The 57671-nt window shown below is 36.1% G+C and carries 55 protein-coding genes, 7 pseudogenes, 1 riboswitch and 2 other annotated features (1 of these 65 running past the window's edge); of the genes and pseudogenes, 23 read left to right on the forward strand and 39 right to left on the reverse strand.

Annotated features, from left to right (window positions below):
- Positions 1 to 23: 23 nt before the first annotated feature.
- The 6 genes from ACEWFJ_RS20220 to ACEWFJ_RS20245 form a co-directional block, all read right to left on the reverse strand.
- The gene (locus ACEWFJ_RS20220) at positions 24 to 836 is read right to left on the reverse strand and encodes a DUF4247 domain-containing protein (RefSeq protein WP_098308280.1); all 813 of its coding nucleotides are present in this window, start codon (positions 834 to 836) and stop codon (positions 24 to 26) included.
- Between the two features lie 12 nt (positions 837 to 848).
- Positions 849 to 1355, reverse strand: a complete 507-nt coding sequence (locus ACEWFJ_RS20225; RefSeq protein ID WP_473689707.1) for a DUF4178 domain-containing protein — start codon at positions 1353 to 1355, stop codon at positions 849 to 851.
- 25 nt (positions 1356 to 1380) lie between these two features.
- Entirely contained in the window at positions 1381 to 1785 is a 405-nt protein-coding gene (locus ACEWFJ_RS20230) for a DUF350 domain-containing protein (protein WP_098308276.1), read from the reverse strand.
- Positions 1786 to 1893: 108 nt separating this feature from the next.
- Positions 1894 to 2559, reverse strand: coding sequence for a PspA/IM30 family protein (locus ACEWFJ_RS20235; protein ID WP_440604507.1), 666 nt, complete (start codon positions 2557 to 2559; stop codon positions 1894 to 1896).
- Positions 2560 to 2800: 241 nt separating this feature from the next.
- Positions 2801 to 4360 (reverse strand): fatty acid--CoA ligase, encoded by a 1560-nt coding sequence (locus ACEWFJ_RS20240; RefSeq protein WP_473689708.1) that lies wholly within the window; start codon positions 4358 to 4360, stop codon positions 2801 to 2803.
- Between the two features lie 245 nt (positions 4361 to 4605).
- On the reverse strand, positions 4606 to 6096 hold the full coding sequence (locus ACEWFJ_RS20245; protein ID WP_473689709.1) for a coproporphyrinogen III oxidase: 1491 nt from the start codon (positions 6094 to 6096) through the stop codon (positions 4606 to 4608).
- A gap of 342 nt (positions 6097 to 6438) precedes the next feature.
- Between ACEWFJ_RS20245 and ACEWFJ_RS20250 the strand changes: the two genes are divergently transcribed.
- Positions 6439 to 6879 (forward strand): YaiI/YqxD family protein, encoded by a 441-nt coding sequence (locus ACEWFJ_RS20250; RefSeq protein WP_473689710.1) that lies wholly within the window; start codon positions 6439 to 6441, stop codon positions 6877 to 6879.
- A gap of 319 nt (positions 6880 to 7198) precedes the next feature.
- On the opposite strand, the gene ACEWFJ_RS20255 is transcribed toward ACEWFJ_RS20250, so the two are convergent.
- Positions 7199 to 8107, reverse strand: coding sequence for an alpha/beta fold hydrolase (locus tag ACEWFJ_RS20255; protein WP_429718078.1), 909 nt, complete (start codon positions 8105 to 8107; stop codon positions 7199 to 7201).
- A gap of 440 nt (positions 8108 to 8547) precedes the next feature.
- A complete protein-coding gene (locus ACEWFJ_RS20260; protein ID WP_098308264.1) occupies positions 8548 to 9420 on the reverse strand; it encodes a Cof-type HAD-IIB family hydrolase in 873 nt (290 codons plus the stop codon).
- 166 nt (positions 9421 to 9586) lie between these two features.
- Here ACEWFJ_RS20260 and ACEWFJ_RS20265 point away from each other — a divergent pair, with 166 nt between their 5' ends.
- On the forward strand, positions 9587 to 10132 hold the full coding sequence (locus tag ACEWFJ_RS20265; RefSeq protein WP_473689711.1) for an NADPH-dependent FMN reductase: 546 nt from the start codon (positions 9587 to 9589) through the stop codon (positions 10130 to 10132).
- 85 nt (positions 10133 to 10217) lie between these two features.
- Positions 10218 to 10832, forward strand: a complete 615-nt coding sequence (locus ACEWFJ_RS20270) for a DNA-3-methyladenine glycosylase (RefSeq protein WP_473689712.1) — start codon at positions 10218 to 10220, stop codon at positions 10830 to 10832.
- Positions 10833 to 10984: 152 nt separating this feature from the next.
- Here ACEWFJ_RS20270 and ACEWFJ_RS20275 read toward each other — a convergent pair whose 3' ends face one another.
- Complete coding sequence (locus ACEWFJ_RS20275; RefSeq protein WP_473689713.1) at positions 10985 to 11335, reverse strand: YlbF/YmcA family competence regulator; 351 nt, start codon at positions 11333 to 11335, stop codon at positions 10985 to 10987.
- Between the two features lie 533 nt (positions 11336 to 11868).
- Between ACEWFJ_RS20275 and ACEWFJ_RS20280 the strand changes: the two genes are divergently transcribed.
- Positions 11869 to 12936 (forward strand): YheC/YheD family protein, encoded by a 1068-nt coding sequence (locus tag ACEWFJ_RS20280; RefSeq protein WP_473689714.1) that lies wholly within the window; start codon positions 11869 to 11871, stop codon positions 12934 to 12936.
- A gap of 116 nt (positions 12937 to 13052) precedes the next feature.
- On the opposite strand, the gene ACEWFJ_RS20285 is transcribed toward ACEWFJ_RS20280, so the two are convergent.
- Positions 13053 to 13298 carry a hypothetical protein gene (locus tag ACEWFJ_RS20285; RefSeq protein WP_473689715.1) on the reverse strand — a complete coding sequence of 82 codons (246 nt, stop codon included), beginning with the start codon at positions 13296 to 13298 and terminating at the stop codon, positions 13053 to 13055.
- 54 nt (positions 13299 to 13352) lie between these two features.
- A complete protein-coding gene (locus ACEWFJ_RS20290) occupies positions 13353 to 13547 on the reverse strand; it encodes a small, acid-soluble spore protein, alpha/beta type (RefSeq protein WP_473689716.1) in 195 nt (64 codons plus the stop codon).
- A gap of 252 nt (positions 13548 to 13799) precedes the next feature.
- On the opposite strand from ACEWFJ_RS20290, the gene ACEWFJ_RS20295 reads away from it, so the two are divergent.
- Positions 13800 to 14000: a small, acid-soluble spore protein, alpha/beta type gene (locus ACEWFJ_RS20295; protein WP_473689717.1), complete on the forward strand. Its 201-nt coding sequence runs from the start codon at positions 13800 to 13802 to the stop codon at positions 13998 to 14000.
- A gap of 49 nt (positions 14001 to 14049) precedes the next feature.
- On the opposite strand, the gene ACEWFJ_RS20300 is transcribed toward ACEWFJ_RS20295, so the two are convergent.
- From ACEWFJ_RS20300 to ACEWFJ_RS20325, 6 genes are all read right to left on the reverse strand, one after another.
- Positions 14050 to 14784 carry an amino acid ABC transporter ATP-binding protein gene (locus ACEWFJ_RS20300; protein WP_473689718.1) on the reverse strand — a complete coding sequence of 245 codons (735 nt, stop codon included), beginning with the start codon at positions 14782 to 14784 and terminating at the stop codon, positions 14050 to 14052.
- Positions 14785 to 14810: 26 nt separating this feature from the next.
- Complete coding sequence (locus ACEWFJ_RS20305) at positions 14811 to 15512, reverse strand: amino acid ABC transporter permease (protein ID WP_473692616.1); 702 nt, start codon at positions 15510 to 15512, stop codon at positions 14811 to 14813.
- Complete coding sequence (locus ACEWFJ_RS20310; protein ID WP_473689719.1) at positions 15499 to 16302, reverse strand: amino acid ABC transporter substrate-binding protein; 804 nt, start codon at positions 16300 to 16302, stop codon at positions 15499 to 15501. The genes ACEWFJ_RS20305 and ACEWFJ_RS20310 overlap by 14 nt, the downstream gene beginning before the upstream one ends.
- Positions 16303 to 16488: 186 nt before the next feature.
- Positions 16489 to 16632 carry a hypothetical protein gene (locus ACEWFJ_RS20315; protein ID WP_473689720.1) on the reverse strand — a complete coding sequence of 48 codons (144 nt, stop codon included), beginning with the start codon at positions 16630 to 16632 and terminating at the stop codon, positions 16489 to 16491.
- 195 nt (positions 16633 to 16827) lie between these two features.
- Entirely contained in the window at positions 16828 to 18828 is a 2001-nt protein-coding gene (locus ACEWFJ_RS20320) for an ABC transporter ATP-binding protein (RefSeq protein ID WP_473689721.1), read from the reverse strand.
- A complete protein-coding gene (locus ACEWFJ_RS20325; RefSeq protein ID WP_473689722.1) occupies positions 18825 to 20579 on the reverse strand; it encodes an ABC transporter ATP-binding protein in 1755 nt (584 codons plus the stop codon). Before ACEWFJ_RS20325 ends, ACEWFJ_RS20320 begins: the two co-directional genes overlap by 4 nt.
- Before the next feature lie 824 nt (positions 20580 to 21403).
- On the opposite strand from ACEWFJ_RS20325, the gene ACEWFJ_RS20330 reads away from it, so the two are divergent.
- Together ACEWFJ_RS20330 and ACEWFJ_RS20335 are read left to right on the forward strand one after the other, a co-directional pair.
- Positions 21404 to 21583 carry a hypothetical protein gene (locus ACEWFJ_RS20330; RefSeq protein ID WP_473689723.1) on the forward strand — a complete coding sequence of 60 codons (180 nt, stop codon included), beginning with the start codon at positions 21404 to 21406 and terminating at the stop codon, positions 21581 to 21583.
- A gap of 393 nt (positions 21584 to 21976) precedes the next feature.
- Positions 21977 to 22156 carry a hypothetical protein gene (locus tag ACEWFJ_RS20335; RefSeq protein ID WP_473689724.1) on the forward strand — a complete coding sequence of 60 codons (180 nt, stop codon included), beginning with the start codon at positions 21977 to 21979 and terminating at the stop codon, positions 22154 to 22156.
- Positions 22157 to 22218: 62 nt separating this feature from the next.
- Here the strand turns inward: ACEWFJ_RS20335 and ACEWFJ_RS20340 are convergent, their stop codons facing one another.
- The gene (locus ACEWFJ_RS20340; protein ID WP_473689725.1) at positions 22219 to 22596 is read right to left on the reverse strand and encodes a hypothetical protein; all 378 of its coding nucleotides are present in this window, start codon (positions 22594 to 22596) and stop codon (positions 22219 to 22221) included.
- A gap of 305 nt (positions 22597 to 22901) precedes the next feature.
- Positions 22902 to 23081: riboswitch (Lysine riboswitch) on the forward strand.
- A 132-nt stretch (positions 23082 to 23213) separates the two neighbouring features.
- On the opposite strand from ACEWFJ_RS20340, the pseudogene ACEWFJ_RS20345 reads away from it, so the two are divergent.
- The 3 genes and pseudogenes from ACEWFJ_RS20345 to ACEWFJ_RS20355 all read left to right on the forward strand — a co-directional run bounded on the left by ACEWFJ_RS20345 (position 23214) and on the right by ACEWFJ_RS20355 (position 27020).
- Positions 23214 to 24631 (forward strand): annotated as a pseudogene (locus ACEWFJ_RS20345) (amino acid permease).
- Positions 24632 to 24867: 236 nt separating this feature from the next.
- Entirely contained in the window at positions 24868 to 26160 is a 1293-nt protein-coding gene (locus ACEWFJ_RS20350) for an ABC transporter permease (RefSeq protein WP_473689726.1), read from the forward strand.
- Positions 26161 to 26447: 287 nt separating this feature from the next.
- On the forward strand, positions 26448 to 27020 hold the full coding sequence (locus ACEWFJ_RS20355) for a manganese efflux pump (RefSeq protein WP_473689727.1): 573 nt from the start codon (positions 26448 to 26450) through the stop codon (positions 27018 to 27020).
- 86 nt (positions 27021 to 27106) lie between these two features.
- Here the strand turns inward: ACEWFJ_RS20355 and ACEWFJ_RS20360 are convergent, their stop codons facing one another.
- From ACEWFJ_RS20360 to ACEWFJ_RS20370, 3 genes are all read right to left on the reverse strand, one after another.
- Positions 27107 to 27652 (reverse strand): GNAT family N-acetyltransferase, encoded by a 546-nt coding sequence (locus ACEWFJ_RS20360; protein ID WP_473689728.1) that lies wholly within the window; start codon positions 27650 to 27652, stop codon positions 27107 to 27109.
- Positions 27653 to 27753: 101 nt separating this feature from the next.
- Entirely contained in the window at positions 27754 to 28299 is a 546-nt protein-coding gene (locus ACEWFJ_RS20365; RefSeq protein WP_473689729.1) for a GNAT family N-acetyltransferase, read from the reverse strand.
- Between the two features lie 81 nt (positions 28300 to 28380).
- The gene (locus ACEWFJ_RS20370) at positions 28381 to 29640 is read right to left on the reverse strand and encodes an MDR family MFS transporter (RefSeq protein WP_473689730.1); all 1260 of its coding nucleotides are present in this window, start codon (positions 29638 to 29640) and stop codon (positions 28381 to 28383) included.
- Between the two features lie 105 nt (positions 29641 to 29745).
- Here ACEWFJ_RS20370 and ACEWFJ_RS20375 point away from each other — a divergent pair, with 105 nt between their 5' ends.
- Entirely contained in the window at positions 29746 to 31482 is a 1737-nt protein-coding gene (locus ACEWFJ_RS20375) for an ABC transporter substrate-binding protein (RefSeq protein ID WP_473689731.1), read from the forward strand.
- A 6-nt stretch (positions 31483 to 31488) separates the two neighbouring features.
- On the opposite strand, the gene ACEWFJ_RS20380 is transcribed toward ACEWFJ_RS20375, so the two are convergent.
- Positions 31489 to 31986, reverse strand: coding sequence for an Lrp/AsnC family transcriptional regulator (locus ACEWFJ_RS20380; RefSeq protein WP_473689732.1), 498 nt, complete (start codon positions 31984 to 31986; stop codon positions 31489 to 31491).
- Positions 31987 to 32253: 267 nt separating this feature from the next.
- Between ACEWFJ_RS20380 and ACEWFJ_RS20385 the strand changes: the two genes are divergently transcribed.
- Positions 32254 to 33183 carry a DMT family transporter gene (locus ACEWFJ_RS20385; RefSeq protein WP_473689733.1) on the forward strand — a complete coding sequence of 310 codons (930 nt, stop codon included), beginning with the start codon at positions 32254 to 32256 and terminating at the stop codon, positions 33181 to 33183.
- 112 nt (positions 33184 to 33295) lie between these two features.
- Here the strand turns inward: ACEWFJ_RS20385 and ACEWFJ_RS20390 are convergent, their stop codons facing one another.
- A complete protein-coding gene (locus tag ACEWFJ_RS20390; protein WP_473689734.1) occupies positions 33296 to 33658 on the reverse strand; it encodes a MerR family transcriptional regulator in 363 nt (120 codons plus the stop codon).
- Positions 33659 to 33874: 216 nt separating this feature from the next.
- On the opposite strand from ACEWFJ_RS20390, the gene ACEWFJ_RS20395 reads away from it, so the two are divergent.
- A complete protein-coding gene (locus tag ACEWFJ_RS20395; protein WP_473689735.1) occupies positions 33875 to 34720 on the forward strand; it encodes a hypothetical protein in 846 nt (281 codons plus the stop codon).
- A gap of 144 nt (positions 34721 to 34864) precedes the next feature.
- On the opposite strand, the gene ACEWFJ_RS20400 is transcribed toward ACEWFJ_RS20395, so the two are convergent.
- On the reverse strand, positions 34865 to 35992 hold the full coding sequence (locus ACEWFJ_RS20400) for a cation:proton antiporter (RefSeq protein ID WP_473689736.1): 1128 nt from the start codon (positions 35990 to 35992) through the stop codon (positions 34865 to 34867).
- 320 nt (positions 35993 to 36312) lie between these two features.
- Here ACEWFJ_RS20400 and ACEWFJ_RS20405 point away from each other — a divergent pair.
- Positions 36313 to 37707 (forward strand): annotated as a pseudogene (locus tag ACEWFJ_RS20405) (amino acid permease); the annotation flags it as partial.
- Between the two features lie 54 nt (positions 37708 to 37761).
- Here ACEWFJ_RS20405 and ACEWFJ_RS20410 read toward each other — a convergent pair.
- The 5 genes from ACEWFJ_RS20410 to ACEWFJ_RS20430 form a co-directional block, all read right to left on the reverse strand.
- Positions 37762 to 37965 carry a hypothetical protein gene (locus ACEWFJ_RS20410; RefSeq protein WP_473689737.1) on the reverse strand — a complete coding sequence of 68 codons (204 nt, stop codon included), beginning with the start codon at positions 37963 to 37965 and terminating at the stop codon, positions 37762 to 37764.
- A gap of 55 nt (positions 37966 to 38020) precedes the next feature.
- Positions 38021 to 38653 carry a DedA family protein gene (locus ACEWFJ_RS20415; protein ID WP_473689738.1) on the reverse strand — a complete coding sequence of 211 codons (633 nt, stop codon included), beginning with the start codon at positions 38651 to 38653 and terminating at the stop codon, positions 38021 to 38023.
- A gap of 11 nt (positions 38654 to 38664) precedes the next feature.
- Positions 38665 to 38943, reverse strand: coding sequence for a YkvA family protein (locus tag ACEWFJ_RS20420; protein WP_253628684.1), 279 nt, complete (start codon positions 38941 to 38943; stop codon positions 38665 to 38667).
- A gap of 341 nt (positions 38944 to 39284) precedes the next feature.
- Positions 39285 to 40064 (reverse strand): DUF2935 domain-containing protein, encoded by a 780-nt coding sequence (locus tag ACEWFJ_RS20425; protein WP_473692618.1) that lies wholly within the window; start codon positions 40062 to 40064, stop codon positions 39285 to 39287.
- 154 nt (positions 40065 to 40218) lie between these two features.
- Positions 40219 to 40566 carry a VOC family protein gene (locus tag ACEWFJ_RS20430; protein ID WP_473689739.1) on the reverse strand — a complete coding sequence of 116 codons (348 nt, stop codon included), beginning with the start codon at positions 40564 to 40566 and terminating at the stop codon, positions 40219 to 40221.
- Positions 40567 to 40673: 107 nt separating this feature from the next.
- Here ACEWFJ_RS20430 and ACEWFJ_RS20435 point away from each other — a divergent pair.
- From ACEWFJ_RS20435 to cotJC, 3 genes and pseudogenes are all read left to right on the forward strand, one after another.
- Positions 40674 to 40888, forward strand: a pseudogene (locus tag ACEWFJ_RS20435) (spore coat associated protein CotJA).
- Between the two features lie 20 nt (positions 40889 to 40908).
- Entirely contained in the window at positions 40909 to 41160 is a 252-nt protein-coding gene (locus tag ACEWFJ_RS20440) for a spore coat protein CotJB (RefSeq protein ID WP_098308290.1), read from the forward strand.
- A gap of 13 nt (positions 41161 to 41173) precedes the next feature.
- Positions 41174 to 41742, forward strand: a pseudogene (gene cotJC, locus ACEWFJ_RS20445) (spore coat protein CotJC).
- Between the two features lie 358 nt (positions 41743 to 42100).
- Here cotJC and ACEWFJ_RS20450 read toward each other — a convergent pair.
- Together ACEWFJ_RS20450 and blaOXA are read right to left on the reverse strand one after the other, a co-directional pair.
- A pseudogene (locus ACEWFJ_RS20450) lies at positions 42101 to 42256 on the reverse strand (DUF3892 domain-containing protein); the annotation flags it as partial.
- A 98-nt stretch (positions 42257 to 42354) separates the two neighbouring features.
- Positions 42355 to 43170, reverse strand: a complete 816-nt coding sequence (gene blaOXA / locus ACEWFJ_RS20455; protein ID WP_473689740.1) for a class D beta-lactamase — start codon at positions 43168 to 43170, stop codon at positions 42355 to 42357.
- A gap of 721 nt (positions 43171 to 43891) precedes the next feature.
- On the opposite strand from blaOXA, the gene brnQ2 reads away from it, so the two are divergent.
- Positions 43892 to 45208 (forward strand): branched-chain amino acid transport system II carrier protein BrnQ2, encoded by a 1317-nt coding sequence (brnQ2, locus tag ACEWFJ_RS20460; protein ID WP_473689741.1) that lies wholly within the window; start codon positions 43892 to 43894, stop codon positions 45206 to 45208.
- 298 nt (positions 45209 to 45506) lie between these two features.
- Here brnQ2 and trpB read toward each other — a convergent pair whose 3' ends face one another.
- Positions 45507 to 46703, reverse strand: coding sequence for a tryptophan synthase subunit beta (gene trpB, locus ACEWFJ_RS20465; protein WP_473689742.1), 1197 nt, complete (start codon positions 46701 to 46703; stop codon positions 45507 to 45509).
- 86 nt (positions 46704 to 46789) lie between these two features.
- Positions 46790 to 47054, reverse strand: a binding site (T-box leader).
- 247 nt (positions 47055 to 47301) lie between these two features.
- Positions 47302 to 47558, forward strand: a binding site (T-box leader).
- Between the two features lie 55 nt (positions 47559 to 47613).
- Here trpB and ACEWFJ_RS20470 point away from each other — a divergent pair.
- A pseudogene (locus ACEWFJ_RS20470) lies at positions 47614 to 48970 on the forward strand (amino acid permease).
- A gap of 106 nt (positions 48971 to 49076) precedes the next feature.
- Positions 49077 to 49214 carry a hypothetical protein gene (locus tag ACEWFJ_RS20475; RefSeq protein ID WP_473689743.1) on the forward strand — a complete coding sequence of 46 codons (138 nt, stop codon included), beginning with the start codon at positions 49077 to 49079 and terminating at the stop codon, positions 49212 to 49214.
- A gap of 182 nt (positions 49215 to 49396) precedes the next feature.
- On the opposite strand, the gene ACEWFJ_RS20480 is transcribed toward ACEWFJ_RS20475, so the two are convergent.
- Positions 49397 to 49831, reverse strand: a complete 435-nt coding sequence (locus ACEWFJ_RS20480) for an SMI1/KNR4 family protein (protein ID WP_473689744.1) — start codon at positions 49829 to 49831, stop codon at positions 49397 to 49399.
- Between the two features lie 291 nt (positions 49832 to 50122).
- On the opposite strand from ACEWFJ_RS20480, the gene ACEWFJ_RS20485 reads away from it, so the two are divergent.
- Positions 50123 to 50674, forward strand: a complete 552-nt coding sequence (locus ACEWFJ_RS20485) for a dihydrofolate reductase family protein (protein ID WP_473689745.1) — start codon at positions 50123 to 50125, stop codon at positions 50672 to 50674.
- Between the two features lie 680 nt (positions 50675 to 51354).
- Positions 51355 to 52290 carry an alpha/beta hydrolase family protein gene (locus tag ACEWFJ_RS20490; protein WP_154712497.1) on the forward strand — a complete coding sequence of 312 codons (936 nt, stop codon included), beginning with the start codon at positions 51355 to 51357 and terminating at the stop codon, positions 52288 to 52290.
- 200 nt (positions 52291 to 52490) lie between these two features.
- Here ACEWFJ_RS20490 and ACEWFJ_RS20495 read toward each other — a convergent pair whose 3' ends face one another.
- Together ACEWFJ_RS20495 and ACEWFJ_RS20500 are read right to left on the reverse strand one after the other, a co-directional pair.
- Positions 52491 to 53480, reverse strand: a complete 990-nt coding sequence (locus ACEWFJ_RS20495; protein WP_473689746.1) for an ABC transporter permease — start codon at positions 53478 to 53480, stop codon at positions 52491 to 52493.
- Position 53481: 1 nt separating this feature from the next.
- Positions 53482 to 54318 (reverse strand): ABC transporter permease subunit, encoded by an 837-nt coding sequence (locus ACEWFJ_RS20500; RefSeq protein WP_473692620.1) that lies wholly within the window; start codon positions 54316 to 54318, stop codon positions 53482 to 53484.
- Positions 54319 to 54632: 314 nt separating this feature from the next.
- On the opposite strand from ACEWFJ_RS20500, the pseudogene ACEWFJ_RS20505 reads away from it, so the two are divergent.
- Positions 54633 to 55776, forward strand: a pseudogene (locus ACEWFJ_RS20505) (LCP family protein).
- Positions 55777 to 55836: 60 nt separating this feature from the next.
- Here ACEWFJ_RS20505 and ACEWFJ_RS20510 read toward each other — a convergent pair.
- From ACEWFJ_RS20510 to ACEWFJ_RS20525, 4 genes are all read right to left on the reverse strand, one after another.
- Positions 55837 to 56616 carry a sulfite exporter TauE/SafE family protein gene (locus tag ACEWFJ_RS20510; RefSeq protein WP_473689747.1) on the reverse strand — a complete coding sequence of 260 codons (780 nt, stop codon included), beginning with the start codon at positions 56614 to 56616 and terminating at the stop codon, positions 55837 to 55839.
- A gap of 111 nt (positions 56617 to 56727) precedes the next feature.
- Positions 56728 to 57207, reverse strand: coding sequence for a DsrE/DsrF/DrsH-like family protein (locus ACEWFJ_RS20515; RefSeq protein ID WP_473689748.1), 480 nt, complete (start codon positions 57205 to 57207; stop codon positions 56728 to 56730).
- A 108-nt stretch (positions 57208 to 57315) separates the two neighbouring features.
- Positions 57316 to 57612 (reverse strand): rhodanese-like domain-containing protein, encoded by a 297-nt coding sequence (locus ACEWFJ_RS20520; RefSeq protein WP_473689749.1) that lies wholly within the window; start codon positions 57610 to 57612, stop codon positions 57316 to 57318.
- 16 nt (positions 57613 to 57628) lie between these two features.
- Positions 57629 to 57671: the end of a rhodanese-like domain-containing protein gene (locus ACEWFJ_RS20525; RefSeq protein WP_473689750.1), read on the reverse strand. The gene runs 332 nt beyond the window's last position; the window shows 43 of its 375 coding nt (coding positions 333–375); the start codon falls outside the window, past its right edge; its stop codon occupies positions 57629 to 57631.

The raw sequence follows: 57671 nt of genomic DNA on the forward strand, positions 1-57671 counted from the left end.
CCCGCACTGATGGAAGTTTTACTTTACCGTCTCTTCGTAATTTTTCCAGAACCTCCAACTCTCGTTTTCGGAGGAGATGTGTTTTTTGGAGGAGTAGTGATAGATGACTTCGGTTTAACGTCTGAACCACTTGGTTTATCAGGTGATTTAATGATTTTCCCTTTATTCTGCTCAGACGGTGGAACAGTTTGCTCCTTTTTCTTCGTAACACTACCTTCACTTCCCACAGATGTACCGGAATCATTTACTTTGTCACTTCTCTTAATGATAGAGCCAGTACCTTGTTTTGTTAGTGGCGGCAGCGTTTTTTTCTCTTGCGCAGTAGGCGGACGGTAATCAATTATCGGTTTATACGTTTTTCGACTTGTATACCCGCGGTAATCGCCATGATACGATTTATGAGAATCAAATAAATTACTGACTATACTTCCTACAATGTAACCTTCTAAAAAAGACGGCTGATAATTTTGGCGAACAAACTCCTCATTACTTACTTCAATTAATGTATCGGATGGTTTCTCCTTATCCTTCTGAATGTTGTACCACTCATCAGGATATACAAGAAACATTTGGTTATCATCTTCTTTAGACATTTGCTCTGGCTTTTTTTGATCGGCCAGTTTTTTTGCTATGTCAGGAACAGATTCATTCGCAGCCCTATATACATATGATTCTTGCTTTCCTTCTTTTAAAACTGATTCTAATGGATAAAGATCTTTCACCTCTTTGTCATTATCGCAACCTGACAAAGTGAAAAGAGCGATTATGAATACAATAGAAGCAGCGATGGTAAATCCGATGGAGGCTTTCATCATGGTAAACAGTCGTTTTAACATGATTGCACCCCCTTACGTCGCCCGTATGATTTGTACATCTGCCGTAAGAATTGTTTCTCCTTCGTACATCATTGTGCGCCCTTCTTGCCATTCAATTCTGAGCAATTTACGGTTGTCAGATTGAAACTCCCAAACATGTTGTTCGCCAGATACTGCAAACGGTGTTTTTCCGGTGATAGATGCCCGGCAAGAATATTGTTCTTCCAGATAATACTCTAAATCATCCATTTCAATTGTAGTAGGAATTTCGTTAAAAGAATCCAATCGCCCATCAATTGGTGTATATAATTCATAATAGACCTTTTCGCGATTTTCAACCTTTAAATAACGAATCGTATTTCCGTCCTGCAATGTTAAGAAAATCTCGCTTCGTTCATGCATACGTGTTTTTCCTATAATTTCATAAGTGACCAAAGACACCTCAAGAATATCCCCAGAATTTAAAGACAGTACACTTTTCTCAGACTTAACAGGTTCAGGACTTTTCAATATATTTTTAATACGTTTAAATAAACTCAAGAGCTATCCCCTCCGCTTCTGATTTTTAAAGACACGCTGCTAAAATGAGAGCACCAACGATATGCAATGAACCTGCTAAAAGCGCATGAGCAACTTTTCCTTGCACAGTCCCTTCCTCTAAATCTAAGCCAGCTATCTTCTTCAAAATGAATTCTACTAACCTTTCTAAAATAAATAAGATAACAAAAGAAACAACAGAGGCCAATAAAGCTTGCCATAAATCGTTTGATTTCAAAATCGACTGTGACAAAATATATCCTTGTGCAAAAAGTTTCATGACAAAACGAGTCGTTACAGCAATATTTCCTTTTTTTATCTCGGCTAAATCTTTATATTTAGTAAAAATAGAATCTATCCACATGAGCACAAACAAAAGAACAGCACCTGACAGCGTCCATACAAACATTGCCGCAATATTCATCCATGTCATTACAAATCCTCCTTAACTATTTTAAGTAAAAATAGAAAACCGACATTATCCACTCCTTACGACATGTCGGTTCTTCAAATAAATTTTCTATAATGTCTTTTAAACCAATTATTTCTCGTACTGCTTCATAATACGAGCTAACTCATCTTCTACCTGCTTATCTCTATTCATATTCGCAAACTCTTCATCTAACGACTTTTCTTTTTTGTATATTTCACCGCTTGCTTCTGCTTCTGCTTCCAGTTGAAGAGCTTTTTCCTCCATACGGCTTAAACCTGCTTTTGCTGTATTGGAATCAAATCCAGACATCGCCTTATTAATATTCTTTTGCGCATTCGCTGCGTTCACTCTTGCAACAAGCGTTTCACGTTTGTTCTTTAATTCCGTTAATTGCTTACGCATCTCTTCTAACTTTGCACGAAGATTATCAGCTGCCAGCTTATTTTGTTCATAACTCGTTTTATACTCATTCATCTTTTGTTCTGCAGTTTTCTTTTCCTCTAAAGCACGGCGCGCAAGATCAATGTTGTTTGCCTGTACAGCCATATGCGCTTGCTCCTCGCGCTTCGTTACGAGTGCAGATTGTTCTTCGTATAATAATTTGAACTTTTTCTCAAGTGCGATTTGAGCAGCTACACTCTTCTCCGCTTCCTCTACATCTTCTTGCATATCACGTAAATATTGATCTGTCATCTTAATTGGATCTTCAGCCTTTTCAATCAATGCATATACATTTGACATCGTTAAATCGCGCAATCTTTTAAACATAGACATAAAAAAATCCCTCCTATGAATGAAATAACAATTCAAATTCAATTGCAGTCAACACAAAACGGAAATATTACTACAAAGTAAGAATATTCACATTTTCAAAAACATGTGTTTATTATAACAAAATCAACAGTAAAAGCACAGTTTCAAAATTAAACTGTGCTTTTTGGGGCAGTAAGAGCCCGATTGATGAGGGCTTTCCATTAGTAGGGGATGCCCCCACTAATGGAAGTTTCACTTTATCCTATGACTTCTTCGCTTCCTTCAAAGATTCACGCAACACAAACTTTTGCAATTTCCCGCTCGCATTACGCGGAAGTTCTTTCGCAAATATATAATGACGAGGGCGTTTGTAGTCGGCTAATTCATCACTTTCCTTACAATAACGATCTAACTCCTCTGCTGTTAATGACTCGTCTTTCTTCACAACTACCGCTACTACACGTTCTCCCCATAATTCATCTGGTTCTCCAAGTACAGCAACATCTAGAATACCATCATGGCTATGCAAGAAGTCTTCAATTTCACGCGGATAAACGTTCACACCCCCGCTAATGACCATATCATCAACACGGTCCGCCACGTATAAATAACCATCTTTATCGAAATAGCCAAGATCACCGGAATGATACCAACCTTTATACATTGCTTTTTCATTTGCCTCTTCGCGGTTATAATATCCAGCCATCATAGTTGGTCCGCGTAAAATAATTTCTCCAACTTCGTAAGGCTCAAGTACATCGTCTGGTTCTGATGGTTCATCTTCCTTTGACTTCACGATGCGCACTTCATGGCTAAAGCAAGGTGTCCCTGCTGATCCTGCTTTTGTAAGTTGATCTTCTTCTACAAGAAACGCTACAACAGGTCCGAACTCTGTCATCCCATAAATTTGCACAAGGTCGATATAAAGACGTTCTTTACATTCTTTCACAAGCGCCGGCGCCATTGCCGCTCCGCCGTAAACCCCTATCTTCATTGAGGTTAAATCATATTTTGTTAAATCTTCTTGCAGCAACATGTTCCACATTGTCGGTGCTGCAAAGAACGTTGTAATTTTTTCTTCTTGAATTGTGTCTAACACTGTTTTCGTATCAAAATGATGTAAAATAACATTTTTCCCACCAACTTGAATGCGCGGCAGAAAACCAGCGTTTAATTCACCGCAATGATATAGCGGTGCTACAATTAATCCTACGCTATCACGTGTATATTTTATATAATACGTACAAAGCATACTATGCTCAGCCATGTCCCGGTGGCGATGCAGCACGCCTTTTGGATTCCCAGTCGTACCGCTCGTATATAGCATAGAGCAATAGTCCATTTCATCAACTTCAATGTCGATTGGTTCTGCCTTTGCTTCGTTTACTTTTTCATGATAAGAAGCCGCATAAGATGGCGCATCATCTTCAATGCACCAAAATGAAGTATGCGGAAAATCACGTTCAATCATAGAAATTGTTGATTCAACTTCTTTTTCAAACACAACAACTTTAGAGGAAGCATCTTGCAATATGTAGGAAACTTCTTTTGCTTTTAAACGGAAATTGATTGGATTAAAGATGGCGCCAATCTTCGTACAAGCTAGGTAAACTGTTACAAATTCATGTGAATTATATAAGTAAACGGAAACGCGGTCCCCTTTTCTTACTCCTTCTGCAAGTAGTGCATGTGCAGTTTTATTTACCACATTATCCCACTGTTTATATGTCCAGCGAATGTTTTTTGCAGGTTCTACTAACGCTTCTTTTTGTGGATATTTTTGCACAGCTAGGTCAAAAATTCTGCCAATAGTCATATACATGTCGCATCTTCCCCCTTAAAATTTTCATAATTTTATGATTTCGTTCACAATTAGACATCTCCTGCTAATTTTTACTTCTTTTTTCTGATTTTTCTCGACAGCGTTTTACATAATAAAGTGAAACTTCCATCAGTGGGGGTTTTCTTTATCCCCCACCTAGCTTCTTCGCCTTTCTCTCAATCTTGAGGGGTCTTACTGCCCACGAATAGCGGGATAAAAAAAGAAACTGCCAAACTGGCAGCTTCTTATCCGAATAACTCTTGTAAAATTTTAAGTTTATCTTCTGTATACTTCACATAACCATCATTATACGATTTTGGATCTTTTGGGTTAGCAAAGTGTGTAATGGCACCCGTCTTTGGATGAACAAATTTACTTGATGCACCGCAGCCAAGACCAATGATAGACTGCACTTCTTCCATAATAACAATGTTATAAATGCTTTCTTGACTTGGCATTGCATAACCAACGTTCTCTAAGTTACCTAAAATATTCTTTTGACGATATAAATAATACGGTACGTAATTATGCTCTTTCGTCCACTCTTCTGCTTCATGCATCATCGCTGTAATCTCTTCACGGCCTGCCACTTTATATTTACGCTTATTTTGCGTCATTTCAGAAGCACGCTTAAAGGATAATGTATGCACCGTTAACGATTCTGGCATAAGCTTTTCTGTTTCTGCTAGTGTATGTTTAAAGATGTCTAATCCTTCACCCGGAAGACCGATAATCAAATCCATATTAATATTGTTCATACCCATTTCGCGAGCAAGATGGTACTTTTCAATTGTTTCTTCTACTGTATGATGACGTCCAATTGCTTTTAGCGTTTCTTGATGATACGACTGTGGATTAATACTAATTCGGTCGATATTCCATTTATTTAACACCTCTAACTTCTCTGGTGTAATTGTATCTGGACGTCCTGCTTCTACCGTTACTTCACGAACTTGTTTGACATCTGGGAACGACTCATACATTTCTTCATACAGCATGTCCATTTCTTCTGCTGTAATACTTGTTGGCGTACCGCCGCCATAGTAAATCGTCGTTACTTTCACGCCTTTTTCTTTTAAAAACTTACCGATTTCACGAACTTCATAATGCAAGCCGCCTAAGAATGAATCAACAGATCCTTGGCGTCCATTAATCGCATAAGCTGGGAATGTACAGTATGCACATTTTGTTGGGCAAAACGGAATACCAATATAAATACTTACTTCTTCTTTTAAACGATATAAATCTGGCACAACAGCAAGTTGGCAATCAACAATACGCTGCATAAGCTCAATTTTCTCATCATGAATTAAATAACTTTCACGAAGTTCGTTATGAGCTTCCTCTTTTGTCATACCGCTTTGCAACATTTTATGAAGAAGCTTCGTTGGGCGCACACCTGTTAAGATTCCCCACTTTTGCTCCACACCTGTTAACTGCTGGAGAACAGACAGATATACATAAGACACGACATGCTTCACTTGCTTCATACGTTCTTTTTCTTCCGTAAAGGACGATAAATCTTTAGAAAACGTTTCTTCATACACGTTTCCTGTCGCGATTTCCGTTAAACGAGCAGAAGCTGACACATTTCCTTCTATATTTATATCAACAATGATATTTGCATCTTCTTTTTCAAATGCTACCGTACTTTCTTCAAAAAATAAGCCGCTAATATTTTGCAGCGGACGTAAAAAACGATCATCTTGTAACGTTTTAATTGAAATTAACAACAATCATCACCTTTTCTATTTTCAAACTTCCTTTAGTTTACTTGAAGGCTAATAGGAGGTCAATAAAGAACTATTGGGGATGGGACTTCTAATTTTTAGGAACATTTTAAACTAGATGAATACAAATTGAAACACCGAAATAAAACCTTTCTTTTAGGGGGAGCGAGAGCGTCTGGCCATACTTAGAAGCGGTCAGGGCCTTTTTCTGCCTGTATTGCTCCACAATTGCGCCCTTTAATGGAATAACTTTTTTAAAATAATTTTAGGTAAACCATCTTTATCGTTTGACAAAGGCTAAATTTGCCATTATCATCAACTCAAACTTATTTACGGGGAGAGGTTAAGATGAAAATTTATGTTGATGCAGATGCTTGTCCGGTAAAAGATATCATTATCTCTGAAGGTACGAATGCTGAAATTCCTGTTATCCTTGTTACTAGCTTTTCTCATTTTTCTAATAGGGAACAACCATCAGGAGTGGAAACCATTTATGTTGATTCTGGAGCAGATGCTGCGGATTATCGGATTATGAAGTTAGCAGAAAAAGGAGATATAATCGTTACGCAAGATTATGGTCTTGCTTCGCTAGGTTTAGCAAAAGGGTGTGCAGTACTTCACCATAATGGGTCTAGCTATACAAATGAAAACATTGACCAATTATTACAAACACGTTATTTGAGTGCAATGGCTCGAAAAAGCGGAAAGCGTACAAAGGGGCCAAAACCATTTACATCAGAAGATAGGGAGAAATTTAAGGGGCTTTTTAAAAGAGCGATTTCACGTTAAAAAAGAACCATCCATTTTTAAGAAAAACCTAGAAAAATAAATTGTCCAAATATTAAACTAATCTGTCCCGTTAGCTTAAGTACAGTTCTTCACAATCTTCTCTATTTACTTTAACAAAAATTCCCTAATTCTCTCATTAAGTGTTATTCCACAAAAGGGCCCTTAACAAAAAGAAAGAGCACAATTCTTTTTGCTGAATTGCGCCCGTTTGTTGAATAAAGAATCTAATCGTACAGTGGATATCTGTATATTTTTTACTCCGATTATTAAAAAGAAGTGATAATGTAAGCTGTTATTACAACATATTGCCACTCTCAACTTAGTTGTCATTAGAATGTTGTTCTACAAAATCAAGGATTTTAGCATTAACTTCGTTAGAGAACTCACCATTGATTGCGTGAGATGCATTTTTCCAGTTAACGATATCGATATCTTTAACATATTTTTTCCCAGTTTCAACTGCTTTTGCTGAATCGTGCATTGTACTTTTTTCAGCCATTAATGCAAGAACTGGAACATTGATATTCTTTAAATCCTCTTTAGTAAATAGATCAGGTGCTGGGGTTTTAAGTTTATAATTACGCATACCCGACTCGATTAATTTAGCAATAGGCTCATCGTCATTTGCTTTTGCTCCTCCAGAAACATAGCTTAACATCTTTTCTCTTATAAACTTAGGTACAACAGGTACGGAAGCTGGAATAGATGCAAGAATCATCTTTATGGGCATTTGTGCAAATACAAAGACTGGGTCCAATAAACTAGCCGAAGCAATATGCTCTGGATTATATCTGGCCAAATTCATTGTTGTCCAACCACCAACTGAGACACCCACGATATGCACTTTTTCTAAACCTAATCCTTCAATCGCTTCATTTAACCATTCTGCTTGTTGCTTTTGGTTTTCAATCACCTTCATTTGCACACTCATACCAGGTTCACCAAGTAAATCTATCGTGTAAACTGGTCTTTCCTCCCTTAGCCCTTCTAAATTTGGTACCCACATTGGAGTAGATGCACCACGGCCAGGGAGTAAGAGTATTGGATCTTTATGTTTGTTTTCCTCTTTAGTAAAGTAATAAGCACGAACTGTGCCGTATTTCGTTTTTATATCTTTCGTTTCGTTAGGCTTTGGAAGAAGTGCCATTGATTCATCGTAAGCAATTTGAAAGTCTTCCTTCCCTTCTTTAGATGTAAAGTGACCAATCTTGTTATCATCTCTCTTCATTTTAACTCCTCCTCTTTTGACAAAAATATTGATGAGCTCTATCAATATAATCATCACAATAACCCATTAAAAATTTATCTTCTTCAGGCCAAAACGCACTTTGGTTTAACGATTTAGAAAATGCTTCATATATTTCTTGATTGTCATCAGTTGCATATCAAATAAGGGGGTACTAGAGTCTAACCTAGCGTTAGTCCCAAGATGGTCAGAATGAGCGCAACAGCCATCAAGATCCAGCTAGGATGAAGGCGACGCATTACCCAAAGAGAGATGATAGTACCCCTTCAGACAAAAATATCCAAAGGCGAAAACATCGTAACTTTTTTATGAACATCTTGTCTTTATTCAAAACATCGCTTCTTTTTTATAAACTTCGTGACTTTATTTCAAATCCACACTATATATTAGAAAAACCTCAGGTATTCGCCTGAGGTTTTTATTTACCATCTCTTCATTTGTGTATGATTGTTCAAAAACTTAATTGGAAACTGCTTTCGAAAATGTTCTTTAATCATATATTGCACACCGTTTTCATTATTTGAGCGTGTAATCCAATCGGCTGCTTTCTTTAAAGCAATCGGAGCATTCCCCATCGCTACCCCTAATCCAACGCTTTCGATAACATCTAAATCTTCCAGGCTATCTCCAATTGCTACCATTTCTTTTAATTCAATGTCAAGATGCTCTCCCAATAATTGCAACCCGCGTAATTTCGATACATGAGGCGGTAATATTTCGATTTGTTCTTTCCCGCATTCTACAAAATGGACATTTTCAAATGCTTTTTGTAAGGTTGTGAGCGCACGCTGCTTTTCACTTTGAGTCGCAAATGTAACATCAATTTTCGGTGCAGCTACCGGTTGATCGCGAAGTGCATCACCGAGTGAATCTACAAATTGAACCGGGTAAAATAACGGATCAGAAGTTGATAAGACTGTTCGTGCAATTAAATTTGGCGTATGCTGCTGCCGATTTCCAATCGAAAATCTTTCATGAGAAATGCGAATGTTACATTCAAAATGTTCAAGCACCTGTACAATATTAAATGTCACTTCTTCAGATAATCGTTTTTGAATTAACGGTTTATCTAATGAAGATGAAATAAATGCACCGCCATGCGTCACTAATATAGAATTTAATTTTAATGATTTTGCTATTTTATGAGCGGATTGAAAATTTCGATTCGTAAATAGCGTAACATATACACCTTTTCTCTTCACAAATTCAATCGCTTCACGCGTTCCTTTTTGTAATTTCCCATTTGGAAGTAAGAGTGTTCCATCTATATTAAGAGCTAGTAAACGATAAATCATGATGAAGTACCTCCTCTTCTTAGCTGCACTTTTCTATTATTAACTTATGAGACGATACTGTTAATTAGAACGAGTGCGAATTTGTATAATATGTTTGCAATAAAATCATTCAATATTTTTGATTTCTTTCTAGTTAAGGGCATATTCTGTTTGTAGAGGTGATTATATGGGTAACTGCAAAAGGATAATAGCTATTTCCGGAAGCATTCGAGAAGGTTCCTCCAACACCAATATCTTAAAAACTTTAGCAGCGTTTATTCCCGAAAATATTGATTATAATATTTATAACGGAATACAAGAACTTCCTCATTTTAATCCAGATATTGATCGCATTCAGGCACCAACTGTTGTTGAAGATTTTCGAAAGACACTAGCTGAAGCGCATGCGCTCATTATCTGCACACCAGAGTACGCAAAAGGTATACCTGGAGTCTTAAAAAACGCATTAGAATGGCTTGTCTCATCAGCTGAACTTTACAAAAAACCAGTGGCTGTTATAACAGCTTCTCCATCAATTACCGGCGGAGACAAGGCACATGAATCTTTACTACTTACACTAGGTATGTTGGATGTTACTATTGTTCAAAATGGATCGGTTCTCATTCCATCTGTTGGAACTAAATTTAATAATGATGCTACAGTCACAGATGAACAAACAAAACAAAACCTTATTTCTCTCATTCATGGTATACTGCAAGAATTACATGATTGATTTATCAAACAATTCATTTTAAGCAGCATCCATACGAAAGGATGCTGCTTTACTCATTTAAAGTCTTACGAAAGGAATTTGCTAAATGAAATGGCCACTTTCTTGGTATGAAGGCGATACATTAGACGTTGCGAAGCGATTGCTTGGGCATAAGCTCGTTCACGTTGTTAATGGAGTAAAGCGAAGCGGAATCATTGTAGAAGTAGAAGCATATAAAGGACCTGATGATAAAGCAGCACATAGCTATGGCGGTCGCCGCACAGAACGAACAGAAATTATGTACGGGGCTCCTGCCCATGCTTATGTATATCTCATTTATGGCATGTATCATTGCTTTAATATTATTACGGCACCGGAAGGTATACCACAAGGAGTGTTAATTCGGGCATTAGAACCAGTAGAAGGTATTGAAGATATGAAGCAAGCAAGATACGGGACAACAGATATTACAAAATCGCAGTTTAAAAACTTAACAAATGGACCTGGCAAGCTATGTAAAGCAATGGGAATTACATTAGAGCAAAAAGGATTGATGCTTACGAGTGATGAGTTATATGTTGAACGAGTTACTCCAGACAAGCCCCTTTCTCATACATACGACATTACTGCAGGTCCCCGCATTAATATTGATTACGCAGAAGAAGCAGTGCACTATCCGTGGCGGTTTTACTTTCAAGGTCATCCCTTTGTTTCTAAATGAAATAACGGGAAACTTCCATCAGTGGAGGGTTTTTCATCCCCCACCTAGCTTCTTCGCTTCTCTCTCAATCTTGAGGTGGGGGTCTTACTGCCCGTTAATGCGGGATAAAAAGGGCACTTCCTAGTTAATCAGGAAGTGCCTCTTTCATATGATTACATGAATGCGTTATATAAGTCTTCAAGCGGCTTCATGATGATTTTATTTAAATCGCCGATTAAGATATTCAGACGTTGCTCTGCTTGCATTAAGTTTGTAATTTTTACATTTTGTTGTACTACTGCTACAACTGCTTGCGCCTTTTGATTGTCTTCTTCTGTTAATTGCTCACCTTGCATCATTTTTTGCTGAAGCTCCATTTGCATCATACGGAAACGATCAAATAGTTGTTTCGCATCTGCATCTGCTTGCACTTCTGCATAGCTCACTTTTAATGCTTGAAAATCTGGATTTTCTGTAATTACGTTTTGTAATTCATAAGCAACATCATGCATGTTTTTTGCCATTATATATATCCTCCTTGCAATGTGATACAATATCACACTGTTTATATGTTTTCAATCTTTACATACCCTTCTTACGATATCAGACTATGTATGATATGTGAAGTAAATTCACTTTATGACATTATGAAAGCTCCCGCCACTTATCTCCTTCGGATCTTGAAGTGGGGGTTTCTCGTGTATCACCTTCAAGAGATGATTAACACGAGTGGAGTTGACACAGCTGCCTGATGGCACAACCCCTCTATTCCATCGGCAAATGCCTTTGGAACTGCTTTTTTAAGATGTTATAGACACCATTCACATCAGCGTCCAGTAGTTTGTTCTCTTTCGTACGATACAAGCCACGTTTGATTCGTTTCTCACATATACATACCCTTCATTATAACTGCTCTATAATGCTCCAGCAAACGAGACACTAGCCCCCTATCAAAAATACTGCTCATTAGATTTAAAGCAATTGGTATAAGACGCATTTCTTTGAATATTACTCAATTAAACACATGTTTAGTGCTATATAAAAGGAGGAGTTTTTTATGGTTCTCGGAATATTAACATCGCGTTTCCATCACGAGCGAGAATACTACACAGAAATTGCAAAGCGGGCACAATCGTCTCGTACTGTCGTTGTACAGTTTACTCCCTTTAGCATTGATCCGAAAACGGAGCTTGTCAACGGACTTCTCTTTGATATCGATAAACAGGATTGGGTAGAGCAGCAATTCGTCATTCCATCTCACATATACAACCGATGCTCATACAAAGATGAAAAAAATGTTAAAAGGGCACTTCCTATCATAAAATGGCTTCACAGTCGCCCGGATTCATTATTTTTAAATGATGAGCTTCCAAATGAAGCAAATATGTATGAAATTCTTACAAAAAACAAACAACTAGTACCATATGTGCCTGTAATAAAACAAGCAAGTAAAACAACAGTGTTACAGCTATTACAAACAAAAAAAGATGTGATTATAAAGCCCTTGCATTCACTTTCAAAACAAAATATGTACCACATTTTTTATCAAAATCGCACGTTTCATGTTACTACATTAGAGCGAAATCGCTTTCCAACAAAAACATTCCAAACAAAAGATACGTTTTTACCTTGGTTACAATCATCGCTTCAAACACGTGATTATACAATACAGCCTATATCACCTCACTCAACATCTCCTGTTCATATTCGCTCTATTTTACAAAAGAATAGAGAAGGTACATGGATAGAACAAGAAAAAGTTATTCAAATAGACAACACACCTTATTCTTTCTTATTTCCTCTTACAGAGCAAACAAGATTTACTGCATTTAAAAATTTGCAACATCATCTATCAAAAATTGACCTTACATTATTACAGGATAGTCTACACGTTATTACGAAAGAAACGCCTCGAGCTTTAGAAAATACCTTTTCTCACCTTTTTGAATTAGAGCTCTCTATTGTAATGGATGCAACTGGTGCCGTTTGGTTATGCCACATAGATGCAAAACCTACTTATACAGCCTTTATTCAACATAATACCGATGTTGCCGAAAAAGTATACACAGCACCTCTTCGTTATTATCAATCATTACTCCCTTTCAAAGAGAAACAGGAACTGTAAGCTGAATGTAGAAAGCCCGCCCAATTGGGCACATACCAGCAGTAGCGGGAGAAATAGGTTATAGAAATTTTCTGTATCACAAAAAATCCGTCTCAACTTCTTGCTGAGACGGATTTTCATATAAGCTGTACAGTTACTTCTATTTGCTTTTCACATGTAGGACAATATAAAAGATGGAGGCAATATTGCTGCGATTCATGCGCGGATAATCCATCGACTTTTTCTAACAGTTCTTGCTCCATATAAGCACTATATGGACCAATATAATCGACTGTTTTTCCATAATCTTGGAGTATACTCGTACAAGTAGGACAAGTATAAGCTTTATATTCTAATGCATTACAAAGCGGACATATCGCCATTTTGATTCCTCCAAAAAAGGGACGGTATTCCCGTCCCCCTATAGCCATTTTGATTTATTTTTGGAAACCACCTAAATGTTGCTCCGCATAAGATACAAGACGTTTTGTAATTTCACCGCCAACAGATCCGTTTGCGCGTGATGTTGAATCTGGTCCAAGTTGTACGCCAAACTCAGTTGCGATTTCATACTTCATTTGATCTAAAGCAGCTTGTGCACCAGGAACTGCAAGACTATTGTTTCTAGCCATGTTATATCACCTCCTTGTATTGGTGTATTCATAGTATGTAAAAGCGTATTCTTTCTATGCAAACAGGACATTTGTAATTTTTGGCATTATTAATTTTTACAAATTTTACAAACTAACATTTCGCATATCTTTCTACGTATCATCCATACTATGATTACAAGCACTCCACACGATGGATTAGCGCCAAATGGGGCGATTCTGGTTCAAATCCAGCTAATCCAACCAAAACTCACACTAAGGAGGACATTTCCTATGGCAAACCAAAGTTCTAATCAATTAGTAGTACCTGGTGCAATGGCTGCAATCGACCAAATGAAATACGAGATTGCAACTGAATTTGGAGTAACATTAGGTGCTGATTCAACAGCTCGTGCAAATGGTTCAGTAGGTGGAGAAATTACAAAGCGTTTAGTAGCAATGGCTGAACAAAGCCTTGGCGGATACCAAAAATAAATATATATGGCAAAAAGGTCTCAAGCATCGCTTGAGACCTTTCTATCTTCTACTGTAGCATTTGTAAAAATTTCTTTGTTCGTTCTTCTTTCGGATGTACTAACACTTCTTCTGGTGTGCCTTGTTCAACAATCACACCGCCATCCATAAAAATAACACGATTCGCAATTTGATGAGCAAAACGCATCTCATGCGTGACAATTACCATCGTCATGCCTTCCTGTGCAAGTTCTCTCATCACTTTTAGCACTTCTTGCACAAGTTCCGGATCAAGCGCTGATGTCGGTTCATCAAATAAAATCACTTGCGGCTCCATCGCAAGCGCGCGTGCAATACCTACGCGCTGTTGCTGTCCACCTGAAAGCTGAAGTGGAAATAAATCCATCTTCTCACCAAGTCCAACTTTTCTCAGAAAATACTCCGCTTTTTCTTTCGCTTTCTCTTTTGAAACTTTCTTAACCGTTATAAGGCCTTCCATCACATTTTCAAGTGCTGTAAAATGCGGGAATAAATTGTGATGCTGAAACACCATACCTGTTTGGGTGCGCAGTTTCACAATATCGCGCTTCGTCATCTTTTTCGAAAAATCGAGTGTCTCATCACCGATACGAATTACACCGTTATTAGGGGTTTCTAATACGTTTAGACAACGAAGCAATGTTGTCTTACCAGAACCAGAAGGTCCGATAATAACAACAACTTCACCTTTTTCTACTGCCATATCAATATGCTGTAAAACGGTGTTATCACCAAAACTTTTTTGTAAATGTTGAATTGAAATCATGAAAACAAAACTCCTTTTAGCAAGGATTATTTTAAAATATGACGCTCTGTTCGTTTTTCAAGTATTTGCTGCACAATTGATAATAAGAAACAAATTACCCAATAAATCAGTCCCGCTTCTGTATAAACGACCAAGAATTCATAGTTTGTCGCTGCAATTTCCTGCGCTTTCCGAAACATTTCCGTTACTAAAATCATTGACGCCAGCGATGTGTCTTTAATCAAACTAATAAATGTATTGGAAAGTGGCGGAATCGAAACGCGTGCTGCCTGCGGTAAAATAACGCGGCGCAGCGCTTGTGGATATGACATACCGATTGTATATGCAGCCTCCCATTGCCCCTTCGGAATTGACAAAATAGAAGCGCGAATAATCTCTGAAGCGTATGCCCCAACATTTAAAGAAAAACCAATAATCGCTGCTGTATAAGAGTCAATTGTAATCCCTACTGTCGGAAGTCCATAAAAAATAATGAATAATTGAACAAGAAGCGGTGTACCGCGAATAATAGATACATAGATACGTGCAATCCACTCTAATGGACGATTTCCAGAAATACGGCATAATGCTGTTAACGTCGCTAACACTAAACCAATTATAAATGTAATCAATGCAAGTGGTATTGTAGTGAAAATAGCACCCTTCAGCATAGGCATGAAGGATGCTTTTGTTATATCAGTCCAAACAGATAATCGATCTACATCAAATAAAACATTACTTAGATACATCTTCACCAAACCATTTCTTCGATATTTTGTCGTAAGTGCCGTCTTTTTTCATGTCATCTAAAGCTTTATTTACTTCAGCAACAAGTTTGTCGCTACCTTTACGGAACATCAATCCACTTTGTGATGCTTCTTTTTCTGTATCAACAATTTTTACTTTCGCATCTGGTTTTGTTTTTAAGTAGTTTAATACAGATAAACGATCATTAATTGTGAAATCAACGCGGCCAGAGTTTAATAATTCAACTGCTTGGTTAAAGCCTTCTACACCAACGATTTCTGCACCATTTTTCTTCGCAATGTCAGTAAAGTTACTTGTTAAAGATTGTGCTGCTTTTAAGCCTTTTACATCTTCGAATTTCGCTGGTTTGTCTTTATCTTTCGGAATTACAAGTACTGCTGAAGAAGATACATATGGCTTAGAGAAATCATATTTCTTTTCGCGATCTGCACGAATCCCAACTTCGTTCGCAATCATGTCAAAACGTTTTGCATCAAGCCCAGCAAATAAACTATCCCATTGTGTTTCTTTAAATACTGGTTTCACACCAAGACGCTTTGCTACTTCTTCAGCAATATCAACGTCAAACCCTGTTAATTTTCCACTTTCATCATGGAATGTGAACGGCGGATATGTACCTTCTGTTCCAATAACAAGTTCTCCGCTCTTTTTAATTTGATCTAACGCATCTTGGCTAGGGCCTTGAGCTGTATCTTTTGTTTGTTTTCCGCAACCTGCTACAACTCCCACAACCAATAATGCAAGCACAAAAAATGAAAGTAATTTTTTCACGATGACAATCCTCCAAGTATTCTGATAGGAATTTAAGAACTATATTGATTGTATTCAATCTTACAACATTTTTCAATCAAAATGTTCTACATTAGTGTATCCTTTTCATACAAAATCAAACAAACCCATGAATTATATACACATAAAACTTTATTCAGGAAGAATTTTCAAACAAAACAACTCCTTCTACTTTTCGATATGATCTAATTCCAGCAGCCCGACTTCTCTTGCGTCGAACATCACCGAAAGGTCTTTATATTCTGTCGAAGCGCCGATAAATGCACCACTTCCGTCGATATCTTTGCGGACACGTAAAAAAGAACTTGCCACCCTGGCAAGTTCCTCAAGAATCTAACACACAATATCCAATCATTCCACATAGTAACAAAAAGAAAGCAATATTAAATGTAACGGATAATTCCTCCATTTGTATTCCCCCTTTACCTCAAAATATCATATAGACAAAGGAAGAATACGTCCTACTTGTAAACTTTATTTTAAAATTTTCTGAACATTCTATGAACGTTACGCACTTTGACTACCTGCGATTTGCGTTTTATACATTTCATAATAACGCCCTTTCTTTGCCATCAACTCTTCATGTGAACCTTTCTCAAGGATCGTTCCGCGGTCCAATACAATAATTTGATCTGCACTTTTAATCGTTGATAACCGGTGCGCAATAATAAATGTGGTTCGCCCTTTTTTCACGACTTCGAGCGCCTGTTGAATCATTGCTTCTGTTTCTGTATCAATACTGGATGTTGCTTCATCCAAAATTAAAATCGCTGGATCAAATGCAAGTGCGCGTGCGAAGGAAATAAGTTGCCGCTCACCTGTTGAAAGCGTACTTCCTTTTTCAGTTACTTCTTCTTGAATGTTGTTTGCAAAGCGTTCCGCTCCAACATCACGCAGCGCCTTCACAATCTGTTCCTTCGAAATTCGTTCTTGCTCTAAACTCACATTTGAAGCAACAGTTCCTGTAAATAGGAATGGATCTTGCAGTACAATTCCCATGTGCTCACGAAGCGCTTGTTTTGAGATGTCCTTTATATTATATCCATCAATCGTGATGTTCCCTTTTTGAAATTCGTAAAACTGAAAGAGTACATTCATAATCGAGCTTTTTCCTGATCCGGTATGACCAACTAACGCAATCGTTTCTCCTTGCTTCGCTTCAAAGGAAATGTTTCGTAGAACTTCATCTTTCCCGTTATAGGAAAACGAAACGTTATTAAAACGAACATTTCCTCGTAAACGTGGAACATGCTCTTCCTGCACTGCTTCTCCCTTTTCATCTAACAATTCAAACACACGCTCTGCCGCCACGCGCGCTTGCTCTAAATTTGCTAACTGATTCACCATGTTTGTAATTGGTGAAAATAATCGTGTTAAATAATCAACAAACGCGTATAGCACACCTAATGAAATCATCCCTGCTGCACTTAATGATGCGCCGCCAAAATGCCAAATCACACCTGTAAACGCAATATTGCGGAGCACCCCTACTAAGTTATGAGAAGTCGCTGCATTTAAACTTAAAATTTTATTTTGATACATATAATACTCTTCATTTAGCTGTTCAAATTCCTGTTTTACTGCACGTTCTTGACGAAACGCTTGAATAACAGGCATTCCTTGAATGGATTCATTGACCGTTCCATTAATATCCGATAACCGTGAGCGCATTTTATGATTGTACACAGATGCATACTTACGGTAAAAAATAGCCCACACACATAAAATTGGAATAAGGATTAAACACATGAGCGCAAGCTTTACATCTAATAAGAACAAGGCAATAAATATACCAATGATGTAAATAAAACTAGAAAAGAATGTCGATAGTACTGTTACATATAGCTCTCGAATCGCCTCCGTATCATTTGTCACACGAGAAACGATTTTCCCGGCCGGCAAATGATCAAAGTAACGAATCGGCAATGTTTGAATGTGAGAAAACACATCTTCTCGCATAATTTGAATAATTTTATTCGCTGCTTTTTGTAAATAAAATTGTTTTCCGTATGCAAAGAGGGATACAACAAGTAAAAGAGCTAAATATCCGCTGCCAAGTAAGAATAGCCGTTTTATTTCTGGTTGATAAAACGAGAAAATTTCCTCCCCTGTAAGCTTAGTCCCCTTATATACTTGCACCGCTTTCCCTTTCTGAATTGTAATCATATTCCCCTTGACAGAACGCGTTCCTTCAAGTGAAACTTTGTTAGGAATAAAATAGTAGTCGCGGCCAATTTGAATAATGCGAATCTCTTTTCCTTTCTGTTCTCCTGCTTTAAACCGATCGCCTCGCTTATACCAAGCACCGTTATAAAAAACAGTATCGTTTCCTTTTATCGTTTCGTGCCAAGGCTTTTCAATCCCTACGATATGTTCATCAATCATCGTTTTCGCAACAAACGGACCAGCTAATTCAGCAATAACAAAAATAAATAACATCGCTAAAGCTATCCCAATCGTTACTTTTACTTTCATTGCATATTGAAATAATCGTTTTCCAACGCTCATATTTTCACCTCGCCTTCTACTTCTTCCCCTTGTTGTCTTTCAAATTGCTCTGTATACCAACCGCCCTTTTGAATCAGCATGTTATGCGTTCCTTCTTCAATGATTTCACCATCATCCAACACGAGAATCCAGTCAGCATGCTCCGTAGCGGACAGACGATGCGTCGTAATAATCGTCGTTTTCCCACTGCGTTCTTTCCGGATATTTTCAATAATCGCCGCTTCCGTTCTTGCATCAACAGCTGATAACGAATCGTCTAAAATTAAAATTCCTGGATTTTGGATCACTGCTCGTGCAATCGAAATACGTTGTTTTTGCCCGCCAGATAGTGATACACCTTTTTCTCCAACAAGTGTTTCTAATCCATCCGGCAAAAATTCCAAATCTTTCTTGAAAGCAGCGATTTCAATTGCCTTTTGCAACTCTGCTTCACTTGCTTTCGGGTTTCCAAATAAAATATTTTCCCGTGCTGTTTTCGAAAAAAGAATGTGTTCTTGCGGAACATATCCAATCCAACTTAATACATGATCAATGTGTATATTTTGCAGCGATACACCGGATACTGTAATTTCACCTGTTCCTAGTGGATACTGGCGAAGAAGCTGCCGAACGAGCGTTGTTTTGCCACTTCCCGTTTTCCCAACAATCCCAAGTGTTTCGCCTCTATTTAACGAGAACGAAACGTTTTTCAAATTTAATTTAGAGGATGTTGGATACGAAAAGGATACATCTTCAAAATCAACGCAGTCTGGCTGATGTACACGCGATGGTTTCTTTACATTTTTTACGTCTTGCTTATATGCTAACGTTTCATTTACACGATCAAGTGAAGCATTCCCGCGCTGCATAACGTTTATCAGCTCACCAATCGCAAACATCGGCCAAATCATCATACCAAGGTACACGTTAAACGATACAAGTTCCCCAATCGTTACCTCATTTTTAAATACTAAAAACGCTCCGTACACAAGGCCAATTAAATAACTCATCCCAACAAGCATTTTCACTGTCGGTTGAAAAAGTGAATCAATTTTTGCGACTTTCATATTCTTTGCATACACATCTGTTGCTAACGTATTAAATCGCTTCTCATCTTCTCTTTCCTGTACATAAGCGCGAATGACACGTACACCTGCAATCGACTCCAGCACTTTATCGTTCATATCTCCAAATGTATCTTGTGCAACTGTAAAGCGCTCGTGTAATCTCTTTCCATAAGCACTCACTGCATATGCCATAATCGGAAGCGGCAATAAAGCAGCGAATGTTAACTTCCAACTAATTGAAAAGCCCATCATAAGCACAATTGTCAGCATATATAAACTCGAATCAACGAGCGTTAAAATACCAAATCCAGCTGTCATGGCAATTGCTTTTAAATCATTCGTTGCCCTTGCCATTAAATCACCTGTACGATTTCTTTGATAGAAAGTTGGCGTCATCTTCAGCAAATGCCCCATAAATTTGGAACGCATCGTTTTTTCAAGCACAAATGCGCCGCCGAATAAATGATATTGCCATACATAAGAAAGTACATAACCAACAGTTGTTGCTCCCAGTAACACCCACACATAATTCATAATCCCCGCGTTTGTTAAATTCCCGGCTTTTATATCATCAATCGCCAATCCAATTAGTTTTGGCGGAATAATCTCAACCACATTGACAATAAGTAAACAACAAATGGCAATGCTATACCTTTTCCAATGCGTTTTAAAAAACCATGTTAATTTTTGTAATACAGAAAACAATCTAACCTCTCCCTTCCTGTTGTTGTTTAAACATTGACTCATTATCCACTATCCAGCGTCTCCGTTTTTACCATTCGCACCTCATACTTTTCCATCGTCATTCCTTCCTTTCTCCATTTCATTTATTATTGAAACTATACAAATGTATAGGAACAATCTAAAAAAAGAGACAAAAAAAGGCATACCGTCGCTTTGACGATATGCGAAAAACGCATAAAAGCGTACGTCACGACACACGCAACGTACGCTTTCCTTTTCAACTAAAAAGAAGCGTTATTTGTCCGTAGAGGTTGCGTGATGATATTTATTGTTTTCATTGTGTAAAACAACTGAGCCAGTCATATATACGATTACAATCATCACGCACACCTCCTTCTTCTTTTATTTTCCATTTTTAATTTTATAACTTTAAAGACTTTTCTGTCAATTATTTTTTCATTTTTATGGAAAAAGATTATTAAGCAAAAGAACGTCCCAGAAATCACTTTTAAAAATATTTCGTTTGGACTTTTTCAAACCTCATACAATCACCATACACCTCACTCTTACAAGTCACTATTTTTTAGGAGGACTTAGCATGACAATTAGCATTTACTATTAACCTTTAGTGTGGGTGCACAAGGTATTCGTAAAGGTCTTGAATCTATGACGCATGAAAAAATAACAAGATTAAATTTAATGTAATTCTATAAAGGTAAGTAAAAAACAGTTTCTACTTACCTTTTTATTTTGTAAAAATAGTTACTAACACTACATTTTCTCATCACAAACTCTCTATCACTTTCATATAATATATTAACTTCTGATAGGGAGGTGGTGGTCACATGGCAACATTAAACGGCTTAGCAGAAGGTGACAAAATCCGCGTTTTTTCAGCTGGACGTGAAATTGACGGTGAAGGTGTTTTCCTTCGCTTCGAAGGCAACTTCCTAGTCTGGGTGGACAACCATGCTAATATAAATGTTACAAGTTTAGATACAATTAGCATTCGTAAAATTTCCTAATTACCTATAAAGAAAATATTCTAAATCCTTTTCACTAAAAGAAGATGAGTCTATGTCAAAAGAGGTTATATAAAACCTTTTTGAATAGGCTCTTTTTTATAATACGTTTTACACTTTTTATATGACTAATGGTTAAATACAAAACATTAACCATAACAAATGGCTCTGTTCAGATTAGCGGACGCATAAGGTATTCGTAAGAATGTTGAATCTATGACACGTGAGAAAATAACAGTATTGAATTTAATGTAAACCTATAAAGGTGAGTAAAAAATAGTTTCTACTCACCTCTATATTTTATAAAAATAGTTGCTAGCACTACATTTCTCTCGCACACACTCTCTATCATTTTCATATATATATATTAACTTCTGATAGAGAGGTGGTGGTCACATGGCAACATTAAACGGCTTAGCAGAAGGCGACAAAATCCGCGTTTTTTCAGCTGGACGTGAAATTGACGGTAAAGGTGTTTTCATTCGCTTCGAAGGCAACTTCGTAGTTTGGGTGGATAACAATGCTAATATAAACGTGACAAGCTTAGATACAATTAACATTCGTAAAGTTTCCTAATTGCTCATAAAGTGTTCTAACTCCTAGGGCAAAAAAGCAAAGTCTATTTCAAAAAGAGTTATTTAAGCCTTTTTTTGAATAGACTCTTTTTTTATAATATTTTTTACACTTTTTATATGACTAATGGTTAGATCATAATCAACGTTTACCCAATATAACCATTCGTTTGTACACTCAATAAAGATCCCCTCTGTACGTGTCTCCCCATCAAATACTTCTATCTTATCTCCTAATGAAAAAAGAGGCGGCAATGCACTCTTTTTTGTTTTTTTACTTAAATTCTTTTGTGTATCATAGAGTAGTCTCATACATTGTTCTAAAGAAGCTGCGAGCTCTTCATTTTGCTTTTTTAACTTCTCTATTGTACCTGGCACTGGCTCCTGGTGCCTATGAATTTCCTTCCCACATATAAAGCAGTTTCTCTTAAACCAGCTCTCCATTCACTATCCCTCTTTATCTCGCTACTTATGGACAGTAAAACTTCCACCAAATTTTTAAGGAAATAAAGCTACCCGTAGTTCAACTAGCCGTCAGTAAGGAACGAAAAAAAACTTACTGATAGCATCTTTGCTTTATACCTCATTTCATATACATATTATATGATGCGAAGCCTTAAGTTGTTTCATAATCTTAAACATACCCTATTCTCACAATAATCTGATTATGTTTATTTGCATTGACGAATAAAAAGCCATTTGTTACCCTTGGTTATGTTAACTTTATACATAAATCCTCATTCGTATCTCGGTGAGGTAGAGGTTGCAATTATTAATAGTATGATTTAGGAGATGTGTGGCATCGCTGATCAAATCGGAAAGGAATAGTTGCCGAAGCAAGAAGCATCCACAGCGCTTTCTTGCTGGGCCTGCATTGAATAAGTGCAGGACTGTCACAGGCTTTTTGCTTGTGGAGAGCTATCGAGAGGTATGTCCGCGGGTTTCTTAATAAGATTGAAAAGCGCGTGAACATATACGCGTTTTTTTGTTTTGTTTGGAACTTCAAACACATACATATCTCCTCGCTTGACTTGGTTATACTAATTTTGGAGGTAGTTTCTATGCAGCAAAAAAAATGGGGCTTTTGGGTACTTACTGCATTTGTAGTTGGGAATATGGTTGGGGCAGGTATTTTTATGATTCCAAGTACATTAGCACAAACGGCCAGCCCTCTTGGTGTTACATTAGCTTGGTTAACAACAGGATTTGGCGTATTAATGCTAGCTCTTGTTTTCGGTAATTTAGCAATTCGTCGTCCTGATTTAACAACAGGTCCGCAAAGTCATGCTTACGCGCTCTTTTCTTCACAAAAAACAAAAAAATGGCGGGTTTTAGCATCGTATGGGGCTACTGGGTTGCAAACTGGGCAAGCAACGTAGCCATCATTACATCATTTGCTGGCTATTTATCACTCTTTTTCCCAATTATGAAAGATACTCACGTATTGTTTTCAGTTGGAACTTTCAACATTGAAGTTGGAAAATTGATTACGTTCTCCATTTGCACCATTTTATTATGGGGTACCCATATGATTTTGGCAAATGGCGTAAATGGTGCCGGTAAATTAAACTTTTTAGCAACAACAGCGAAAGTAACAGGATTCCTTCTCTTCATCATTGTTACATTGTTTGCCTTCGAAGCTTCTAAACTTGGACAATGGTATACGCCAATCGTTGATAAAGAAGGCATTTCACACGGACTGCTATCGCAAATAAACTTAGCAGCCTTAACAACACTTTGGGCCTTCATTGGTGTCGAGTCGGCTGTATTATTATCAAACCGTGCTGTTTCACCAAAAACAGTAAAACGTGCAACTGTTACCGGCTTACTACTAACAGTTGGTATCTATTTAGGAATTACCATCTTAACAATGGGTGTTCTTCATATAGATAAACTACAAGCATCTGAACGACCATTAGCGGATGCATTAACTGCAGTAATGGGTCATAACGGCGGAAAATTAATGGCGCTGCTTGCACTTACTTCTCTATTTGGATCCATTCTTGGTTGGGTTTTATTAAGCTCAGAAGTACCGTATCAAGCAGCAAAAGAAGGATTCTTTCCATCCTTCTTCACAAAAACCAATAAAAAAGGAAGCCCGATTCATTCGCTTCGTTTAACAAATATTATGTCGCAAGTGTTCCTATTCTCAACACTATCCGGGTCAATTGCCCAGGCGTATACATTTGTTATTACCGTTTCAACACTTGCCTATTTAATCCCATATCTCGTTTCTCCAATCTTCCAGCTTAAGCTTGTTATCACAGGTGAAACATACGAAAATCAAAAAGGTTCTCGTATGGTGGATGGAGTCATTGCTGCGATTGCTCTTATTTATGCATTATGGGTTATTAAAACTGGCTCTTCTGATATGAAAACATTCCTGCTCGGCATTGGATTATTTTTAGTTGGATTTGCTTTCTATCCATTAATGAAACGTGACGAGAAAAAAGAAAAACAAAACGAGCAAGTTGCCTAGCTAAAGGTAACTTGCTTTTTTATCTTGTTAACGGGTAGCAAGAGAAACACTACCCTGCTTATAATAAAGTGAAACTTCCATCAGTGGGGGTTCTTCCTCCCCCACTGATGGAAAGCTCTCACCAATCGGGCTTTTACGAGCAGTTATCTCCCACCTATCTTCTTCGCTTTTCTCTGCATCTTGAGGTGGGGATTTTACTGCCCGTTAAAGCGGGATAAAACAAAGGAGTGATCTCAGTGACAATCGAAACACTTTGGAATGACCGTTTTCAGCAACATCTACAAAAAATCACGATGTACTTTGCGCGTATTGCAAGCGGGCTTATCTATAGCTTCCTTCTACTTCTTTGTGTAGGCGGCTATTATTATGCAAAATTTCTTCGTTCATTTCCATCTGAGTCTGTTGCATTAACCATTGTGACGGTTTTACTTACAATTGCACTCACTCGTTCTCCAATTCGTACATTTTTGCAAAAACCAGATATCCTATATCTATTGCCAATAGAAGAAAAACTCGCATATTATTTTAAACGCTCTCTTTTGTACAGTTATATCATTCAGCTCTTTCCATTATTATGCGTAGTACTCATCATTACACCTCTCGCGCAGCAATCGTTACATACAACTCCTGCTTTTTTATGCGGAGCCTTTGTCATTCTTGCCTTTATAAAGTGGTGGAATATGTATTTGCATTGGACATATAGAGGAACCGAATCTATTTCATACTGGTTGCTTATCAGGATATTCTGTAATGCAGCCGTTACATATACAATGTTTCAATTCACTTCCATTATGATTGTAGGAAGTATACTACTTTTCATAACGCTCTTATTTTTATATACGATTAATAAACGAAAACGGCACATTCATTGGGAATATTTAATAGAGCAAGAAGAAAAAATGGATATGCACTTTTATCAGTTTATTCATTTCTTTACAGATGTGCCGCAAATAAAACAGCAAGTAAAACAAAGAAAATGGCTGACTGTTTGGATTGAAAGATTACTGTATCAAAAGCGAGCTCCTTTTTTATATTTGTATAGTTTATCCTTTTTGCGCGCGAACGGTTACCTTGGCATCTACATACGATTGACTGTAGTAGGATGCATTGTTTTATACTACAGTCCTACGTTCATCGGAAAAGGAATCATTGCGTTATGTATCCTATACATAACCGCTTTACAACTTCGCGCCCTTTGGAATTATTTTTCGGGAAATAGTATTGTAGCATTATATCCAGTTTCACTTAAAGAACGAAAACGCGCTTTTATTACGCTTGTATTTCTAGTAACGATCGTGCAGCTAACGTTCTTTTCAATTATGGTTCTACTTAGTACTGGTTATCTCTTATTTACGTTATTACTACTAGTTGGAAGTATGCTGTTTATTCATTTGATTGTTCTAAAAAAGCAAAAACATATATTTCTACTTCATAAGCCAAATGATTTACGAAATTACCCTTCTTATTTAAGCAAGCTATATGGCTACTATCGCAAGAATGCGCATAGTGGCCTTTTTCTATTTTTCTAGGCACCAATTCCATAAAACCTTCATATAGATAAGAACAAATTGATCCCCCAAGGGAATGGGAAGAGAAAAGTTCAGTGGGAGACGGAGGCTCACTAACTGATAAAGTGAAACTACCAGCAGTGGACAGTCTTTTCATCCCCCACTGATGGAAAGCTCTCACCAATCGGGCGCATGCCAGCAGTTATCCCCCACCTATCTTCCTCGCTTCTCCCTGAATCTTGAGGCGAGGGTCTTACTGCCCGTTAATGCGGGATAAAATTTCCACTTTATTTTTTGGAGGTTTTCCTATGCATTGGTTATCCATTTTACTTATCGGAATCGGAGCAAACTTAGATAATTTAGGGATTGGTTTATCTCTTGGAATGAAAAAAGTGCACATTACAGCAATGGCTAATCTCTTTATTGCTATTATTTCTATGTTTGCGGTATATCTTTCCGTTGTAGCTGGTTCATTCATTTCGCAATATATCACTAAAGATGCTGCGAATATAAGCGGCAGCATTCTTCTTATTAGTCTAGGTGCATGGACTATCTTATCAGAATATCTATCCCGTCCTTCTCCTGTACTTCAAAATCCAGAGCAAGCAGACAAAGATGATAATAATACAATTTCTTGGAAAGAATCTTTTTACTTAGGAATTATTTTATCTCTCAATTGCATTACGATGGGTTTTGGTGGTGGAATGAGTGGACTTTCCCCAATTTGGACTGCAGTATCTGTTGGATTCTTTTCATTCGTCTCCATCATGATTGGTTCACATTCTGGATATAAGCTGTCACAAACATTCATTGGCAAATACTCGAATGTTTTATCCGGCCTTTTACTCATTGTAATTGGTGCATATGAATTTTTTGCATGACCAAAAAATAAAAAGAATCCATTTTGGTCAAAATGGATTCTTTTTATGTCGAGGCACCGATATATCTGCAAACAACGCCGATAAACTTAATTCCGAATAACAGCAGTAGTTGGAAGCAAGGAGTAAACGTTCGTATCATACGGCACATTATTTTGATACATATAATTTCTAAGAACGCCTTCATTCTGAAAGCCTAGTTTTGTTAGTAATACATTAGATGCTTTGTTTTCTGTAAAAACAACCGCTCCAATACGAGTTAATTCAAGCTCATGAAATCCGTATGATATAACTTTTAAAACCGCTTCAGTAGCATACCCTTTTCCCCAATGTTCAGGTAAAAGTGCATAAGCGATTTCAGCTCTCTTATGTTCAGAAGACCAGTCATGAAATCCAATCGTTCCAATAATCCCTTCTGTTTCTTTTATTTCAATTCCCCATTTTATTCCTCGCTTTTCTTTGTAGTTATTTAAAAAATTCCTAATTATATTTTTCACCTGTTCTAGATCTGTTAATGGATTTTGCCCATAGTAACGTAATACATCCTCATTCGAAAAGCAATTCAATATCCCTTGTGCATCATCTTCTATTAGCTCTCTCAAGATTAGTCTTTCTGTTTCTAAGATAGGAAACATTCTCCCACTCCTTTTTATATACCTTCAACAGCTGCATGTATCACTTTAGAATTAGCGATCCTATTTTTATTTGCTACACTTATCACGAAATATTCTATCCTTTATCCATTAAACCTGCCCATCAAAATCGTATTATAGTAATTCCCATCCGATAGCATTTTGTCATTTTTCAAGATACCCTCTACTTCAAAACCGTATCTTTCATAAAGGCTTTTAGCTTTCTCGTTCGTTTCAAGAACATACAAAGTGATTTTCTTAATTCCATGTGAGTCTGCCCAATTGACAGATTCTTTTAAAAGGTTCTTTCCAATACCATATCCCCAATATTCTTTTAATACACAGACACCAAACTCTACTTTATGAGATGTTCTTTTCAATTTGTTTCCTTCACACCTTGAAAAACCTACAATTCTTCCATTCACTTCGGCTACTAAAAATAGATTACTAACACTGTCTGTATCCTCTTTAATGATCTTTTTAAACCCAGCTTCATCTATGTATGCTTCGCCTTTTTCTCTATCTAAATTTTCTGTTTCACCATCTATTTGTAATCGTAATTCAGATAATATTTTTGCATCTTCTTCCATTACAGACCTAATCATATAACGTATATTACGACTATAAAATTCTTTTGGGCTAATTTTCATTACAATTACCTCCTACCCTAACTATTTAACTCCTTTTAAGAAAGCTACTTGTCTTCAAAACAAGCAGCTTTCTCACTATACTTACCCTATCTTCTCTACCTTCTTCTCTTGACGATGATACATATCGATTGCTTTCTTAAATAAAAGAATACTGCTTATCCCGATTAAACAGAATAAGATACTCATTCCCCAAGAGGCAACGATTGAACCAATCATAATCCCGAGCGTTCCTACCATTTTCGCGATTTGAAACACCATACCATTAATGGCCATATATGAACTTCTTGCATCATCCCTTGCCATATCTGCCCGAATAGATTGGCTGACTGGCACATACATCATCTCTCCAATTGTTTGGAACAAACCTGCTAGTAATAAAATCCATAAACTATTACTTGCTCCAAATAGCGTAAACCCAATTGTATATATAAATAAACCTGTATAAAGTACTTTCCGGTCCTGAAAGTGATTCATGATTTTCACAACAAGAGCTGAAAATAAAACTACTAATACTGTATTCTCAGTAGAAATCCAGCTTAGCATCCGAATCCCCGTTAAATCAAAACTATTTCCGTTCCAGAGTGAAAATGTTATCGTTTCAAATTCCTTTTGTAGACGAACTCCAATATAGTTATTAATTTGAAACTCTAGTGATAATGCGCATATGCTTGCCAAACACAATACAATAAATGCTCGGTCTTTCACGACAACTCGGTAATTATTCCCCATATCTTTTAATACGTTTTTCTTTTCTACTTTCTTTTGAACTACATATACTTCTTCCATATACACCGCAATCAAATACAGTGTTAATAATGCAATGCCTGTTAGCAACATAAATAATTGAAATCTGTAGTGTTCAAAAAGAAGTCCTCCGAAAATTGCACCAATGGCGATAGATAAATTGATTGCCCAGTAATTAATGCTGTACATCATTTTTCGATTTTCCGGTGTACTTACATCAATTAACATTGCTTCTGTCGCTGGATTCATCACGCCAGAACCAATGCTATTTATAAGTAAAAATACAAATGTGAGCCAAGGTGAATCTATATAATCTGAGTTCGCAACCCCCATGCAAGCAATAGAAACTACTTGAATCACCTGCCCGATAATCATGACCTTTTTCCGTCCTAATGTATCGGCAATATAGCCTCCATATAAGCCAACGATAAGTGATGCAATTACATTTAATAACAATAAGAACCCCGCTAATACTGCTCCTAATTTTACGGAAAAATAAATCGCCATAAACGGAAAAATCATCGTTCCTACCGTACGAGTTAAAAAGGATGTAATAATTCTAATTTTAATGTTGCGATGCATAGACCAAAATCCCATCTGTTTCCCCCTCCTTCTGTTTCTTCATTTTACTTTGAAAAAGTGGAAGAAAAAGGTTAAAATATTCTGAAGAGTTTCCCCTTTTATAAGAAGGAGTTATATAATATGAAAATTATGGACCACTATATTCGACTAAGACTTTCCTTTCCAAATGAACAACATATTCAAAATAGTCTCCAAGAATTGGCTGCCGTTCTATTTTGCAGTACAAAAAATGTGAAGATTTTACTAAAAAAAATGAGTGAAGAAAAACTGATTGAATGGATACCAGGAAGAGGGCGTGGAAATAAAACGGAAATTCACTTTCTTCATACATTTGTAGAAGCGATTTTACCGCATGTTGAAGAACTTTTAAGAAATGAGAAATTAACAGAAGTATTTCTTTTACTTAAAGAACCGCTGCCTTTCTTACTTAAAGAAAAAATAGAAGAACGATTAAATACTTATTTTGGATATACAACTTCAGATGATCTGTATGATGTGCTAAAAATTCCATATAACCGAAAATTACTCCCCATTGATCCAGCTTTTGCTGCTGTGACAACAGAAAGTCATCTTATTAGCCAAATCGTTGATACATTAGTGAGGTATAACGAAAAAACAGACGAAATCGAGCCGCACTTGGCACATACTTGGGAAGTAAGCGATGATCAACTTACGTGGACATTCTACCTACGTAAAGGTGTTCGCTTTCATCACGGAAAAACATTATCAGGAAAAGATGTAATCTTCTCCTTTGAAAGATTGCAAGCCGTTCGATCTCCTTTTGACTGGTTAACAGAGGAAATTGTGAAAATAGAAAATCCATCTCCCTTGCAAGTTATCTTTCATTTACGAAAACCAAATCACTTTTTTCTACATTACGTAAGCTCTGTGCAATTATCCATTTTACCGCATGATGTAATAATCCAAAATCACCAGTATATTGGCACAGGTCCCTTTAAAATAAAAAGTCTTACCGAAGACAATATTATTTTAGAAGCATTTCCAGATTATTTTAAAGAGCGGGCCCTCCTTGATCAGATTGAATTTTGGTTTATTCCAGAGCGGTCAAAAATACGAACAAATTACGAATTACCGAACATGGGGTGTAAAGAAGAAAAGGCAGTGGAAACAGAAGAAATTGGCTGTATATATTCAGCATTTAACTTTCAAAAAAACGGCCCGCAGCATGATATCTTTTTCCGAAAAGCATGGGCAGAAATACTTGATCCAACGTCGTTAATTCAAGACCTTGGCGGCAAACGTACAATGCCAGCTTATAGCTTCTTTCCCGATAAAAGCCGAACAATGTATAAAGAAACCTCTTTGCATAAAGCGAAAGAATATTTACAACAAAGTACGTATAACGGAGAAAGCGTACACATCTACTTCTTTGCATTTAAAGATAGCGAGGAAGATGCAATTTGGTTACAAAAACGCTGCGAAGCATTAGGAATACACTTACAGCTTCACCCATTTCCAATCACTGATTACTTTAACGAATATATTGTAAAGCAGGCTGATATTATTTTGACAGGAGAAGTTCTCGACGCCAATCTTGAAATGGCCTTCTTACATATCTTTAAAAATAAAAGCTGCTTTGTTCATCGCTTTAGACACCCACATCTTCAAAAACAAATTGATGAACTGCTTGATCTATTTGTAGCAGAGCCAAATAAAGAAAAACGATATGACTTAATATCTAAAATCGAAAAACTTCTTAGCGACCAGTACCTCCTTGTCTTTTACTACCATGTCTTAAAAAGAAGAAGTTTCCCATCTGCACTACAAAATGTCACCATTGATTCTTTCGGATGGACAGACTTTGCAAAATTGTGGATTCGTCCCCATACACAATAGGCGGAGCTAAACAGCTCCGCCATCTTTTTCGCTCTGCAGAGGCAATACAGTAGAATACTTAATTTCCCGCAGTGCTAAACTTGTTTGAATTCTCGTGATACCGAGCATATTCAACTTACGAATAAAACGTTCCAGCTCGTTTCGATCTCGGTGCACAACTTTTAAAATATAATCATACTCCCCCGTTAAACAATGACATTCCAATACTTCCGGCATTTCATGCATAGCCTTCTCTAACACTTCTAGCTTCTCCGCTTGATGAATATTTGTACTCACAAAAATAAAGCATAATAAACCAAATCCAAGTTTCTCCTGATTTAAAATTGCTACTTGCTGATTAATAAAGCCTTCACTTTCTAATCGTTTCACCCGTGCATGCGTAGCTGGCGGCGAAAGATTAACGCGGCGTGCAACCTCTGCATTACTAAGCTGCCCTTCTTGTTGCAACACATCTAAAATTTGTATATCTAGATCATCTAACCCTTTGCGAACTACATGTTCCATTTCTAATCTCCCTTTTCCTAACAAACGATTATTCACCAAAACATATTTCAACTGTACTTAAAATGAACAAAATTCCGCAAAATAACATAATAACTTTATATTATTTCGAATTTTATTAATTATACAAAACAACATACATGCCAAACAAGAAAAATGCTACAATTTACATAGTTTAAAGTATATAGATTAACCACCGTGCACAGTGGCTGTCTTTCATCAAATGGGCAATGCGCAAGCCCTACTTTCTTGTAAAAGGAGCTAATTCATATGCCTTATGTCATTTTATTACTCATCACTAGCTTATTGTGGGGCGGAAATTTCGTAGTGGGAAAATCTCTCGTCGGGCACGCTTCTCCTATGACACTGACTACTCTTCGGTGGATTATTGCAGTCATTTGTCTTTTCCCAATTGTATGGTGGAAAGAAAAGAAAATTTTCCCGCCGAAAGATGCACTTCTCCCTTTATTTCTTATGGGGGTGACTGGCGTTGTTTTCTTTAACATTTTTCAGTTTTGGGCATTAGAACATACATCAGCAACAAATGTTGGTCTTATTTCTACATTAAATACGATTTCTATCGCTGTTTGTTCAGCTCTATTTTTAAAAGAAAAAATTAATATATTTCAAATTGCATCTATGATTGTCTCATTTTTTGGCGTTACGCTTGTTCTTTCAAAAGGAAAAATAGATACCTTATTTTCCTTACATTTTAATATAGGTGATTTATGGATGATGGCCGCGGTATGTGTATGGGGAATATATTCGGTTTGCAGTAGATGGGCAACGAAAAAGACGACACCAATGATGTCCACTTTATATTCTGGTATCTTTGGTATTATCATACTAGTTCCCTTTAACATCTCTCATTTTACCATTTCAAATCTGAACGCTTCATTCTTAGGATCCATTATGTATACAGGCGTTATCTCAACTGTTTTATGTATGGTTTTCTGGAATATCGGTGTCCAAAAATTAGGTGCGACTACTTCAGGTATTTTCTTAAATTTCAATCCTATTTTCACTGCTATTTTAGCGTTTCTATTATTAGGTGAACAAATGACGTGGATTCAAGTTGTCGGAAGTATGATTGTTATTGCAGGGTGTTATTTATTCTCTCACTTTAAATCTCATGCAATTTCTAAACAAGAATATACAACGACGCAACATACAAACACTCCCCTGGCACGAAGTAACTAAATATCGAGTTTGACAAATCAATCCCGCCGCTTCCCTTTAGAATGAAGCAACGGGATTGATAATTATATAGAACGCAATACAAGTAATTTATTTCCTCTTATATAACCCGCATCTAATCTCGTTTACTGATGAAATCTTTGTAAGCGGCAATTTTATGTTCAAGCATCTCATCCGCAGCTTTTAACGTTCTGATTTGTTCCTTAATAGAGTGCTTATGTTCTTCTAAAAGGTTTAATCGCTCTGTTGTGGTAGGATCTCCTTCTAAAGCTAATGAAGCATACTTCTTTATTTTCGCGATGGGCATTTGTGTTTCTTTTAACTTGATAACAAATTGCAGCCATTTAATATGTGAGTCGTTATATCGTCTGTCTCCACTGGTATCACGAACGGGAATTATAATTTTTTCCTTTTCATAATACCGCAATGTATGTGTGCTTATCCCTAACATTTTAGCCACTTCACCAATAGTGTGCATAAGAAACCTCCACATTAATTTCCTCTTGACTTAGAGTTCACTCTAATCAGTATAATCAGCTCATAGTTCTTTCACAATAAAAGTAAATGAAGATAATTTAAAAATTGTTTTTAACATGCTTTGGGGAAATATTGCGAATGTGAAAGGATGGATATCTTTATCAAGGAACGATATGGAATAAAAATACGATTTGGATAGTGAAGGAGATTTAAAATCATGGATAAATTTCAAACCATTAAAAATAATCATTTAGCTTTAACACAATACTATCGTTGGTATCAAGTATATGAAGTTCCTTTTAACAAAGCTCGTATAGAGAACCAGTTAGACATTTTAGAGGATGAAATTGAAATTTCATCTCAAGCTGGAACGACAAAAGGTAAAGTGGGTATAGAAGATAGATTAAAAATGTATGAAGGATGGCAAAATGCACATCATGTTGAAAACACATCAATCAAACAGTTGAACAATGAGGAGCTTTCATTAGAAGCGGATATTCTTTATCAAAATATACGTCCAGATAATAGTAGATACAGCTATAAGATTCATTATTCAACAATTCTGAAACTTCGAGATAACGACTTACCTCTTTTTACAAAGATACATTTAGAACCAACAGGTAATGTAGAAAATCCACAATTTAAATCTGCCTATGCAACAAATAGAGCAAAATCATTTATGCATTACTGGTTATATTTAATGGAAACAGTATCTGTGGACAGTGACAAATTCAAAGAACTATTAGCAGAACAATTTGAGTTGAATTTAAGTACAGGTTCTAAAATCGATACATTAAAAGGATTTAACGAATGGTTGAAAACCGTTTCGAATCAAGTAAAACAAAGCGGACACTATCCGAAAAATTTCTCAGTTACAGAAAATACGGATAATACGATACGCGTTTCCGTAGATTTTGAATGGGAAGGTATTTCTGTTGAGAATAAGCCGATGGTTGCAGAAACACATCATGAATGGGTACTTGAAAATAATTTAGATGAGCGATTTGCTCGTATGAAAATGATGAAAGTAATTCAAACAAAACCATTTCAAACAGTAGAATAATTTAAACTATAGCCTTTTTTTTATGGTAGATCAAAGAAAAAGGCTATAGGCTCAATACGAACAAAAAAGAAAATTGTACGTTAAGAAGTTGGTGATTCTTAATAGGGGTAATGACAGGGTGCTGTCATTACCCCTATTACACTCTCAAACAAAATACTTCTTCAACAAAGGCGGCGTAATAATCGTCGTCAAAATGACAACAATCACAATCGCGGTAAAATTCTCTTTTGCTAACAGATTCGCAGTCAATCCATTTGAAGCGATAATAAGCGCCACTTCTCCCCTTGATACCATTCCCGCTCCAATGCTAATAGAGGATCGTAAATCAAATCCCGTTAATCTTGCTCCAAGTCCTGAGCCGACTAATTTTGTTAATATAGCAATAATGGTCATAATGACAATGAACCATATTTGGTTTCCTAATCCTTGAAAGGTAATTTCCATTCCAATACTAACAAAAAAGACCGGGACGAAAATTGCATACGCAATTGGCTCAATTTTACGTTCTACTTCATGCTTATACGAAGTTTGTGAAATTGCGATGCCGGCAGCGAATGCCCCAATAATTCCAGCAATCCCCATGACTTCACTGTAATAAGCAAATGAAAAACAAATAATGAGCGCTGCACTAATTAACGACTCTGAAACACGAAGCGGTGACAATATTTTCATAATGAAAGGGACACCTTTCCAGCTAATTAAAAAAATAGTAACAAAAAAGATGACTTTCTTAGCGATTACAAGCGTTATACTCACATCTTGTGAACCGAGAAAACTCATCACGAATGCCAATAATATAACAACAATAACGTCATCAAATACAGCTGCTCCTAAAATCGTTGTACTTTCCCTCGTATTCATTTTCCCAAGATCTCGCAATGTTTGAACGGAAATACTAACAGACGTAGCGCAAAGAAGTAGTCCTAAAAAAATCGCATGTGCCTGCGACATTCCAAATAAAAGGCCCGCAACATATCCTCCAATAAATGGAAAGATAATTCCCCCTATTGCTACCGCCAAAGACGATGTAAGATTGCGGTTTAATTCCTCTAAATCTGTTTCAAGCCCTGCCATAAACATAAGAAGCAATACACCAATTGCACTTAATTCATCAATAAGCTCAGAACTATTAATAATGCCAAACATAGCGGGGCCAATAACAATTCCAATAATTAATTTTCCTAATACAGCTGGCTGTCCAAGCCGAACACTAATATCACCAGCAATCTTTGTACAAAGTAAAATGATAACAAGTTCAAAATAAAATAACATAATATCTGCTCCTACATAAAAAGGCATTAATTTCTTACAATAGTGTTTACTTAAATATGTCGTTTTATTTGTTATACTTTCCGTTGACGAAATATTCTGAATTATGATAAATTTACTAATGAAATTACATATTTATCCTAAAAATAACGTACAACTGCACCATTCTCCATTTTATTTATACATAATACTTATTTCTACTCTCTATTTATTTCTCTAAGGGGCTACGTTCAAACTTAGCGGTTGTATCTATTTATCCCGCACTAACGGGAGTAAGACCCCCACTGATGGTTAGTTGAACTTTATGGAGAGGAGATTCAAATTTGAAAACACTTTTACGAAAGAAACCCCTTACGACTGAAGCACCACGTCAACTCAATCGAACATTAAGTGCCCTTGATTTAACCTTTTTAGGAATTGGAGCTGTTATCGGAACAGGTATTTTCGTTTTAACCGGTATTGTTGCTGCAAAGCACGCTGGTCCTGGTATTATGCTATCCTTTCTACTCGCTGCCTTTACATGTGCATGCGTCGCTTTTTGCTATGCTGAGTTTTCATCTTCTATCCCAATTTCAGGAAGTGTTTATACATATGCTTATATGACGGTTGGGGAAATTGTTGCTTTCATCATCGGCTGGTGTTTAATGCTTGAATATTTGCTCGCAGTTGCTGCCGTTTCCGTCGGCTGGTCTGGTTACTTACAATCTCTACTGCTCGGATTTGGAATAAAACTCCCGGCTATAATCGCCTCTGCCCCTGGGATAGGAAAAGGAGGCATCATTGATTTACCAGCTGTCCTCATTATACTTTTTATTACAGCATTATTAAGTAGAGGGATACGTGAAAGTGCCCGCATAAATAACATTATGGTATTAATCAAATTGGCTGTTATCATCGCTTTTATTGTTGCTGGCGCAAAATATGTAAAACCAGCAAACTGGACACCATTTCTGCCATTTGGTTATGACGGGATTATTGCAGGAGCTGCAACTGTATTCTTTGCCTTCTTGGGCTTTGACGCTATCGCAACTGCTGCCGAAGAAACAAAGAAACCGCAGCGCGACTTACCAATTGGAATTATCGGTTCTCTTCTTATTTGTACCGCATTGTATATCATTGTTTCCGTTGTATTAACAGGTATGGTTCCTTATACACAATTAGACGTGCCAGATCCAGTTGCTTATGCCTTAAGGTTTGTCGGTGAAGACACGACCGCTAGTTTACTAGCAGTAGGAGCAATGACCGGAATGACAACTGTTATTCTCGTCGTTATGTATGGACAAGTACGTGTCTCATATGCGATGAGCCGCGATGGATTATTGCCAAAAGCGTTATCTCGCGTAAATGAAAAATTCAAAATCCCTTTAGTAAACACATGGATTATGGGGATCGCTGCTGCTACACTTGCTGGTTTATTAGATCTACATATACTTGCAAATCTTGTAAGCATCGGCACATTAACAGCATTCACGTTCGTTTGCATTGCGGTACTTATTTTACGAAAAACACATCCAAGCTTACCGAGAGCATTCCGTGTTCCATTCGTTCCTATTTTACCAATCGTTGCAATTTGCTGTTGTCTATACTTAATGTTTAACCTTTCAAAAGAAACATGGATTGGCTTTGGTATATGGTTAACAATTGGTTTATGCGTATACTTTTTCTATTCAAAACGAAATAGTAATCTACTTATTTCCAAAACACATGATGAAAAAAGAAGCTTAAAAAGAAAGCTCGCTAGAGACAGCGAGCTTTCTTACAGTTTCAAATTATCACTTTTGCTCTTCCTTCTTCTTTTTCCAAGCTTCTATGCTATCAAAGAGAAAGTTAATAAACAATGTTCCAAGTCCCGCTAATATAAAAGTGATTAAAAAAAGAACCCACAGGCTTTTCTCTTGCAAATATTTATATCCGACTAGGAGCACAACAATAATCCATATATATTCAAGAATTCTTTTTATCGTTTTTTTCGACATCTAATCCGCTCCTTATAAACAATATCTATTCTATTTTAACATACTCTCTTCTTCTTTAAAGAACGGTCATGTATAGAGTCCCCATATTAATATTCTGTTCTACTTTTTTCTTAACCATTTTGGAAATAATCATTCCAATAATAAAAACAAAAACAACTCCTAATATAGGCAACATATACTGATCCACCATAGCACCAGCCTTATGCCAATGCGGGCCAAGCTTCATTCCAGCATAAATATAAAGAGTGGTTACCGGTACCATCGCAACAAATGTGTAGATTGTAAACTGCCAAATATTCATTTTCGCCATCCCGCATGGAACCGAAATAAGCGTACGTACACCTGGAATAAATCGTCCTGTAAATGCTACCACAGGGCCATATTTTGCAAAGAAATCATCCGCTTTTTGAATTTGTTCTTCTTTAATGAAAAAATACTTCCCATATTTGAGTAATAGCGGACGGCCTCCATAATATCCTATGGCATACAATGTTAATGGTCCTGTTGTTCCTCCAATCGTTCCCGCTAAAACCGCAATCCAAAAATTCATATCACCTTCATATACCCAATATCCAACGAGTGGTAATACAATCTCAGCAGGAACAAATTCAAACGTTAAAGCAAAAATAACTCCAAAATATGAGAATTGCTTTAAGTAATTAATAAAATCTAAAATAAGCTGTTCCATCTATCTTTCTCCTACTCTACTAATCCATATTTATCCTGCAAATGAACCGGTGCCATCTTGACAATGCGCTGTAAAATAAACAGAATCACCGCTACATCATCTAGCACACCAAAAAACAATAAAAAGTCTGGAATGATATCGAATGGAAACATAACATATCCACATAAGAATAAGATAGAAAGTACCTTTTTCTTAAATTCCACATCCTTCGATGTAAAGAATTCACATAAAAACGGAATAAATTTACGAACTTGGAAGATTAGACGTATTCTTTTCCACAACTTTCTCATATTCCTTCTCCTCTCTCGGTCTCCTATTACGGCATACAAAAAGGACCTTTACCAAAATGGTAAAGGTCCTAAAAAGACAATAAGGGGCCCTTACCACGTCTGGTAAAGGTCTCACTAACAACATATTGTTGCTAATAAAGCCGAGGGTTTCTCCCTGTAATGACGACTTTATTATTGAAGTTACTCCCCTTTATATACGTAATTTTATATGGTCATCTTAAAAGGTTTAATAGAAAATGTCAATACTTTCTATCACTGTATTAGTTGATTAACCTAAAACTTCGATTAGTAAAGGTAGACTTACTAACCATTAATGCAGGATAAATCAAATTTTCATACTTCTAAAAAGGAGTACAATTAGGAATTTCCAAACCTGAAGATTGTGCAAGTTTTAATAGGTAATAACACTCTTCCCTTGCCATATGATCTGCTACCCTCGCCGAAAACGAACTTAGCACTTGTTCCGATAACTCTAATTCTTCTAATTCATGAAGAAAATGCGAAAATAAAGTAAGTTCTAGCGAAACATCTTTTGTGAACCTCTTTAAAGCAGGAAAAGTTACTAATTCTGCTCGTAAATAACCAGTCATTTCAACCGCTTTTAAATAAAATTGCTCAAAATGCTTTTCATATTCTTTACTTTTTTCTTTTAAACGCTTCTCAACAAGATCTAGTTCTCTAGAAATGGCTCCTGCGTGACCGGCTGCATCTGTTAACCATACAAGATGATAGTGCAATTCGTGAAAAATAGGAGGCGCTTTACCTTCCATTAAATATTTAAGTACTGTTATGTATTCTTCTACTTCATTAACCATATGATTAAGAAATGTAGGGGTAAAATGAATGACGATTCTCCCTTCCAATTGTTTACGAATAATATGCAATTTAAAATTTCTAATTTCATTTGCAACCTCATTCGCCTCTTTTGCAAATGAAATTAGATTGGCAGTCTGAAGTTTCGTTAACAACTCATCAAATTTTTGCTCAAAATACATTGCCTTTTGAATTTCTTCCTTTTCCTTTGGAGCTAAAGCATTTTCCAGAAAGCTCGCGTGATCTCCCAAAACCTTTAACCAAAATTTATGCTCAAATAAGGCACTTTCTTCATAAGCTCGATCCACCATTGTCTCTCCCCTCGCAACAAGCATTCCTTATTATATATTCACAAAACTTTTTCATATGTATATGGAATATTCTCTTTACTCGGCTTAGAAAAAAGTTCCCCTAGAAGATGTTAAAATGAATTTTCACTTTCAAATTGTGCTTCCAGCTGAATCATATGTTGGTCCGGGTCATAAACAGAGAGCACTTTTTTCCCTCTACATAATCTTCCATTTCTGTATACGTTACATGGTAGTAATCTAACTTTTTAAGCAGATTTTCCACCTCACGCAATTGCATATTCACTTCTATTTTTGGAAAAATTCCTTCCTCATTCACCGCTTGTTTTCTTTTATTTACAATACAACAAATTCGCACAGATCCAACATCATACCATACCCCTGGCAAGTCTAATTGAGGACGCTGTCTACTAGGTTCAAAACCTAATATCCCCTCATAAAAATATAATGTTTTCTTCAAATCTCTTACCTCTAATAAAACAGAATGTACAACCTTGTCCACAATCCAGCCCCCTTTCTCACCTATTAGTTGTTGTATATGAGTCATAAATAGTAATTATGTTCGAATACAATACATAATATCAGTGTTTCATATAGGAGGTGTGCATATTGGATAAATCTGTGAAATCGTATGTACCATTTCACGGTCCTAATGACCCATGTCCACCAATAGGAAAAAAATACTACTTTACTCCGCCGCATTTATATATGGGATTCCAACCACCAAATTTACCGCAATTCCCGCCAAATGAAGCCTTAAAAAAGGGACTTTGTGGCCTGCTTTATATGACTATTATGAAAATCCATATAAAAAAGGACGGTGAGAAAAATCGTGGCTCAACAAATGCCAGATGAATTTTATAAATGGATGGAAGAACTGCAGGAACTCGATTTTGTATTAGTAGAGCTCACTTTGTATTTAGATACCCATCCTGATGATGTTGCATCAATTAATCAATTTAATGATTTTTCCTATAAACGTAGATTGCAAAAACAACAAATTGAAGAAAAATATGGTCCTCTTCAACAATATGGAAATAGTTATTCAAAAGCACCTTGGGAATGGAATAAAGGGCCTTGGCCTTGGCAAATGTAAAGGTGGGAAAAGTATGTGGATATACGAAAAAAATTACAATACCCTGTGAAAGTAAGTACTTGTAATCCAAAACTTGCAAAATTTTTAATTGAACAATACGGCGGTGCCGATGGCGAATTAGCTGCCGCATTACGCTACTTAAATCAACGCTACACCATTCCAGACAAAGTTGTTGGTTTATTAACAGATATTGGAACAGAAGAATTTGCACACCTCGAAATGATTGCGACAATGGTGTATAAATTGACCAAGGATGCCACACCTGAGCAAATGAAAGAGGCCGGACTTGATGCTCACTACGCTGACCATGATAGCGCTATTTTCTATCACAATGCCGCAGGCGCCCCTTTTACAGCAACATACATACAAGCAAAAGGAGATCCGATTGCAGATTTATACGAAGATATAGCTGCGGAAGAAAAAGCGAGGGCAACCTATCAATGGCTTATTAATATGTCTGACGATCCTGATATAAATGATGGATTACGTTTTCTACGAGAACGTGAGATTGTTCACTCCCTACGCTTTCGAGAAGCAGTCGAAATTTTAAAAGAAGAACGAGATCGACAAATTTATTTTTAAAATGTAACTATGCACATACTAATTATAGTATGTGCATTCTTTATTCCGCATTAACGGAGATAAAGCCCCCCACTGATGGTTACTTGAACCAATCGGGCTTTTACGGACAGTTATCCCCCACCTATCTTCTTCGCTTCTCTCTCAATCTTGAGGTGAGGGTCTTACTGCCCGCTAATGCGAGATAAAGGAGAGCACATATTAGTCATATATAATATGTGCTCTCCTTTTATTCCATTAATGCGCCCTATAATTGAATAACTGATGGTTTTCTTACAGCAAGTTTACGAAGATCACAGTAAATTAGTAAAGTAAAGAAGAGAATATCCAAATTAACATTCTCTTCTTGAGGTTTACCCGTTTAAAAAGAAGGTAAGTTATCTAAGTTATTTTCTTTAATACCATCAGGTTCACTACGTATAATATCCCTGCCATACTTATGAAATACGTCCACATGAGCTAAATTCCCTGATTTTGCTTCATCAAGAGCAGTAATATAATCTAATTCTCTTCCACTAACGCGCCCGATTGCAGAACAACATAAAAAGCATATTTCTTTTTCTGCTTACTTTATATAGATATCATGTATTGAAAATTCAGTACATGATATCCTTTTTATTCTGTAATTAAGCGGTACTTCTTTAAGATATCCAATGTGATGTTTTTAGCTTTTGTACCCGTACTATCAATGTTTGTTACAAAAACATAAGAACGATTGTCTATTTTTATAAATCCGACAAACCAGCCTAATCCTAAATCAGACAATCTTGTCCCCGTTTTTCCGTAAAGTGTGTAGTGATCCCCTTCTTCTTGGATCATCATTCGTTTAACAGTTTTGATTACAGGTCTATCAAACGGAAGCTCTTCTTTATACAACTTCTCGATAAAATCAACTTGTTCAAGAGGACTAATTTTTAAAGAGCTGCTTAACCAAAAATGGTCAATTCCTCCACTAATATCCTCGTTCCCATACGAGATTTTTTGTATCCAATCATTCATGCGTTGCTCTCCAATATCCCTAGCCATTGCCTGGTAATACCAAATAGCTGATTCACGCATAGCCGATCCAAGGGTATGATCACGGTTCCATGTATCGAATTCACGTTTTACGCCATCCCATCGTTTTACATCATACTCATCTCGAACAGCTTTGACTTGTAATCCAATTAAAGCATTAGGGACCTTAAATGTAGATTCCGGGGTTTGTCTTATGTTAGCTCTTTCCTGATTGTAGACAAAGGTTTCTCCCGTTTTAACATCACGTAATATAAACGTTCCATTATGACCAGAGAAAAATTCAGCGACATCTAATTTTTTAACGTTAAGTTTTTCTTTAGAAGTAACTTCTTTACTTGGTGTTTGAGCTTGAGCTGTAAAACCTATTATCCCTGTAAACAGTAAAAAAACAGACAGGTAAATCAATTTTCTCATTTCAGACACCTCATTAAATTATTTGACAGGTATATTCTATTGTTAAAAATCAGAAAATTCAATAACAAATAAGTGAGTGATAGCTAAAATGATAAAATCAAAAAATTCATATCCCCCCTGATTTTAGCATGTATTTACTTAGTGTGAAGTTAACATAATTCATCATAACAGAAGTTCTCCATCAATAAATCCTTGGATGCCAAGAGAGTTCAACTTAGCACAATTGATAAATAAGCGTTTGCGCACGCTCAAGTACATTTGATGGTTGTATAAAAAAGCGGGGTTTTATGTAACCTCTTATTCAAGTAAATGGCCCGTTTGTTGAATAAAAAATACTTCTTGTTCTACTAAACAAACAGAAAAAACACCGTTGTCAAATCATACTAAAGCTTTTTATATACTTCTGCGTAAGCCACTTTCAATTGTTCTCCTATATTCTTTCTGTAGAATCATAGGAAAGGATGATGTTTTTTAATGAATCTTTCAATTTCAGATGAATTAAACCTCTTTTCCAAAGAACTATAACAATGTTTAAAGTCTAATATTTACACTTCTTGTTTATCCACACTACCAGAATGATTATTTAGCTTTAAAATGAATGATTATTATTTTAAAAAATTTTCTGTTGCTTTCTAGTTATCAGACCATTAAAATTAAAAACAACTAATCGACAAATTGTTTGAATTTTCGACAAAAATTATCTAGGAGGATTTTTATAGAAATGCGTACAACCTTAAAGCCATCCCAAATTCTCTCCATTAGCTTATTGCTATTTGCGATTTTCTTTGGTGCTGGTAATATGATTTTTCCGCCCCTGCTCGGTCTTTCGTCTGGAAAGGATATGTGGATTTCTATTTCAGGATTTATAATTACCGACGTTGGGTTATCACTATTAGCAATCGTTGCTGTTGCATTAGCTGGCGGTAGCTTTGGAAAACTTGCAAGCCGTGTTCATCCAAAGTTCGCAACGATTTTTGCCATCATTATTTACCTTTCTATCGGTCCGCTTTTCGTTATCCCGCGTACAGGCTCTGTTTCATACGAAATCGGAATTGCACCAATTTTTCAAAGTCACTGGTATTCAATGTTACTCTTCACATGGATTTTCTTTACGATTGTCTACTTCTTATCATTAAATCCTTCCAAGTTAGTGGATCACATTGGAAAAATTTTGACACCTATTTTACTTATTATTATTGCTGTAATGGCAACAAAAGCGATTCTTTCACCAACTAGTTCTTTTGCTACTCCTATTGGTGACTATAAAGAAATGCCATTTTTTAAAGGTTTCTTAGAAGGATTTTTAACATTAGATGCGATTGGAGCCCTTGTATTATCTACCATTGTAGTGAATGCGATTCGTCAAAATGGGGTAAATGATAAAAAAGCAATTACTAAATATACGATTATATGCGGAAGTATTGCAGCTTTGTTCTTAACGATCGTTTATTTCTTATTAGGTTATATCGGAGCATCAAACGCACAACTCGGCCAATTCGAAAACGGCGGGCAATTATTAGCAGCTGTTATGTACCATTTATTCGGGACAAGCGGTAACATATTATTAAGCTTAGCAATTATTTTCGCTTGCTTAACAACAGCAATTGGTGTTGTTAGTGCATTTGCTAACTATTTTTCAAACATTTTAACAAATGTATCATACAAAAAACTTGTATTGTGGGTTTGTGTATTTAGCTTTGTTGTTTCTAACTTAGGATTAAGCTTATTAATTAAAATTACATTGCCGGTATTAATTATTCTTTATCCAATTACCATTATCTTAATTTTCGTATCCTTTATTGATAAGTATACAAAAAGAAAGCCTAGTGTTTATATTGGAGCAATGATTGCAGCTTTTATTATAAGTTGCATTCATGCACTTGATAACATCGGAATGATGCCTGCTGCCATTACATCTATTGCAAGCACAATTCCATTTTATAAATTTGGTGTCGGCTGGATTGTTCCAGCGATTATCGGTGGTATTATCGGCTATTTTGTACCACAAACAACAGCGCAAGTCTCAACAAATGAATAAGCATCCGTTGAGGGATTTCCTCCCTCACGGATGCTTATTTTTTTATCCCACTATTTGCGGCCCACTGATGGAAGTTTCACTTTATCCCGCATTAACGGGCAGTAAGCGATTCAGAGAAAAGCAAAGAAAATAGTTAGGGGATAACTGCCCGTAAAAGCCCGATTGGTTCAACTAACCATCAGTGGGGATAAGGCCCCCCACTGATGGAAGTTTCACTTTACCTTAAAATCTTTTATACTATATGTGCTTTGTTATTTTACGAAAGTATTTCGTTGTACCAGAACGAGATACTTTCTTTTTATTTTTCATTTTTATTCCCTAATTCAAAAACTTGTTGAACGTCTTTATCACCACGACCAGATAAGTTTACAATAATCGTTTTCTCTTTAGATAAAGTAGGCGCAAGCTTCATCGCATACGCTACTGCATGTGAACTTTCAAGTGCAGGAATGATGCCCTCTACTTTTGATAACGTATGAAATGCTGCTAATGCCTCATCATCTGTAATAGATACATATTGTGCACGGCCTGTATCTTTATAATAGCTATGTTCAGGACCAACTCCTTGGTAGTCTAAACCAGCTGCAATTGAATGCGCCTCAGCAATGTCACCATTCTCATCTTTCATCATATAACATTTAAAACCGTGAATAATTCCTGGTTCTCCTGCTGTTAATGGTGCAGCATGCAAGCCTGTTTCAATTCCTTTTCCTCCTGGTTCAACACCAATCATTTTCACTTCTGTATCATTATAAAATGGTGCAAATAAACCGATGGCATTACTACCTCCGCCTACACAAGCAACGATATAATCCGGAAGACGATTTTCTTTTTCAAGATGCTGTTGTTTCGCCTCGTATCCAATTACAGATTGAAAATGACGAACAATTGTTGGATACGGATGTGGACCTAATGCAGAACCTAATAAATAAAATGTATTTTCATAATGAGTCGCATAATCTACTAAAGCAGCATCTACAGCTTCTTTTAACGTACGTCCTCCTTCTTGTACAGCAACCACTTTAGCGCCCAGTAATTCCATGCGAAATACATTTAATGCTTGGCGCTCTGTATCTAAACCACCCATATAAACCGTACAATCTATTCCAAACATCGCGCATGCTGTTGCTGTTGCAACTCCATGTTGTCCTGCTCCTGTTTCAGCAATAACTCTCTTCGCTCCCATACGTTTTGCCAATAATATTTGGCCAATTACGTTATTAATTTTATGTGCACCTGTATGATTTAAATCTTCACGCTTTAAATAAATTTTGGCACCATCTAGCTGCTCACTTAAACGCTTCGCATAATATAACGGATTTGGACGACCTACATATTCTTTTAAATAATATTGAAATTCCGTTATAAATTCTGGGTCATCTTTGTACATATCAAATGCCTCTTCTAAATGCTTTAATGCTTGCTGTAATGATTCTGGTACAAAACTTCCTCCATATTCTCCAAAGAAACCTTCTTTTGCTTGTAATAATTCCATCTTTTTATCCTTCCTTTCAAAGTAAAAACGATGAGAAATTAAACATTTTGGAGAAATAAAAAAGCCCTCTACATACCTATTGGTATGTAGAGGGCGATATATTACGATACCGTGGTGCCACCTCTATTGATCTTCTATCCTACTAGAATAAAAGAATCCACTTTTATTGGATACGGAATGTTACATTCGATATCCTCATCCTTGTAACGGCGGAACCCGGGTCGCATACTCCAAATGTTTCAACGTACCTCTCGTAAGTCCATTCCCTATGATCTGTCGTACTGGTTCACACCAATCCCAGCTCTCTGCAACGCTTCAATTATAGGTACTCCTCTTACTCATCGATTTTTACTATTTAGATTTGATTTTGATTATATATAGCTTGTAATGCATTGTCAACTAAAACAGAATGACAAGAATCTACATTATTTTAAAATAACAATAGTTCTCGCAATTCGAATACAGCTGGTAAGATAATTTTTTTCATAATTCACCTCATGAATATTAGTTATGAAAATTTATAAAATTCTTGACAACTGAATTTTCTTTCTATATATTAATCCATAATATTAACAAAACATCTTATAAGACAGATAGAATAAACACAATGATTAGGAGTAGTAGAAGAATTCTCATGATGTGCAGAGAGCTGTGGGGTGGTGGAACACAGTCACATGAAACTTCGAACTCGCCTAGGAGTGGAGAAGCTGAACAAAGTAGGATATGTTAGGCTTTTACGGTTGATTTACGTTATAAAATTTAGCATGAATAATGTGCAAAAAGCTGGATTTCCCTGTATGTGAGGAAGTCAATAAGAGTGGTACCGCGGTAGGTTTTAGGCCCATCGTCTCTTCTAAGAGATGATGGGCCTTTTTATATATTTACAACATAGAAAGGAAGGGAAAATCATATGACAAATAAACAAGAAAGTTTAAGACGCACGATAACATCACGCCATATTATGATGATGGCCCTAGGCGGGACTATAGGAGCTGGACTGTTTAAAGGAAGTAGTACAGCTATCGATATGGCAGGACCATCGGTAATTATTGCCTATTTATTTGGAGGAATGATCTTAATGTTTGTCATGAAGGGCATCGCTCACATGGCATTAGAAAATCGACAAGCTAGAACATTTCGAGATTTAATTCAACCCGTTCTAGGTAAATATGCAGGATATTTTTAGATTGGATTTATTGGAAAATGTGGGTGCTAAACATAGCTGCAGAGTCATTAGTAGCAGCTACATTCCTTCAATATTGGTTTCCAAATATAAAAATTTGGGTTTTAGCTTTAATCGTTTCTATCGCTGTTACTATAGTAAATTTATTTTCAGTAAAACTGTTCGCAGAAACAGAATATTGGCTTGCATTATTAAAGATTACTGTCATTGTATTATTTATCATATTTGGTTTTATTGTTCTATTAGTTCCATTTCAAACTCATACTGCAATAGGATTTTCTAATCTATCATCACACGGTGGATTTCTTCCAAACGGTATGCATGGATTAATTTCAGCTATGCTAGTAGTAATATATTCATATGGTGGTGCCGAAATGATAGGTGTCACTTTAGCAGAAACGAAAAATCCAGAAAAAGCTATACCAAAAGCTGTAAGAGGAACATTAATTCGAATTATTTCTTTTTACGTTTTACCTTTTTTTATCATAGTCAGTTTGATTCCATGGAATCAAGTAAATGGGGTTCCAGAGAGTCCGTTTGTAACGGTATTTAAAGCTATAGGAATTCCATATGCAGATCACATTATGAATGCAATTATCCTATTAGCCATTATCTCTTCCATGAATGCTGGATTATACGCGTCTTCACGTATCGTATATACACAAGCACAAGATGGACAACTTCCAAAAATATTTACAAAGTTGTCTCCAAAAAAGTCCCTATTTATGCAATCCTAGCTTGTACATCTTCTTTATATGTAGGAGTGCTTATCTCTTTATTTGCCGGAAGCAAAACGTTTAACTATTTAATGGGGTCTCTTGCGTATACAGTATTATGCATTTGGATTATTATTACGCTAGCGTATTTGAAAATTCGCGTGCAACAATGGAAGCAAAATACCTATTCGACTCGCTATTTTCCTTATACAACATTCGTATCTCTTTTGATTTTAATTTCCATATTAGTAAGTGTAGTTGCTACTACTTCTATAATGGTGACAATTATTACATTTGGTATTTATTTATTGATTACCTTGATTTATTTCAAAGCTTCTTCTCGTTTCACCATGAAACAAGCTGCTTAATGGAGTGGATGTTCCCCGTAAAGGAGCAAAATTCTATTTCATGTTCAAATTAGAATTTTAGCCAAGCTAATAGAAACTGAGAAAAAAGAAGTTTAGAAGGCGACTCATGCACCCGAAAACAGAACATACGTTCCGTTTTGATCATATTGGTTATCAACAATTTGTTCAAATTTCAAATGACTACTATAGCATCGAATCCAGAGGTGGTTGTTCTTGTGCAGGTACGTATGATCCTTTCATATAAATTCACGAAAACAGAAACGAATAGAGAGAAAACATGTAAAAGCAGCTGGTAAAATTTATCAAGACCTAAATTATAAAAAGCTTTAAAAATAAAGGAGAACACATATTAGTCATATACAATATGTATTCTCCTTTTATCTGATATTAAATAAAAGCACCCGTTAACTTAATTAGAAAGTGCAATTAAACAGTAATAGTACCATTATTCCACCATTCAATAAATGTTTTTAATGATGGGGCAACCCACGTTCTGCTATCGTTTTCATGATTCCAAACATATACATCATCTTTTTGTATGACTCCATTTAATATTGCATACCCAAATAAGTCACCATTTCCTCCATCTGCAAAAAACAACAGACAATCAAAAGGCATATACAAATCTTTAAAATCGTCAAAACTTCGTAAATTCAGATTCTCTTTAAGAATTTGTTCAATTGACCAAATGAAAAGACAGTCGTATTCATCGGACACTCCATTGGTTTCATTTAATAGACTGGATAAATCATTAGGTAATTCAACATTAAGTTTTTCTTTGATTTGGGATATTTCATCTTTAGTTGCAGGAACTTTAAATTGAAAATCTGTTGAAACATTACTGATAAAAGTCTTCCACATAGTCCGTATCCTTTCTTAACCCCTTTTTCTGTTCGCATGTTCATTTTACCTGATTGTCTTTTTATTTTAAACTGCTCCGTTAGTGAAAGAAACAAGGAGAACAACGTTCTCCTCATTGTACAGAGATAATAAAGTTGTTTAAAAAACGCCAGTCATGTTATTCCACAATCGGGCCATTTAATGGAATAAAGCTTATTGAGTTAACCAGGACAGGTTGATTAATAAGAAAAGGAAATGAAATCAGTTTTATGGAATTAATTAGGTAATTCATTTTACTGGAGGGATAACTGAATGGCTGAATTGATTTATCATGTTGCAGTTTCACTAGATAACTTTATTGCAGATCAAGGTATGATAGATGGAAATATTAATAATTCTAGCTTTTTATTTGATGGGGATCATGTCCCAGACTTTTTATCAGATATTCATCAATACGATGCCGTATTGATGGGTGGAAAAACATATGAGTTTGGATTTCAATTCGGTGCTAAACCAGGTGAACCTGGCTATAAGGGCATAAAACATTACATATTTTCAAACTCCATGCAGTTTGAGTCAAACGAAGAGGTCGAACTTATCAAAGGTGATGCTATAGGATTTATTAAGAATCTGAAACAGCAAGGGAAGGGTAAAATATGGCTATGTGGAGGCGGAGAATTAGCTGGGTCGTTGATTAAACATAAACTCATTGATCAATTGGTGCTGAAGGTTAATCCAATTATAGTCGGTGAAGGTATTTCTCTATTCGGAAGCGTAAAGCCGCGTCTTAAGTTAAAGTTAGTGGACATGAAACAGTACCCTAGTGGAGTTGTCAAACCGACTTACAATATTATTTATACTTAGGATTATCCTAGAGAACCCCTGTCTTTAATTAATTTTCAACAATAGAATTTCAACCAATTGTTCAATAAAAGGGCGCTATTTTTTGAATAAAACTTAGATTTTTAAACGACTTTATTGTTATATTTTTAAGTACAGTGAAGTATCTTATATCGAAAATTAAACAACTATATTTTAACCCCGTCCTAAATTTAGAACGGGGTTATGCTTGTTTTAGGTTTTAAAATTAAATAACTTTATTGTCTTTTTACACTCATATCCTAAATGTTAAGTGACAAAAAAGTTGTTTAATTTACAATAAAGTCGTTTAAAAAATAATAAAGTTGTTTAAAAAATGCGGGTCATTCTATTCAACAATCGGGCCATTTAATTGAATAACTCTTTATAATATAATTGGATATTTATGTTAAAATCATTGAGAAGATTGTGAAGAAGTGTACTTAAGCTAACTGGCAGTTTAGTTGAACAATGGTCATTAGCTTTTTTTCAACAATCGGGCCATTTAATTGAATAAGAATCTCAAGCAAAAATATTTTTGATAACATTGGTATGAAGTTTGTGAAGCATTACATTTAAACAAGTTATCACTAATGTTATAATTTATCTATGTCAATACATTTAAAACTACTCATTAGTGGAAAACTGCGAACGGAAGATTATTTATATTAGTGGAGGTTTAGACGATGGACTTGAAGTCAGGGATTTCTGAAATTATTGGTATTAAAGCCGATGATATACCAGCTTCAATCGAATACAGGATAATAGAATCCATAAAAGAGGATGGATATAAGAGACATCTTATTGAGTATAACTCCAATGGAGATACAGTCATTGCCTTTCTTTTAATTCCCGAAGTTCTTAATAATAATCCTGCAATACTAATAAATCACCAGCATAACAGCGAGCATCATTTAGGGAAAAGTGAGGTATGCGGATTAGCTGGTAATCCATTGCAGGCTTTTGGACCGGAATTAGCGAGAAAGGGATTTGTTGTTTTAGCACCTGACTCGATATGCTTTGAAGAGAGACGGAAAAATGCGCAGGGGATAGTACCTCTACCAGGCGATGAGGATTTTTTTCAACATTTAAATGAAATGTCTTACCGCATCTTAAAGGGTGATAATCTGATGAAAAAAGTACTGTTTGACGCTATGAATGGAGTAACTTTGCTGTCTGAACTTACTTTTACTGATAATAAAAAAATTGGCACACTGGGGCATTCTTATGGTGGAAATACCGTGCTATTCTTGTCTGCGTTAGATGAGCGGATTTGCTTTAGTTGCGCAAGTGGAAGCGCGTGCACCTATGAGAACCGAATGCTAAATGATGTAGGTATTGAACTGGCAAGCGTGATTCCGCGTTTCAACAAAAGCTATGATATATTTGATTTAGTACACTGTATTGCTCCAAGACCGTTATTGATTGTCTCTGCGAATGAAGACAAATACTCGAGGGATGCAGACTTTATTGTTGAACAAGCCCGTCCATCATACGCAAAATATGGGGCTGATAATAAATTATGTCATAAGAGATATAATGGTGGCCATGGACTGACAAAAGAGAGGTTTGATTACATCGTCGAATGGTTGTGTATGAGTGCCGGATACACCGCATTATAAGCATTATATGAAGATATTTTACTTCACATTCTTCTTATTTCCGAATGTCTGATTATTCATTCTATTATGTATAAAAAAAGAGGATTTATGCTCTATATTGAACATAATATCCTCTTTTAATTATAGTATGTTTAAATTTTACCAGTTGCTTATTTTTCACTTTCTACAAATGGCCTTCCTCATTAACCAAGAATCTACATTCACATGGTATGCTTAAACGCAAACAATTCTTCTGTTGCTATAGGTTGTTTCTCTTCTCTCTTCTCCTGTTTTGTACTCTCTCCTAGCTTGGCCTTCGCTACTGCATCCTGTATACATTTTACAATTATATTTCCTGAAAAAATGGTTAATCCAAAAAATGTAATAGGTACAAGTGGAATCCACGGATGAACTGTTAAAAACCGAAAATAGACCCCAATTAACCCTGACCATTCATGAGTATATGAATCCACTCCCTCATAAAAAATAACAGTTCCTCCAAAGAATAAACCCAATAAACCGAGATGCAGCAAAATAATAAGCGTTTGCACAAATTGCTGCATAAATACAATCACAAAAGTTGAATACAAGTGCGGAAAAACATGTTTCATGATAATGTGTCGTTTACTGCCTCCTAAAATTCTAGCAGCATCAATAAATTCTTCTGTTAATAACTTACGAATTTCATTAGCAATGTATAAAGAAATTGTCGGAACCGCCAGCGCCGTTAATAAAATAATTTCAAACGAAGCCCGTTCAAAAAAGGTAGAAGTTGCTTCGCCATTGTGAAATGGAATTGCATAACGTAGTAAAAAATCCGCAATCATAACCATTGGAATGATTGTAAAACCATCAAAAAAAGCTTCTAATTTTGTAAATCCCCGCTTTATGTATGTTCCAAGAAAAACACCGAAACAAATGCCAAATGCTATGCGTAATAACGCAATAAATACAGATACACCGATTGTCCACTTTGCACCTTCAATGACTAAATTTAATAAATCAAATCCTTTGTCATCTGTTCCAAGCCAAAACTGAAATGAAGGCGGAAATGGAGGTACTTCAGGTGTTCCGTCTTTATCGAACTGAATGGACACTTTTCGAATATTCCCATCATTAAAAAGGGTGTTTCCAACGCTTAATAGAACAAGTATAACAATAAATGATACACTCACCCAAAACCGTTTATCACGCTTCATATATTGCCACATCTTATAGCCTCTCTTTCATTGCATTGGGCACGAAATAATGAAACAACTTAAAAATAATAAAAATAGGTATATAAAGAAGCAACAAGCTCACCGTAAAAACAGGAATACCTGCTGCAAAATTAACACCTGTGGCTTCCCTTACAAATACAAACATGCCATACGTATTAAACAGCCATTCAATAATGTACAAATTTGATAGCATAAACCAAATATTTGTTTTTGCAAAAAAGAGCGTGCTTAATAACACATTGCGTAATACGTGATGATTTAAAATATAAAGCTTGTTTAATCCCTTTGCCTTTGCAAACAGTACATAATCTTTTTCAAGTTCTGTTTCAAAACGCAGTAATAATAATTTTACAAACATAATTGTCGTCGGCACACTTAAACAAGTGATTGGTAATCCTCGAATAGATTGCTCTCCAATCCCCGAAATACTTACAGCTAAAATACCTGTTTGTTTAAAAATCCAAATGACAAAAATTTGCGAACCAACGATGAGAAGAATATCTGGAATAGATTCAAGAAAGAGTAAAAATGATTTGATTTTTTCTTGAACACTCGTGCTGCTGCATAAAATAACATAAACAATTAAAAAAGCAATCAAAAGTGAAATAAAAAAAGAAGCTAAAAAGATAACCATCGTTTCTTTATAATGAACAAATAATTGAGGAAATAGCGGTCTTGGTTGCGGATCTTTACTAATTGGCAAGTACGTCATCGACGACATATGTAACAAATTATTACAAACCATTTTTACCGTCTCTATATATTTATGAAAATCTATTTTTAAACCTTGAAACAAACCAGGCAACGCCCCTAAACAAATAATCCCGATAACCGATAAGAAGAATTACACAAGCACTTCCGAACTATGTATGAAAACCTTCTTTACCATACCTCTTCCCCTATCCTTTTTCTTCCATTTTATATACAGTTTTTGTAATTGTAAATATTTTCTGTAAATTGTTTTTTAAGACGTTGGCTCTCAAATATCTAAATAACTACTTTTTGGACAGATTCTTTTTACGAAAAAAGATTGAAAATTCATAAATAGTAAATAATTTGTAATGCTATTTTTATAACAAAGAATTATAATTAGTTGATGTAAGCGTTGCACTAGCTTCAATTAGCGATGAAGGAGTATATAAAATGGATCAACAACCAAATTTACGTGAACATAAGCCTAAAAAAGCAATAAAAAATTTAAAATTGTAGGGTTTGTTATTGTATTATTTTTAATTATCGGGGGAGGTTATACTTGGTTCTTAGTGAATAAAGCATCTTCCGCTGTTCGAAATGCCGCTCATGATTTAGCGCGCGGTGATAAATCCAAATTACGTGAACAAGCTGTCAAACCCATTTCTAATAACGTATCTGTTTTAATTATGGGGATTGATGAAAACCAAGGGCGTGAAAAAGAGTACGCTGGCTCATTTCATACAGATGCGCTGCTACTCGCAACTTTTAATAAAGATAGTAAAACAGTAAAACTAGTAAGTATTCCACGTGATACATACACGTCCATTCCAATAGAGAAGAAAAAAGATAAAATTGCACATGCATATGCATTTGGTGCTGTGAAAAACGGAAAAGATGGTGGCCCTCAAGCTACTATTGACGCAGTAGAAAAACTATTTAACGTTCCTGTCGATTATTTTGTAAAATTCAACTTTAAATCTTTCATTAAAGTTGTCGATGATTTAGGGGGAATCGACGTAGATGTACCCGTTACGTTTACAGAACAAGATAGTAACGATACAGCCGGTGCAATTCATCTGGAGAAAGGGTACCAACATCTAAATGGAGAACAAGCTCTTGCTCTAGCAAGAACACGCAAAATTGATAGCGATGCTATGCGCGGTCAACGTCAACAGCTTGTCATTGAAGCTACTGTAAAAAAACTAGCGAGTGCTGGTTCCATAACAAAAGTAGGAAAAATCATTGATGATATTAATGGAGACTTTAAAACAAATTTCTCATTTGATGATATGTTATCATTCTACAAATATGGTATAGGGTCTTCAATTGAAAAAGTACAACTAGCTGGCGAAGACTGTTATATGGCAGAGGATAAAATTTGTAAGCCTTCTTATGCTCCGAAACATACGTATTACTACATGCCTGATCAAAAAATATAACTGATATAACAAACCAACTACGTAACCATCTTGGACTTCCTGCTGATACAAAGCCTGCAGCGCAAGATGAAGATAAAAATCAGAATCAAGACCAAGAGGATAAAGAACAACCTACATCAAAGAATCCAACAAGCCAATCAACAAATAATAATTAATGTAAGAATAAGTCCTATGAAAATAGGACTTATTTTATATGAAAAAGCAAAGTTAGCATACTACAACAACATATCCATCCAAATTTTAACTGATGTTGCAACAATTAATATCGCTAATATCCACTGTAATATTTTTTGATTCGTTTTTTTACCGACACTCGCTCCGATAGGCGATGCAAGTAAACTTGCAATGGCAATGATTATAGACGGAAATACAACTACTTGTCCTGTAGAAATTTTTCCAACCATAATACCTATAGAAGAAATAAAAGTAACCGCTAATGAAGTCGCGATTGTCATACGTGTAGGCAATTTGAGGATGACAAGCATAATAGGTACTAAAAGAAAAGCTCCTCCTGCTCCAACAATCCCTGAAGCAGAGCCTACAATAAAAGCTAAAACACTAGCTAACCACTTATTATACGTAAGTTCCTTTAAAGGGAGATCATCACGATTCTTTTTCGGTACAAACATCATAATGGCTGCAATTGTAGCTAAAATCGCATACACGACATTTACTTGATTCTCATCTAATACCTTTGAACCAAGACTCCCTATAAAACTTCCTATTAAAATACTCGTTCCCATATATAGCACTAATGTTTTATTTATATAACCACTTTTACGATACGCCCATACACCTGCAAAAGTCGCAAAAAACACTTGTACAGCTGTAATTCCACTTACTTCATGTGCTGTATACCCAGTAAACCCTAATAACACTGGAATATACAAAATCATGGGATAGTTAATAATGGCGCCACCAATGCCGACCATTCCTGAAATAAATGAACCAATAAAACCAATAATAAAGAGCACAACGATAAAGCCAAGGCTCATGTTCATTCTTCCCCCTTTTGAAAAGAAGGTATCCTACTCATAGAATACCCTCATCAATTTCTTTATTTCGATACGTATAACTACCCATTAGAGATTTAAAAGGGGTTGAATTTAAATAAACAAGTTCACATTTCCTTCAGACGCATCCGCTAAATATGCTGCAACTCCTGCAAATTCGACATCTTCCATAATTTCTTCTTCTTTTAGTCCTAATAAATCCACTGTCATTTGACAAGCGACTAGCTTTATTCCTTGTTCTTTCGCCATATCAATTAGATCTGGCAGTGGCATTGCATTATGTTTTTTCATGACATGCTTAATCATTTTCGGTCCCATACCTGCAAAATTCATTTTCGATAACCCCATCTTATCTGCACCGCGGGGCATCATCTTTCCAAACATTTTCTCTAAGAAATTTTTCTTTGCTTTTATCGGCTCATCTTTACGAAGCGCATTCAATCCCCAAAATGTATGGAAAATGGTTACTTCTTGATCATACGCTGCTGCACCATTTGCGATAATATACGCTGCCATCGCTTTATCGTAATCCCCGCTAAATAACACAATTGTTGTTGTTTTCTTTTGTTCCATATTGAATCCTCCCGTCACTACATATACCCGTATAGGTAATTAAAAAATCCGTACAAAGCCCTTTCACAACTGAAAGGACTTTCTATCTTCTGTTCATCTATTTCATAACTACTCTGTTTTCCCTTCCCAAGCTAACATTCCACCATTCATATTGATAGCTTGGAAACCCTGACTTTCTAAAAATTGAACTGCTCGCGAGCTTCTGCCACCAGAACGACATACAATCACATACTCTTTATTTTTATCTAACTCATGCATGCGAAACTCTAATAAGCCAAGTGGAATATGAAGTACTCCCGGAATTTTCCCTTCAGCAACTTCTTCTACCTCACGCACATCAATCATGTTTACCGTTTCATTACTCATAAGTTTATTTTCTAATTCTTTCGCAGTAATTTCTTTCATTCTTCATACATCCTCCTTAACTCCAAGCGTTCATACCACCTGAGACATTTATAATATGT

The organism is Bacillus sp. EA-CB0995 (assembly GCF_055814245.1).

What these genes read in the sequence shown, in the direction of transcription:
- ACEWFJ_RS20490 (WP_154712497.1), top strand. Translation starts at nt 51,355, where the DNA reads ATGGACTTGAAGTCAGGGATTTCTGAAATTATTGGTATTAAAGCCGAT.
- ACEWFJ_RS20340 (WP_473689725.1), bottom strand. Translation starts at nt 22,596, where the DNA reads ATGGAGAGCTGGTTTAAGAGAAACTGCTTTATATGTGGGAAGGAAATT.
- ACEWFJ_RS20415 (WP_473689738.1), bottom strand. Translation starts at nt 38,653, where the DNA reads ATGGAACAGCTTATTTTAGATTTTATTAATTACTTAAAGCAATTCTCA.
- ACEWFJ_RS20360 (WP_473689728.1), bottom strand. Translation starts at nt 27,652, where the DNA reads ATGTTTCCTATCTTAGAAACAGAAAGACTAATCTTGAGAGAGCTAATA.
- ACEWFJ_RS20395 (WP_473689735.1), top strand. Translation starts at nt 33,875, where the DNA reads ATGGATAAATTTCAAACCATTAAAAATAATCATTTAGCTTTAACACAA.
- ACEWFJ_RS20420 (WP_253628684.1), bottom strand. Translation starts at nt 38,943, where the DNA reads ATGAGAAAGTTGTGGAAAAGAATACGTCTAATCTTCCAAGTTCGTAAA.
- brnQ2 (WP_473689741.1), top strand. Translation starts at nt 43,892, where the DNA reads ATGCGTACAACCTTAAAGCCATCCCAAATTCTCTCCATTAGCTTATTG.
- ACEWFJ_RS20485 (WP_473689745.1), top strand. Translation starts at nt 50,123, where the DNA reads ATGGCTGAATTGATTTATCATGTTGCAGTTTCACTAGATAACTTTATT.
- ACEWFJ_RS20475 (WP_473689743.1), top strand. Translation starts at nt 49,077, where the DNA reads ATGCACCCGAAAACAGAACATACGTTCCGTTTTGATCATATTGGTTAT.
- ACEWFJ_RS20375 (WP_473689731.1), top strand. Translation starts at nt 29,746, where the DNA reads ATGAAAATTATGGACCACTATATTCGACTAAGACTTTCCTTTCCAAAT.
- ACEWFJ_RS20265 (WP_473689711.1), top strand. Translation starts at nt 9,587, where the DNA reads ATGGGTAACTGCAAAAGGATAATAGCTATTTCCGGAAGCATTCGAGAA.
- ACEWFJ_RS20235 (WP_440604507.1), bottom strand. Translation starts at nt 2,559, where the DNA reads ATGTCTATGTTTAAAAGATTGCGCGATTTAACGATGTCAAATGTATAT.
- ACEWFJ_RS20295 (WP_473689717.1), top strand. Translation starts at nt 13,800, where the DNA reads ATGGCAAACCAAAGTTCTAATCAATTAGTAGTACCTGGTGCAATGGCT.
- ACEWFJ_RS20250 (WP_473689710.1), top strand. Translation starts at nt 6,439, where the DNA reads ATGAAAATTTATGTTGATGCAGATGCTTGTCCGGTAAAAGATATCATT.
- ACEWFJ_RS20285 (WP_473689715.1), bottom strand. Translation starts at nt 13,298, where the DNA reads ATGGCGATATGTCCGCTTTGTAATGCATTAGAATATAAAGCTTATACT.
- ACEWFJ_RS20365 (WP_473689729.1), bottom strand. Translation starts at nt 28,299, where the DNA reads ATGAAAATTAGCCCAAAAGAATTTTATAGTCGTAATATACGTTATATG.
- ACEWFJ_RS20480 (WP_473689744.1), bottom strand. Translation starts at nt 49,831, where the DNA reads ATGTGGAAGACTTTTATCAGTAATGTTTCAACAGATTTTCAATTTAAA.
- trpB (WP_473689742.1), bottom strand. Translation starts at nt 46,703, where the DNA reads ATGGAATTATTACAAGCAAAAGAAGGTTTCTTTGGAGAATATGGAGGA.
- ACEWFJ_RS20275 (WP_473689713.1), bottom strand. Translation starts at nt 11,335, where the DNA reads ATGGCAAAAAACATGCATGATGTTGCTTATGAATTACAAAACGTAATT.
- ACEWFJ_RS20495 (WP_473689746.1), bottom strand. Translation starts at nt 53,480, where the DNA reads ATGTGGCAATATATGAAGCGTGATAAACGGTTTTGGGTGAGTGTATCA.
- ACEWFJ_RS20520 (WP_473689749.1), bottom strand. Translation starts at nt 57,612, where the DNA reads ATGAAAGAAATTACTGCGAAAGAATTAGAAAATAAACTTATGAGTAAT.
- ACEWFJ_RS20260 (WP_098308264.1), bottom strand. Translation starts at nt 9,420, where the DNA reads ATGATTTATCGTTTACTAGCTCTTAATATAGATGGAACACTCTTACTT.
- ACEWFJ_RS20440 (WP_098308290.1), top strand. Translation starts at nt 40,909, where the DNA reads ATGCCAGATGAATTTTATAAATGGATGGAAGAACTGCAGGAACTCGAT.
- ACEWFJ_RS20220 (WP_098308280.1), bottom strand. Translation starts at nt 836, where the DNA reads ATGTTAAAACGACTGTTTACCATGATGAAAGCCTCCATCGGATTTACC.
- ACEWFJ_RS20270 (WP_473689712.1), top strand. Translation starts at nt 10,218, where the DNA reads ATGAAATGGCCACTTTCTTGGTATGAAGGCGATACATTAGACGTTGCG.
- ACEWFJ_RS20240 (WP_473689708.1), bottom strand. Translation starts at nt 4,360, where the DNA reads ATGTATATGACTATTGGCAGAATTTTTGACCTAGCTGTGCAAAAATAT.
- ACEWFJ_RS20510 (WP_473689747.1), bottom strand. Translation starts at nt 56,616, where the DNA reads ATGAGCCTTGGCTTTATCGTTGTGCTCTTTATTATTGGTTTTATTGGT.
- ACEWFJ_RS20300 (WP_473689718.1), bottom strand. Translation starts at nt 14,784, where the DNA reads ATGATTTCAATTCAACATTTACAAAAAAGTTTTGGTGATAACACCGTT.
- ACEWFJ_RS20330 (WP_473689723.1), top strand. Translation starts at nt 21,404, where the DNA reads ATGGCAACATTAAACGGCTTAGCAGAAGGTGACAAAATCCGCGTTTTT.
- ACEWFJ_RS20390 (WP_473689734.1), bottom strand. Translation starts at nt 33,658, where the DNA reads ATGCACACTATTGGTGAAGTGGCTAAAATGTTAGGGATAAGCACACAT.
- ACEWFJ_RS20370 (WP_473689730.1), bottom strand. Translation starts at nt 29,640, where the DNA reads ATGGGATTTTGGTCTATGCATCGCAACATTAAAATTAGAATTATTACA.
- ACEWFJ_RS20515 (WP_473689748.1), bottom strand. Translation starts at nt 57,207, where the DNA reads ATGGAACAAAAGAAAACAACAACAATTGTGTTATTTAGCGGGGATTAC.
- ACEWFJ_RS20280 (WP_473689714.1), top strand. Translation starts at nt 11,869, where the DNA reads ATGGTTCTCGGAATATTAACATCGCGTTTCCATCACGAGCGAGAATAC.
- ACEWFJ_RS20410 (WP_473689737.1), bottom strand. Translation starts at nt 37,965, where the DNA reads ATGTCGAAAAAAACGATAAAAAGAATTCTTGAATATATATGGATTATT.
- ACEWFJ_RS20230 (WP_098308276.1), bottom strand. Translation starts at nt 1,785, where the DNA reads ATGACATGGATGAATATTGCGGCAATGTTTGTATGGACGCTGTCAGGT.
- ACEWFJ_RS20305 (WP_473692616.1), bottom strand. Translation starts at nt 15,512, where the DNA reads ATGTATCTAAGTAATGTTTTATTTGATGTAGATCGATTATCTGTTTGG.
- ACEWFJ_RS20290 (WP_473689716.1), bottom strand. Translation starts at nt 13,547, where the DNA reads ATGGCTAGAAACAATAGTCTTGCAGTTCCTGGTGCACAAGCTGCTTTA.
- ACEWFJ_RS20355 (WP_473689727.1), top strand. Translation starts at nt 26,448, where the DNA reads ATGCATTGGTTATCCATTTTACTTATCGGAATCGGAGCAAACTTAGAT.
- ACEWFJ_RS20335 (WP_473689724.1), top strand. Translation starts at nt 21,977, where the DNA reads ATGGCAACATTAAACGGCTTAGCAGAAGGCGACAAAATCCGCGTTTTT.
- blaOXA (WP_473689740.1), bottom strand. Translation starts at nt 43,170, where the DNA reads ATGAGAAAATTGATTTACCTGTCTGTTTTTTTACTGTTTACAGGGATA.
- ACEWFJ_RS20320 (WP_473689721.1), bottom strand. Translation starts at nt 18,828, where the DNA reads ATGAGCGTTGGAAAACGATTATTTCAATATGCAATGAAAGTAAAAGTA.
- ACEWFJ_RS20400 (WP_473689736.1), bottom strand. Translation starts at nt 35,992, where the DNA reads ATGTTATTTTATTTTGAACTTGTTATCATTTTACTTTGTACAAAGATT.
- ACEWFJ_RS20255 (WP_429718078.1), bottom strand. Translation starts at nt 8,107, where the DNA reads ATGAAGAGAGATGATAACAAGATTGGTCACTTTACATCTAAAGAAGGG.
- ACEWFJ_RS20385 (WP_473689733.1), top strand. Translation starts at nt 32,254, where the DNA reads ATGCCTTATGTCATTTTATTACTCATCACTAGCTTATTGTGGGGCGGA.
- ACEWFJ_RS20380 (WP_473689732.1), bottom strand. Translation starts at nt 31,986, where the DNA reads ATGGAACATGTAGTTCGCAAAGGGTTAGATGATCTAGATATACAAATT.